Consider the following 57,296-nt stretch of genomic DNA (forward strand, 5'->3'; position numbering starts at 1 on the left):
ACCGACACCCGCCGCAGCACCAGCCGCTCCCGCTCGGCCAGCAGGTCGTGGCTCCAGTCGAGGGCGGCGCGCAGGCTCGTGTGCCTGCCGCCCGCGTTGCGGCCGCCGCCCACCAGCAGGCGCAGCCGGTCCTCGACGCGTGCGGCCAGCTGCGCCACCGTGAGCGTACGGGTCAGACCGGCGGCCAGCTCGATCCCCAGCGGCAGCCGGTCCACGGCGGCGCAGATCGCCGCGACGGCGGCGGGATCGGCACCCGCCTGGTCGGGAGCGCACCGCTGGGTGAACAGCGTCGCCGCCGCGCGCGCGGGCAGCGGCCCGACCCGGTTGAGCTCCTCCCCCGCCGCCAGCAGCGGGAGCTGCGAGGTGACCAGGACGGCCAGCCCGCCGGTACGGCTCAGCAGCCCGATGACCAGCTCGGCCACCTGGTCGATGAGGTGCTCGGCGTTGTCGAGCACCAGCAGCCCGCCCTCCAGCCGCGCGGCCAGCTCCGGCAGGGGATCGTCGGACTCCGACTCCAGCCCCGCGGCCGCCGCCACCGCCGCGCGCACCGCCCCTTCCCGGCTCAACGGCGCCAGCTCCACCAGCGTCACCGTCCTGGCCTCCGCGGCCGGAGCCTGGGCCACCGCCCTGGCGGCCTCGATCGCGAGCCGCGACTTGCCGCTGCCCGGCCCGCCGGTGAGCGTGACGAGCCCCGGCCGCGCGAGCCGCCTCACCAGCGCCGCCAGCTCACCGTCCCGGCCGACGAAGCTCGTCGCGGGGCCGGGCAGGCGTACCTGGGGGCGAGGCTGATCCGCGGCGGGCGACTCTACAGGGAACGGGGGCGGCCCGGGGGCGGGCGACCCGGCGGAGGGCGAGGACGGCCCGGGGGCGGGCGACCCGGCGGAAGGCGAGGACGGCACCGGCCTGGGTGCGATCTCGACTTCCGGCGTGACGGCGTGCGGGAGCTGCAGGGACGGGTCCTGGCGGAGGATCCGCAGCTCCAGCGCGGCCGTCTCCGGGACCGGGTCGACGCCGAGCGCGTCGGCCAGCCTGCGCCGGAGCCGGGCCAGCCGGTCGAGCGCGTCGGCCTGCCTGCCGGTGCGGTAGAGGGCCAGCGCCAGCAGGCAGGACAGGCGCTCGTGCAGCGGCTGCTCGTCCGCCAGCCGCTCCAGCTCCGCGCTCACCTCGGCCGCCGCGCCCAGGGCGAGGTCGGCGGTGAGCCGCTGCACCAGCAGGTCCAGCCGCCATGCCTCCAGCCGCTCCCCCTCCAACTCGGCGTAGGGGATCGCCCGCAGGTCCGTCAGCGCGGCCCCGCGCCAGAGCCCGAGCGCCTGTGCCGCCGAGCCCCGGGCGCCCGCGTGGTCGCCCGACCTGGCCGCCGCGTGCGCTCGCTCGGCGGCGGCACGGGCCTGGACCAGGTCGGCGGCGTGCGCGTCGAGCGCGTAGCCGCCGGGCGTCCTGACCAGGAACGACGCCTGCCGTGACCGACCCGCGCCCGCCCCGGCCCGCGCGGGCCCGGCGGGCCCGGAGGGGAGGGCAGAGCCGGCCGGGAGGGCACGGCCGGAGGGCAGGGCGGGGCCCGAGGGGACGACAGGGCTGGAGGGGAGGGCGGGACCCAAGGGGCCGATGGGGCCGGTGGGGCCGGGGAGGGCGGGGGCAGGGGGGACGGCGGGGAGGGCGGGGAGGGCGGCGCGGAGGCGGGAGGCGAGGACCCGCAGGCGCTCGGTGGGACGGGCCAGCTCGGCCTCCCCCCACAGATCGGCGGCCAGCCGCGCGTCGGGAACCGGAGACCCGCCCGCGAGCGCCAGCCGGGTCAGCAGCGCGCGCTCCAGGAGACGATCGACCACGATCGTCGCGTCCCCGGCACGGACAGTGACCGGTCCGAGCACGAGGACGTCCAGGCCGGGGAGGGAGGGCATGGGGGAATTATCTCAGTGGATTCCGTGAGACGTCCGTGAAATGGGGGTGCAAGGTCATCCGCTCAGGCTGGTCTCATGACACAAGACATCACGGACCTGCGATCCACCGTACGAGGAGAGGTCCTCACCCCGCAGGACGCCGGCTACGAGGATGCCCGCGCCCTGCACAACGGCATGATCAGCCGCAGGCCGGCCGCCATCGTGCGGGTCAGCGGCACCGCCGACGTCGTCGGCGCGCTGTCCTACGCACGCGAGCACGGCCTGGAGGTCAGCGTGCGCGGCGGCGGGCACGGGGTGGCCGGGCACGCGCTCGGCGGCGACCTCGTGATCGACCTGTCGGCGCTGCGCGGCGTCACCGTCGACGCGGCCGCGCGCACGGCCGTCGTTCAGGGCGGGGCGACCTGGGGCGAGGTCGACCAGGCCACGCAGGCGCACGGCCTGGCCGTGCCCGGCGGCCGGATCAGCCACACCGGCGTCGCGGGCCTCACCCTCGGGGGCGGAGAGGGCTGGCTGTCCGCGAAGTACGGGCTGAGCTGCGACAACCTGATCACCGTCGAGCTCGTCACCGCCGACGGGCGAGTGGTCGTCGCCGACGACGAGCGCGAACCCGAGCTGATGTGGGCGCTGCGCGGCGGGGGCGGCAACTTCGGCGTGGTCACGTCGTTCACCTTCCGGCTGCACCCGGTGGGCCCGCTGGTGCTCGGCGGCATGATCGGCTACCGGGTGTCCGACGCGCCCGCCGTACTGGATGCCCTGGCCCGGCTGGAGTCGGCCGGGCACGACGACTTCGCCCCCGCGGCGGTCTTCCTGACGGCGCCGCCGGCGCCGTTCGTGCCCGGGCACGTGGTGGGGCGGCCGATCCTCGCGATCGCGCCCGTCTGGGTCGGCGACCCGGAGGCCGGTGCCGAGGTGATCCGGCCGCTGCGCGAGGCGGCGGCGCCGCTGTTCGACGCCGCCCAGCCGATGCCGTATCTGGCGCTGCAGTCGATGCTGGACGAGGGCGCGCTGCCGGGGCGGCGCAACAGGTGGTCGGCCGAGTTGGTGCCCGGCCTGCCCGCGAGCCTGATCACCGCCCTGCAGGACGCCGCGATCGCCGCGCCGAGCCCGCTGTCCCAGCTGATCGTCTCACCGCTGCCGGAGGCGGTCAGGACGGCGCCGGACTCCGCGTTCCCCAGCCGCCACGGCGGGCGCTGGCTGGTGCATCCGGTCGGCGTCTGGACGGATCCCGGCGGCGACGCGGCCAACCTCGCCTGGGTGGAGGAGGTCACCACTGCGATCAGGAAGCACGGGGTCACCGGCAGCTATCTGAACCTGGAGCAGGCGGACGACGACCGGGTGCGCTGGGCGATGGGCGTCAGCAGGTACCGCAGGCTGCAGCAGGTGAAGGCGGTCTGGGACCCCGACGACGTGTTCCGCCACTGCGCCCACGTCCGTCCTTGAGGCTCAGACCCAGCCGCGGCGGATCGCCTCGACGCCGGCGTGGAAGCGGCTCTTGGCGTTCAACGCGACCAGCACCGCCTGCACGCGCCGGCGCACCGTGCGCGTGGTGATGTCGAGCTGACGGGCGATCGCCTCGTCCTTCAGCCCGGCGGCCAGCAGGGTCAGCACCTCGCGCTCCGGCTCGTCGAGTCCGCCGGGCCGGCCCGTCATGGGCACGGCCCGGCTCCAGCAGGTGTCGAAGAGCATGATCAGGCCGTCGAGGAGCGGCGACGGCCGGACGAGCAGCGCCCTGGCGTTCTGCGACTCGCGGTCCATCGTGATGACGCAGAGCCGGCGGTCGGCGATCGCGCCGCGGAAGGGCAGGTCGGGGTGGAGCCTGGCCTGCAGGCCGCGGAGCACGGCGAACTCCTCGCCCAGCTCGGCGGGCAGGTCGCGCGGATCGCACAGCACGTGGAAGCGCACTCCGCGGTCCAGCGCGGAGTGCTCCTTGGGCGCGTTCGCCCCGACGACGTACGGCGCGTGGTCCCACATCAGCACCTCCTGCCGCGCCTCCGCCAGCAGTTGGTGGTAGCGGTTGCCGATGTCCTCCCAGCCGTCCAGGCTCTCCAGGGCTCCCCCGGCCTCGTCGTCCTGTCGTGATCGGTGGAACCGTTCACGGAGGTCGGGGAGGACGCCGCGGATCCGGTGCAGCTCGTCCTCGCGCCGGCGGACGAGCTCGTGCAGCGCGTGCGCGGGGTCGGCGGCCGCCCAGACGTCGGCCCCGCCGGAGACGGCCAGGCCGTTGGCCCGCAGCACCAGCCCCCGCCCCCGCAGCCAGGCGAGCAGGCCCGACACCTCCTCCGCGGTCCTGCCGGTCTCGGCCGCCAGGTCGGCCGTCGCGGCGGTGTGCCGCTCCAGCAAGGACAGGTAGATCGCCTCGGCGCCCTCGGGCATGCCGAGTCCGGAGAGTGCGGGAGACATATCACGATCTTTCCTATTGCGGACACAGTCCACAAGGGGACGGATCTTACTTATTGTCCTAAACCGGTCCCGCCGCGAGCCTTCTATGCATCGAGCCTGAAGTGGTCCCCCACCCCCCGAGGACACGATGCGAAAACTGATCTCTCTCGCGACGGTGGCCACCGCCACCGCGGCACTGCTGGTGGTGAGCGCACCGAGCCACGCGGAGCCGTCGCCCGCCCCGCCCAGCCAGTCCGGTCAGCCGGTGTCGACCCACCGGCTGACGCTGCTCACCGGCGACGTCGTCACGGTGCGGACCTTCGCCGACGGGCAGCGCGGCGTCACCGCCGACCCGGCCGGGCCGTCGCGCGGCGGCGTGTCGGTCTACCGCTGGGAGGGCGACCTGTACGCCGTCCCGCTGGCCGCCCAGGAGGAGCTGAACAGCGGCGCGGTCGACGAGGCCGTCTTCGACGTGGACGAGCTGATCCGCAGCGGGTACGACGACGCCTCCGCCTCCTCGATCCCCGTCGTGCTCGGCAACAGCGGAAAGGGCGACGCCCCCGCCGCGCCCGCGAAGGCACGCGCCCGCCACACGCTGGAGAGCATCGACGCGCTGGCCGTGACGGTGCGGAAAGCCGACACGCGAAGCTTCTGGAAGAGCCACGACACCCCCGCCGAGCGCCGCTCCGCCGGCATCGGCAAGATCTGGCTCGACCGCAGGATCACCGTGGACCTGGCGGAGTCCGTGCCGCAGATCGGCGCCCCGGCCGCCTGGTCGGCGGGCTACGACGGCAAGGGAGTGAAGGTCGCCGTCCTGGACACCGGCGTCGACGACACCCACCCCGACCTGGCCGGCCGCGTCACCGCCGCACGCAACTTCACCACCGCCGCCGACGCCAAGGACCACTTCGGCCACGGCACCCACGTGGCGGCGACGATCGGCGGCAGCGGCACGGGCAACGGCGCCAAGGGCGTCGCCCCGGGCGCCGAGCTGATCAACGGCAAGGTGCTCGACGACACCGGCTCCGGCCAGATGTCCGACATCATCGACGGGATGGAGTGGGCGGCCGGGAGCGGCGCGGCCGTGGTCAACATGAGCCTCGGCAGCGACGCCCAGGACGACGGCAAGGGCCCGCTCAGCGTCGCCGTCAACACTCTCACCCAGCGCACCGGCGCGCTGTTCGTCGTGGCCGCGGGCAACGCGGGACGCCCGGCGATCGGCAGCCCCGCCTCGGCCGACGAGGCGCTCACCGTGGGCGCGGTCGACCGGGCCGAGGCGCTCGCGCCGTTCTCCACCAGGGGGCCGAGGATCGGTGACTTCGGCGTGAAGCCGGAGCTGTCGGCCCCCGGCGTCAACATCGTCGCCGCCCGCGCCGCGGGCACCAGCATGGGCACGCCGGTCGACGAGCGCTACACCAGGGCGAGCGGCACGTCGATGGCCACGCCGCACGTCGCCGGCGCGGTCGCCCTCCTCAAGCAGCAACACCCGGACTGGACGGCGCGGCAGCTCAAGGCGGCGCTGGTCACCAGCGCGACGGCGGGCGCCTACCAGGTCGCCCAGGGCGGCGTGGGCCGGGTGGACGTGGCCCGCGCGGTGAGCCAGCAGGCGTACGGCACGCCGCCGTCGCTGAGCCTGGGCGCGGTCAGGTTCGCCGAGACCTACCAGCCGGTCACCCGCGAGGTGACGATCCACAACGACGCCGACCAGGCCAGGACGTTCGCGCTCGAAGCCGCCTGGACGAACGCCGCAGGCACCGCCATGCCACAGAGCGCGGTCTCCTTCGATGACCCCTCGGTGACCGTGCCCGCGAAGGGCACCGCGACGTTCACCGTGAGCGTGGACCCCAACGGGTTGACCAGGGACACCTACTACAGCGGCCGGGTGACGGCCACGGCCCAGGACGCCGTGCTCCGCTTCCCGTTCTCCTTCCAGATGGAGCCGCTGCTGTACGACGTGGCCGTGACCGGGATCGGCCGGGACGGCGTCGCCGCCGGCGGCCCGAGCCAGGTGATCCTCTTCTCCGAGACGCAGAGCACCCTGCTGTCCTACCGGGTGAGCTTCGGCGACGGCGTGGCGCGGGCACGGGTCCGGCCGGGCACGTACACGATGCAGAGCGTGATCTACACCCCCGACGCGGCCAGGAGCTGGATCGACGACGTCACCGCGGCCTACCGGCCCTCGATCGTCGTCGACCGCGACGTGGCGATCACCCTCGACGCGCGGCAGGCCCGCGAGGTCACGGTGGACGCCGACAGGCCGGTCGAGCGGATGGGCGGCGCGCTGGCGTACTACCGCACCTGGCAGCAGAACGGCCGCGGCCTCACCTGGGACTGGACCACGCTCATCTCCCCCGACGTGAAGCACTGGTACGCCTTCCCCTCGCCGGCCGCCGCCAACGGCTCCCAGGAGATCGCGATCCAGTCCACGCTGACGGCGCCGCCGCTCACCGCGACCGTCGAGGGCCGCAGGCCGATCCGCCTCAACCCGACCCGGCTGGACGGCGCCAAGCCCTTCGAGGGGCGCCGCACGCTGGAGGTCCTCTACGCGGGCACCGGCGCCGACTACCCCGCCAAGCGGGCCCGCGGCAAGCTGGTGCTGGTCAAGCACTCCTCCGACGTACCGATCTCCGAGGTCATCGACAGGGCCGCGGCCAGGGGCGCGGCGGCCGTCGCCGTCATGAACGAGCAGCCGGGCAGGCTCGTCGCCACCGCGGGCTCCACGGCTCTGCCCGCCTTCGCGCTCACCGGCGAGGAGGGCGCCCGGCTGTCCGCGCTGGCCGGCCGCGGCGAGGCCGAGGTCGCGCTGTACGGCGTGCCGTACAGCCCCTACCAGTACGACCTGGTCAACTCCTTCACGGGCACGGTGCCGGAGGGCGAGCTGAGGTTCGCGGCCGACGCCACCAACACCGCGAAGATCACCGCCGGCCACTACGCGCACGCCCAGCCCACCGGCAGGCTGCTGCAGGCCAGCAAGCGCTCCTGGGCCTACATCTACGCCGCGACGGAGACCCCGATCCGGTTCGGCGGCTCCCACGAGGAGTGGGTCAGCGCCGACCCGAACACCAGGTACCAGACCGGCGTGGCCTTCGACGGCTCGGGATACGCGATGTTCGAAAGGACCTGGCACTCCTTCACCCCCGGCGCCCGGCTCACGACCGAGTGGTTCAAGCAGGTGACCACGCCCAGGGACTACGGCATCACGCAGTCGTACTCGTCGGTGCGCGGGGACTACCTGTCGCTCGGGGCGCAGCCCTGGCCCGACATCGACCCGACGCACCTATCGCTGGGCGACTACACCGACAGGTCCACGGTCGTGCTGTACCAGGGGGACACCGAGGTGGGCCGCTGGCCGTACTCGTCCGTGAGCCCCGGCATCGGTGCCGACCCCGCCTCCTACCGCGCGGTCCTCACGGCCGAGCGGACCGTGCCCGGGTGGACGTTCTCCGCGAAGTCGACGACGACGTGGACGTTCGCCACCACCGGCAGGAAGACGAGCTCGACGCCGATCTCGATGCCGCAGATCTCCTATGACGTCGCCGTCGGCCTGGACAACCGGGTCAGGGCCGGGCGCCGGCTGGCCATCACCGTCCACGCCACCGACAGCACCCAGGCGAGCACGTGGGTCTCGGTCGACGACGGCGCCTCGTGGCAGCCGGTACGGCTCACGCCGACCGCCACGGCCGGCGTCTTCACCACGACCGTGGACCTGCCCAGGGCCGAGCGCACGTCGGGTTACGTGAGCCTGCGGACCCAGGCCGCCGACGCCTCCGGCCATCAGGTCGACCAGACCGTCGAGCGGGCCTTCGGGCTGAAGTGAGGCACCCGGCACCCGCCCGGACCACGGGCGGGTGCCGGGCCCTGCCCGGGGTCAGGACGGCTGCTTGCCCGAGCGCCACTCGGGCGCGAGCACCGACCAGATCTCCACGTCGTACCGCTGGCCCCGGTGCGGATAGCTCTCCCGGAGCACGCCGTCCTTGGTCATCCCCAGCCGCCGGGCCACGGCGATGCTGGCCGCGTTCTCCGCCGCGACCACCCATTCCACGCGGTGGATGCCCCGCTCCTCGACGGCCCAGTCGATGAGCACCCGCGTGGCCCTGGTCACCAGCCCCTTGCCCGCCGCCGACGGCTCCAGCCAGCAGCCCACCTCCGCGACGCCCCTCGCGACGTCCATCGTGCGGAAGAGCACCCCGCCGACCAGCGTTCCGTCCGTCCAGATGCCGTAGAGCCGCCCGGTGTCGGCCGCGGCCTTGTCCGCGTACGACTGGAGGAAGGCCCGGCTCGACTCCAGATCCGCGACGGAGTCCGCCACCCCGATGAACCGGCCGACGAACTCCCGGCCGCGATCCATGTGGGCCAGGAGCTCCTCGGCCCGCCACGGCTCCAGCGGCCGCAGCTCCGCGCCGTCCTCGCCCAGGGATATTACGAACATCGTCCCCCCAACGATCAAAACCAGGCCATATCGCCAGGCGATCCTCTCACGTGGCCCATCCGGTCAGGCAGGTCGGCGATCTTCTCGAACAGCCCAAGACTGTGCATCGTCCCGCACGCCGCCCCGCCGGGCCCGGCGGGTGCCCGGCGACACTGCTGCCATGGACACGCGTGACACCGATGGAGAGCCGGAGCAGACCGGGTTCGCGGGGGCCGTGTACGGCTCGCTGCTGGCGGCCTCGGTCGTGGCCGGCACCGTCGTCGACGGCACGCCGATCTCGGTGGGCGACCTCGTGATCGTGTTGATCTGCACGGGTGTGGTGTTCTGGCTCGCCCACGTCTACGCCCTGGTGGTGTCCAGCAGGGTCCAGCCCCTGACCTGGCAGCGGCTCCGCGCGGCCGGCCGGCACGACTGGCCGGTGGCTCAGGCCTCGTTCCCACCCGCCATCTGCGCCGCCTTCGCCTCCGCGCTGGGCCTGTCCGACAAGGCGGCGACCTGGGTGGCGCTGGTGGTCGCCGTGGCGAGCCAGGCGGCCTGGGCCGTCGCGGCGGCCGTCTCGGTCCGGGCCCCGGCGCGGATCGTGGTCCTGTCCGGGGTCGTCAACCTCGCGCTGGGGCTGGTCATCATCGCGCTCAAGACGCTGGCGGGCTCGCATTGAGGTCTTGACAGGGCGCCGCGTATTTGAAAACTTCCTTAACAGATCGGGGTTGACAACGTTGTCATCACTCCTCCTGGGAGACCGCTGTGAGCACCCTCTGGCCTTCCCCGTCCCGTACCAGACGATCTCTTATGATGGCGGTCTTATGCGCCGTGATCCCGCTCGTCCTCGCCGCACCCGCCGCCGCGCTGACCGGCTCGGCCGGTCCTGATCCCGTGCCCAATCCCGGCCCTTCGGGCACTCCCACCCCGAATCCCTCCTACAGCCCTCCCCCCGGCCCGCAGACCGCCGAGCCCGCTCCTCCGGCGGCGGAGACGCAGCGGGCGGCGCGGGACGGGCAGGCCCTGGCCCGCGCCGAGGGGGCGGCCTTCGCCTCCTCCTTCGAGCCCGGCGACCCGCAGCCGACGTGGGCCGACACGACCGAGACCGACGCCCGCGGCGTCAAGAAGGCCGCGAACGTCACCGGCACCCTGCCCGGAGGCATCGAGGGCAGCATCTGGGACAAGATCGCCCAGGTCGGCGCCAGCGGCGAGAACGCCTCCGGCGGCGAGGGGAAGGAGAACCTGGCCGACAGCGACGCGAACACCAAGTGGCTGTTGTTCGCCGGCACCGGCTGGGCGCGGTACGACCTGTCCACCCCGGTCACGGTCGTGCACTACGCGCTGACCTCCGCCAACGACGCGCCCGAGCGCGACCCGCGCGACTGGCAGCTGCAGGGCTCGCAGGACGGGCAGAGCTGGACGACCCTGGACACCCGGACCGGCGAGACGTTCACCGCGCGCTTCCAGCGCAAGGAATACCGCTTCGCCAACCCGACCGCCTACGCCCACTACCGGCTCAACGTGACCCGCGTCGGCAGCGGCTCGATCCTGCAGCTGGCCGAGTGGGAGCTGTCGGACGGCCAGAGCGGCCCGAGGCCGCCCAGCGACATGCGCAGCCAGATCGGCGCGGGGCCGAACGGCGGGTTCGTCTCCAAGCCGCGCGCCGGCTTCTCCGGGCTGCGGGCCTTCCAGTACGCGGGCAGCACCACCTCGCCGACCGGCGGACACTCCACCAACAAGGTGTTCGAGGTGGACATCCCGGTCACGGCCACGACTGAGCTGTCCTACCTGGTCTTCCCCGAGTTCACCGCGGCCGACCTGCGCTACCCCAGCACGTACGTCTCGGTGGACCTGGCCTTCCGCGACGGCACGTACCTCAGCGACCTGAAGGCCGTCGACCAGCACGGCGTCCGGCTGGCGCCGCGCGAGCAGGGCGAGTCCAAGACTCTGTACGCCGACCAGTGGAACTACAAGCTCGCCCACCTCGGCCAGGTGGCCAGGGGCAAGCGGATCAGCCGCATCCTGGTGGCCTACGACAGCCCCGCGGGGCCCGCCGGGTTCCGCGGGTGGGTGGACGACATCAAGATCGTCTCGGAGCGGAGGCGGCAGCCGTACGAGGGCCGCCCGGCGCGTGACGACCGGGGCTTCACCCAGTACGTGACGACCACCCGGGGCACGCACTCCACCGGCGGCTTCTCGCGCGGGAACAACTTCCCGGCCACCGCGGTGCCGCACGGGTTCAACTTCTGGACGCCGATGACCGACGCCGGCTCGACGAGCTGGCTGTACGAGTACCACCGGGACAACAACGCCGCCAACCTGCCCGAGATCCAGGCGTTCGCGGCCAGTCACGAGCCCAGCCCGTGGATGGGTGACCGGCAGACGTTCCAGTTCATGCCCTCGGCGGCCGAAGGGGTGCCGAACCCGTCCCGCACCGCCCGCGCGCTCGCCTTCCGCCACGAGCGGGAGATCGCCCAGCCGCACCTGTACGCGGTCACCTTCGACAACGGGCTCAAGACCGAGATCGCCCCGGCGGACCACGCGGCGCTGGCCCGCTTCACCTTCCCCGGCTCCGAGGCCAAGCTGATCTTCGACAACGTCGGCAACGGCGGCGGCCTGACCCTGGACCCGGCCGGTGGCGTGGTGACCGGCTACTCCGACGTGCGCAGCGACCTGTCCACCGGGGCCACCCGGATGTTCTACTACGCCGTCTTCGACCGCCCGGTCACCGGCGGCGGCAAGCTGACCGGCCAGGGCCGCGACAACGTGCTCGGCTACCTGTCCTTCGACGCGGGGACGGCCCGGAACGTCACCATGCGCATCGCGTCCTCGCTGATCAGCGTCGACCAGGCCAGGCGCAACCTGGAGCTGGAGATCGCCGCCGCGGACACGCTGGAGACGGTCAGCGAGCGGGCGCGGCGGGCGTGGGACGCCAAGCTGGGCGTCATCGAGGTCGAGGGCGCGAGCCGCGACCAGCTGGTCACGCTGTACTCCAACCTGTACCGGCTGTTCCTGTATCCCAACTCCGGCTTCGAGAACACCGGCACCGCCGCCGCGCCGGTCTACAAGCACGCCGTGCAGTCGGCGACCGGCACCCCGCCCAGCACGCCCACCCAGACCGGGGCGCCGGTGGCCGACGGGAAGGTGTACGTCAACAACGGCTTCTGGGACACCTACCGGACCACCTGGCCCGCGTACGCGCTGCTCACGCCGAAGGCGGCCGGGGAGATGGCCGACGGGTTCGTGCGGCAGTACCTGGACGGCGGCTGGATCTCCCGGTGGTCCTCGCCCGGGTACGCCGATCTGATGGTCGGCACCAGCTCCGACGTCGCCTTCGCGGACGCGTACCTGAAGGGGGTGACGGGCTTCGACGCCGTGGCCGCCTACCAGGCCGCGGTCAAGAACGCCACCGTCGCCCCGCCCACCCGCAACGTGGGCCGCAAGGGCCTGTCCACCTCCGTCTTCCTCGGGTACACGAGTGTCCAGTCGACGGGCGAGGCCATGTCGTGGGCGATGGACGGGTACATCAACGACTTCGGGATCGCGAACATGGCCAAGGCGCTGGCCGAGCGGTCGACGGGGGCGCAGCGCGCCCGCTACCTGGAAGAATCCGAATATTTCCGGAATCGAGCCCTTAACTACGTGCACCTGTTCGACCCGGCGGTGCGCTTCTTCCAGGGCAGGAACGCCGACGGCTCCTTCCGGCTCAAGCCGAGCGCGTACGACCCGCGTACCTGGGGCTTCGACTACACCGAGACCGACGGCTGGAACATGGCCTTCCACGTCCCGCAGGACGGCCGCGGCCTGGCCAACCTGTACGGCGGCGCGGACAAACTGGCCGCCAAGCTGGACGCGTTCTTCGCCACCCAGGAGACGGCCACGTTCCCCGGCTCGTACGGGGGGATCATCCACGAGATGCGCGAGGCCCGGGACATCCGGATGGGCCAGTACGGGCACAGCAACCAGCCCTCGCACCACATCGCCTACATGTACGACTACGCCGGGCAGCCGTGGAAGACCCAGGCCAAGGTGCGCGAGGCGCTCTCGCGGCTCTACCTGGGCAGCGAGATCGGCCAGGGCTACCCCGGCGACGAGGACAACGGGGAGATGTCGGCCTGGCAGGTCTTCGGCGCGCTGGGCTTCTACCCGCTGCAGATGGGCAGCCCCTACTACGCGATCGGCTCGCCGCTGTTCGAGAAGGCGACGGTGCGGCTGGAGGGCGGCGGGAAGCTGGTCATCAAGGCGCCCGGCAACAGCCCGCGCAACGTCTACGTGCAGGGGCTGAAGGTCAACGGCAGGGCGTACGACAAGACGTACCTGCCGCACGACCTGATCGCCAAGGGCGGCGAGCTGGTGTTCGAGATGGGGCCGAAGCCGTCGCGCTGGGGCACCGGCAAGAACGCGGCCCCGCCCTCGATCACCGACGACGACCGGATCCCCGCCCCGCTGCACGACGTCACGGGGCCGGGGCGCGGCACGGCCTCGGCGGCCGGCGACGCCGACGTGAGCGCGCTGTTCGACGACGACTCGGCCACCCGGGCGACGCTGCCCGAATGGGTCCGGTACTCCTTCGACGGCGACCGGACGGCGCGCTACTACACGCTCACCTCCGGCGCCGGCCAGCCGTCCGAGGATCCGTCCGGATGGGTCCTGGAGGGCTCCGCCGACGGCGGCTCGTGGAAGGTGCTCGACGAACGGGCCGGCGAGAGCTTCCAGTGGCGGCTCCAGACCCGCCCGTTCAGGATCGCGCATCCTGGCGCGTACGCCCACTACCGGATCAGGTTCACCGGCGGCGCCTCGCTCGCGGAGATCGAGCTGCTCGCCCCCGCGCCGCCCGCCACGTCACCGCTGGTCATCGAGGCCGACGGGGTCTTCGCCGCACCCGGCGAGACCGTGCCGCTCCCGGTGACCGTGTCCGACCACGCCGACCGGCCCGCCACCGGACGGCTGACCGCGACCGCCCCTTCCGGCTGGACCGTCCAGCCTTCGGGGCCGGTGGCCTTCGGCCCCGTCGCGCCGGGCGCGTCCCAGACCGTGACGTTCCAGGTCACGGTGCCGGCGACGGCGGGTCCCGGCAGCCACCCGATCCGGCTCGCCGCGACCTCCGACCAGGGGCCGGCCGTCGAGCAGGCGGCGGTCACGGTGATCGGCGACACCGTGGAGTTCACGCCCGGTACGGCCGCCGAGGAGCCCTGGCTGCTGGAGGCCGACGGGTCGCAGCTCGACGGCGAGGTGTTCGACGGGCGCGCCCGGTTCACCGACGGCGACAGCCACGCCACGTACCGGTTCGAGCTGCCGGCCCAGGTGACCGGGGGCTCGGTGACGCTGGACATCGGCAACCAGTTCCTGGTGCAGGTCTCGGCCGACAACCGGACCTGGCGGACCGTGCTGCAGGAGAGCGCCGACGTGCGCGACCTGTCCAACCGCTCGCCGCGCACGCTCGACCTCGACGAGCTGCGGGGCGAGGCCCGCACGTTCTACCTGCGCATCGGTGACAGCCGCCCGGAGAACGGCTGGGGGTCCTGGCTGGCCCGGGTACGGCTGGACCTGCGGCGCTAGGAGTTGCGGAAGATCACGTCTCCCTGAGGAGGTTTCCAGGCGAAGCCCGCGGCCAGCGCCCAGCCGGTACGCGGCACGGCGACGAGGTCCGCCCATTCGAAACCGGTCGCCGGCGGAGTGACGCTCTGCCGGGTCAGCACGCCGCCGGCGTACCGGAGCGCGTCGACGGACAGGGTGGTGTAGGCGTAGGGGTCCTGGCCGTCCGGGGTCGCGGTGATCGACTCCCGGGTCGTCGCCGCGTAGACGCCGCCCGAGCCGTCGCCGGACAGGGTCGTGACGCGGTCGCCGGGCAGCCGGAGCTGCTCCCACGTCCCGCCGCGCCGGTGCAGCAGGACGGCCCCGGGCTGGGTCCAGTCGCCCTGCTGGAACCCGGCGGCGATCCAGACCTCCCCGTTCGCGGCGGCGAGCACCGCGTCGTAGCGGACCCGTACCGGTCCGAACGCGGGTTCGGCCGCCGCGGGCACCGCGACGGCGGGCAGCGCCACCGGCTGCCATGACCTGCCGTCCCAGCGCATGACGGCGGACGGGCCCCAGCCCCAGATGTCCTCAGGCGTGCGGACGCTGACCTCCCTCAGGGACGCGGGGGCGGGCAGGCTCGTCCAGCGGCCGCGGTGGTAGCGCTTGAAGAACGCTCCCCTCGTCCGGTCGTCGCGGCCCACGATCCAGGTGCGCTCGCCGTCCGAGACGTCCAGATCGGTGATCGTGGTCCGTCCCGACCCCATGAGCCGCCAGCGCCTGCCGTCCCAGCGGGACAGCACCGAGCGGTCGGCGCCGGCGCCCGCGATCCACACGTTGGCCGGAGAGGACGCCTCGATCAGGGAGATCTCCCGCAGGGGGCCGCCCGGGCTCGCGAACTCCGTCCATCCCCTGCCGTTCCAGTGCCTGATCAGGGGGGCCATGACGGGCGAGCCGGTCCGCGGATCGCGCTGCTTCGTCTCGCGCCGGCCCGCGGCCCAGGCGTCGGCCGGTCCGGTGGCGGCGAGATCCGCGAGGTGCGTGCGGGCCCCGCCGCGGAAGCTGACCTGCCAGCCGGAGGCGGCCTCGACCTGCGTGGCCGGGGTGGCGGCCACGGCGGTGGCCGGGGTCGCGGCCGGAGTGATGGCCACCGTGAGCGCCGCCAGCACGACGGCCACCGGGATGCGGTACACAGAGGCATGATGGCGCCTGCCGGGGATCCGGCCGACTGCGCGGAGCTGAACGGTTGACGAACTTCCGCCCGGCCGTCACTCCAGCCGGGAGGTCAGGGCGCGCAGCCCGGCCAGGACCTCCGCCCCGGTCGGAGCCTGGTCGGGGTCGTTGAGCCACTGCGCCATGACGCCAAGCAGCAGCGCGAGGTGCACCGAGCCCACGGTGCGCACCTCGCGTTCGGCGAGGTCCGCCTCCTCGCCGTCCATCAGGTGCGCGGCCATGCCGCGGCGGCCCTCGCGCTGCCCGGCCACGAGCTCGTCACGCAGCTCCGGCGAGTGCTCGGCCTGCACCATGGCCTCCAGGTTGGCCAGCCACAGCGTGCGGTGCTCGCCGATCGACGCGATGAGCCGCTCCCAGAGCGCCTCGAAGCGCTCGCCGGGCGCGGCCTCCTCGTCGACCGCCGCCATGGCGGCGCCGATCTGGTCGCCCCACTCCCTCATGGCCTCCACCAGTGCCGCGTTGAGCAGCGCCTCGCGCGAGCCGAAGTGGTAGCCGATCGCGGCCATGCTGACGCCGGCCGCCGCCGAGATGTCGCGGACGGTCGTGCGCGCCCAGCCCTTCTCCTCCAGGCAGCGCCGGGCCCCGGCCAGCAGGTCCTCACGGTTTCCCATGGCGGGCAGCCTAGCACGGGCGCATCAGACATTCGTCTTGCGCATTTGCGCAAACCCGGCGTACGGTTGCCCCACACCAACCGAGAAGGGAACCCCCATGCGGATCCTGATCTCCGGCGGCAGCGTCGCCGGCCCCGCCCTGGCCTACTGGCTGCACCGGCACGGCCACGCGCCCACGATCGTGGAGCGCGCCCCCGCCGTCCGCGGCGGCGGCGCGGCCATCGACTTCCGCGGCAGCGCGCTGACGGTGCTGGAGCGGATGGGCCTGCTGGCGGAGATGCGCCGGCACGAGACGGGGATGACCGCGATGACGCTGGTCGACGACGCCGGCGCGACCCTGGCCGAGCTGCCCGCCACCGCCATCTCCGGCGACCTGGAGGTGCTCAAGTCCGACGTGACGGCCATCCTGTACGAGGCCACCCGCGACACCACCGAGTACCTGTTCGACGACACGATCACGGGGATCGACCAGGACGGCTCCGGCGTCCACGTGACCTTCGAGCGGGCCGGGTCCCGCACGTTCGACCTGGTGATCGGCGCGGACGGGATGCACTCGACCGTGCGCCGGCTCGCATTCGGCCCCGAGTCCCGATACGTCCGCCACCTGGGCATCTACGGCGCGCTGTTCACCGCCCCCAACCTGCTCGGCCTCGACCGCGCGGGCCTGATGCACAACACCGCCGGCCGCAACGCGCTGGCCTTCGCCGCCCGCGGCAACAGCGAGCTGCGCGTCGGCCTGTCGTTCGCGGCCGAGCACCTGGACTACGACCGGCGCGACCGCCGGCAGCAGGAGAAGCTGGTGGCCGAGCACTTCGCCGGCGCGGGCTGGGAGGTGCCCCGGCTGCTGGAGGCCATGAGCGAGGCCGAGGAGTTCTTCTTCGACTCCTCCGGCCAGGTCCTGATGGACTCGTGGTCGGCCGGGCGGGTGGCGCTGGTGGGCGACGCCGCCTACTGCGCCGCGCCCACCTCCGGCCGCGGCACCTCGCAGGCGCTGATCGGCGCGTACGTGCTGGCCGGCGAGCTGGCGGAGGCCCCGGACCACGCCAGCGCCTTCGCCGCGTACGAGCGGGGGCTGCGTGACTACGTCGAGCGCAACCAGCTGCACGGCCGGGCCGCGGCCCGCTGGTTCCTGCAGCCGCCGACCGAGCCCCCGGTGGAGGTGGCCGAGGACGTGGTGCCGCTCAAGGACTACGCCTGAGGCCGCGGCGTCCCGGTCAGAGCCAGCCGGCCTCGGAGGCGATGCGGATGGCGTCGATCCGGTTGCGGGCGCCCAGTTTGGCGACCGCCGAGGTCAGGTAGTTGCGGACCGTGCCGTACGTGAGGAAGAGCCGTTCGGCGATCTCCAGCGGCTGGGCGCCGGTCGCCGACATCCGCAGCACCTCCGTCTCCCGCTGGGTGAGCGGGCTCTCCGGCGCCCGCAACGCGGTCATGGCCAGGGCCGGGTCCACCACCTCGCCTCCGGCGGCGACCGTGCGGATGGCGGCGACGAAGTCGGCGGGCCTGATGTCCTTGGGGACGAACCCGGCGACCCTCGCGTCGAGGGCACGGCGCAGCTCGCCCGGCTTGCTCAGCGCGGTCAGGATCAGCACCCGGCAGCCGGGCAGCCGCCGGTTCAGCTCGGCGGCGGCCGTGATGCCGTCCATCCCCGGCAGGTCGATGTCGATCACCGCGACGTCCGGCCGGTGCCGCTCCGCCGCCGCCACGATCTCCAGCCCGCTTGCCACCTGGGCCACCACGTCGATGCCCTCGTGGAGGCGCAGCAGCTCCACCAGCGCCTCGCGCAGGAGCAGCATGTCCTCCGCGATGAGAACCCGGAGCACGCCATCCCTACTCATGTGCCGACCGCACCGCCGCCGCTATCCGAGGTCCGAGAGGTCTTCGGGGGTCAGTCTCAGCTCGTCGGCGGCGATGTTCTCCTCCAGGTGGGCCGGTGAGGGGGCGGTCTCCCGGGCGGGCCGCTCGCCCCTCGGCCAGCCGGTCAGCTTCATCGCGCCGTAGCCGATCCTCGCGACGCTCAGATCACCGCCCAGCGCCCATCGTTCCGTCGTCACGATCACTCAGCTTAGAGGTCCCGTTTCAGGGCGTCTCCTCCTCGGCCTCGCCCGCGGCGGCGACCAGGCTGACGAGCCGCTCCACCTCGGCGGCGGTCGTGTGCGGGTTGAGCAGGGTGAGCTTGAGCCGCACCCGGCCCGGCCCCTCTCCCGGGAGCTCGGTACGGCCGACGACGGCGCGGCCCTCGCGGAGCAGGCGGCGGCGCAGCCCGGCGTTCACCCGGTCCGCCAGGGCGGGGTCCGCGGGGAGATACCGGAAGAGGAACGCCGTCAGCACCGGGTCGGCGTGCAGTTCCAGCCGGGGATGGGCGCGAACGGCCGCCGCTCCGGCCCGTGCCAGGTCGTGGCAGGCGTCCACGAGGCGGCCCAGGCCGTCCCTGCCGAAGGTCGCCAGCGTGACGGCGATCTTGAAGCCGTCGGGGCGGCGGGTGGTGCGCAGCGAGTGCCCGAGCAGGCTGGTGTAGCCGGCCTCCTCGTCGTCGGCCGGGTTGAGGTAGACCGCGCGCCGCTCCAGCGACTCGTACGTCTCGGCCCGCCGTACCAGGAAGACGCCCGCCGCGATGGGCTGCCAGCCCAGCTTGTGCCAGTCCAGGGACACCGAGTCGGCCCGCTCGACACCCGCCAGCAGCGGGGCCAGCCGGTCGGACAGCAGGGCGCCACCGCCGTAGGCGGCGTCCACGTGCAGCCAGGCCCCGTGCTCGGCGGCCAGGGCCGCGCAGTCCCCCAGCGGGTCGATCGCGCCCGTGTCGGTGGTGCCGGCCGTGGCGACCACGGCCATCGGCAGCTCGCCCCGCCGCACGCACTCCCGCAGCGCGGCGGCCAGCCCCTCCGGCTTCATCCGCAGCTCGCGGTCCACGGGCACGGTCACGACCGCGTCCTCGCCCAGGCCCAGCAGGGCCGCGGCACGCCGTACCGAGAAGTGGGCGGCGGCGGAGGCGAAGATCCGCGCCTGCGGCGCGTTCGCCGGCAGCCCGCTCCGCTCGATCCGCTGCCCGGTCGCCTGGCCGAGCACGCGGTCCCTGGCCAGCATCAGGCCCATGAAGTTGGACTCGGTGCCGCCGGAGGTGAGCACGCCCGCGGCCGAGTCGGGGTAGCCCACCATCCCGGCCAGCTCACCCAGCAGGAGGGTCTCCAGGGCGGTGGACGCGGGGGCCTGGTCCCAGGAGTCCTGCGACGGGTTCAGCGCGGAGATCGCCAGGTCGGCGGCCACGGCGACGGCGAGCGGCGGGCCGTGCAGGTGCGCGGCGCAGGCCGGGTCGGCCGGGTCGGCGCTGCCCGCGGCCACCAGCTCGGTCAACCGCCGCAGGGCGGCACCGCCCGGCTCGGCCAGGCCCTGGGCGACTCCCGCGAAGAGCTCGCCGGGCGTGCCGGCGGGGATCGGCCCGCCGCGCCGTGCCGCGCCTTCCGAGAGGGCGGCCAGCACCGTACGCAGCAGAGGTTCCAGGGCGGCGGCGCCGGAGACGCCGCCGGACAGGTCGGGTGCGGCGGTCATGCCCATCGCCCCCCGATCAGGCACGCGTCGGTGCGGAGGGCAAGGGCTGTCGGACGCAGAGGCACGCGGAGCTCCGGATGGCGTGGGTGAACGGTGGGCGACTTCGTATGGTTTCTCCGCCTCGAACGCTACTTGGACGGACGACTCGCCTCTCGGGCGGCCGTGCAAAATGCATACCCGGCCGAGTACAGCGACACTGTCAGCGCTCATGCCCCCGATGTCACGATCCCTCTGCGTCTGTGTCGGCGTCTGGATCGAGTCGAGGAGCATCACATGGGACAGGGCACGAGCGGAGCCGCCGAGATCCTGCCGATCGTCGCCGTGGTCTCGGTGGTCACGGTGGAGTTCGGGGGGCACGCGCTGCTCCGCCTCATCACGGCGGACCGGGGCAGGCTCGGGGAGTTCCGCGAACGGTTCTTCCGCGCCGGTCACGCGCACGCCGGCGTGCTCCTGGTGCTGTCCCTCGTCTACTTCCTCTACCTGCCCCGTGCCGGGTTCCCCGCGTGGCTCGCGTGGCTGTCCGGCGGTGGCCTGCTGGCGGGGGTGCTCGCGCAGTCGGGCGGCTTCTTCCTGCACCTCGCCGTCGGCGCGGAGGGCCGCCGCTCGTACGGCACCGCGCTCACGCGGGCCGGGGCGCTGCTCATCGCCGCCGCACTGATCACCCTGGCCGTCGGGCTCGTCCGAGCCCTGTGAGCACTTTCGGAGACATCATGCCGAACAGACTGTCCGCGGCCGTGGTCTCGACCGCGGCCGTACTGATCCTGACCGGCGCGCCGAGCGCGTCCGCCGCGGCGCCGATCACCGCACGGACCGCCCAGGTCCGCAGCGCGCCCGCCGACGCCCTCGCGCCCGGCCCCTTCCACCGCCGGCTCGACCCGCTGGTCGGCACGTGGAAGGCCGTCAAGTACAACTACCTCCTCGGCGGTGGCGGCAAGCCGCTCGTCTCCCGCGACATCACGGTCACGACCCGGTGGATCGCCAAGACCGGCGGGCGCTTCCTGGAGGAGAGGACCGAGGGGACCCTGGGCGGCAACCCCTACTACCGCCTGGGCGTCCTCGGCTTCTCCACCATCGACCGGCGCTACGAGTGGACGACCTTCGACAGCGTCACCCCCACCGCGATGACCTACCGCGGGCCCGCGCTCGCCAAGCGCACCAACAGGCTGTCGCTGCCCGGCACGTTCACCGACCCCGGCGTGCTCGGCCCCGAGTACGTCGGCAAGACCATCCCGATGCGTACCGTGATCACCATCAGGTCGAACGAAAAGCACACCTTCGACCTGTACTTCACGCCTCCCGGCCAGTCCGAACGGCTGGTGGACCGCGTCGTCTACACCCGCAGGGCCGGCTAGCCGCACCAGCGAGCCGGGGAGCTCAGGGGCTGGAGATGCCGTACGGCGGAGGTCGCCTCCTATCGCCGGGCACCGGCATGGCCGGGCACGCGCTCGTCCTGGAGGTAACGGTCGCGGAGTTCCGAGATCACCTTCTCGTCCACGCCGAGCCGGTCCGTGACATAGCGCCGTACGGATCCGTGCGCCGCCGTCAGGTCGGCCAGGAAGAGCCGCATGATCTCGGCGGGGGCTCGCCCGTACCCGGGCCACTTCGGTTCGCGGCCCGGGTTGGCGGCCCGCCAGTCGGCGATCAGCCGGTCGGTGGCCAGCTCGGTCAGCGCGAAGTCCCGCACGATGTCGTCCTCCGGCACCCCCAGCAGGGACAGCACGAGCGCGGCCACCAGCCCGGTGCGGTCCTTGCCGGAGGCGCAGTGGAACACCAGCGGCTCCTCCGCCGAGGCGATGACCTCCAGGGTCTGCCGCAGCTCCGCGACCCCGTCGAGGGCGACCTCAGCGTAGCGGTCGGCCAGGAAGCGCCACGGGTCGGCGTCCGGATCGATCTCCGCCTGGTCGTAGGGCCGGTGCTCGATGCTGAGGTTGTGATAGGCCACCTCGTCGTGGTGCGGCACCCGCCCCTTGGCCTCGATCTCCCAGGGATACCGCAGGTCGATCACCGTGCGAACGCCCAGCGCCAGGAACCGGTCCCAGTCCTCGCCGCGCAGCTTGGCCAGCGAATCGGACCTGAACAACCGTCCCCACCGCACCACGCTCCCGTCGGCGGCCCGGTAGCCGCCGAGGTCACGGAAGTTGTGCAGGCGCTCGAACGCGATATGTCTTCTCACGCGGATCACCCTACGGCCGCCCCCTCGGGAGTCGTCAGGCGACGGCGCCCGCGTAGTGCTCGGCGATCTCGTCGCTGGTCGTCAGCCACACGCCGTCGTGGCCGGCGATGTACTCCAGCGCCTGGTCCAGGTACTTCGCCCGGAACGCCTGCCCGATGACGAACGGATGCAACGCCAGCGCCATCACCCGCCCGCTCTCGGCGGACTCGGCGTAGAGCTGGTCGAACTGGTCCTTGACCAGCTGCACGAAGTCGCCGCCGCTCCTGCCGTGCATCGTGAAGATGCCCAGGTCGTTGAGTTCGAGCGAGTACGGCACGCTCAACATCCCCGGGACGTTCAGCCGGTACGGCTGGTCGTCGTTGGTCCAGTCGAGCACGTAGCTCAGGCCCAGCTCGGCCAGCAGGGACGGCGTCTGGAACGTCTCGGTGAGCGCGGGGCCCAGCCAGCCACGCGGCTGTCGCCCCGTGGCCTTCCTGATGGTCTCGGCCACCTCGGTCAGGTACGCGCGCTCGTCGGCGACGTCGGCCTGGAGCGTGGAGTTGTTCTTGCCGTGGGCGAGCCACGCCCAGTCGCGGGCGTTGCCCGCCTCGACTATCTGGGGGTACTGCTCGCACACGTCGGCGTTGAGCAGCACGCTCGCCCGGATCCCGTGCCGGTCGAGGACGTCCATCACGCGCCAGATCGCCACCCGCGGCCCGTAGTCGCGCCAGCCGTAGTTCAGCGGGTCCGGCACGAGCGCCGCGGTCGCCTCGTTGATGCTGGTGGAGGGGCGGTCAACGGTGAAGTGCTCGACGTTCAGACCGACGTAGAAGGCGACGCGGGCACCGCCCGGCCAGCGGATCGGTTCGCGCTCGACGATCGGGCTGTAGTCGTACAGCGTGTTCTCCATCGCGTACCTCTCGGAAAGGGCCCGTGAAGGGGGGCCGCCTGTCCATGAAGGTAGAAATTCCGAGGTATCCGGCAGGAGGGCCGAAGACGTCACGGGGTGGGCCGAAGACGACACTTATGATGCAAGCTCCTGGGAGGTAGGCCGTTCATGGTGGACGACGCGATGCGAGACGGAGCAGTGGGCACCGTCTCGCCCCATCTGACCCGCCTGCTGCTCCGGGCGGGCATCGAGGCGGGGCTGGACGGGTCGCGCCTCGCCGGCGTGCCCGGCCTCACCGTGCTGGACGAGGACGGGATCCGCATCCCCACCGCCACCATCCTGCGGGTCTGGGAGCTGGTCTCCGGTCCGGCGTGGGAGGCCGGGGGCAGCGACCGGGTCATGGGGCTGTGGCGGCCGGGCGGGCTGGGCGTGTGGGACTACCTGTTCGCCGTCTCCGGCACGCTCGACGACGCGTTCCAGGTGGCCTCCCGCCGCCTCACGGCCATCGCCGACCCCTCCGACCGGCTCGCCGTCACGCGCGAAGACGACGGGCTGACGGTCAGCTGGCAGGGCCCCTACCGCGAGCACCCGGAATATCCGCTGATCGCGGAGTTCGCGACGTACATGATGCTTGTCATGGCGAGCTCGGGAGCCGGCCGGCGGCTCATTCCGGTACGCGTACAACTGCCGCACCGCTCGCCCGCCGCGCCCAGGCGGGTGGCCGAGTTGTTCGGCGCCGGGCGCGTCGAGTACGAGGCCGACGAGCCGTCGATCACGTTCGCCCGGTCCGACGCCGACGCGCCGCTGCCGCGGGCCGACCCCGCGCTCGCCGCGATCCTGGACGACCACGCGCGGCTGGCCACCGTGGCCGCCCGGCCGGTGCTGGGCTGGCTCGACCGGTTCCACGCCGTTCTCGAGTCCGCCGTCGCCGGCGGCCCGCCGGGCCTCGACCAGGTGGCCCAGCGGCTGGCCATGAGCCCCCGGACCCTCCAGCGCCGCCTGCGCGACGAGGGCACCGGCTGGCGGGAGGAGCTGGAGAAGCTCCGCCAGCGGCGGGTGGACCGCCTGCTGCGGGAGACCACGCTCAGCGTGGATTCCATCGCCGCGCGGGTCGGCTTCACCGACTCGCGGGCGCTGCGGCGGGCCATCCGCCGCTGGTACGGCCACGGCCCCGCCGCCGTGCGCGCGAGCGGCCCGGCCTAGTCGGGCCGGCGGGATCTCCTCCCCCACGTTGACCGGCGTCGCCGATCAACGGCTCGGGCCACTGGACAACGTCACCGCCTGGCTGGTCAACGACGGGCGCCGTAGTCAGGGATCGCTGGAAGACGTCCAGCACTCGAGAGGAGAACGACGTGAGATCACCTTCGAGGCTGCGCCGTGCGGCGGTCGTGCTGGCCGTGAGCGGCGCGGTCGTCGCGAGCGGGTTGACCGCCGACGCGGCCAGCGCCGACATAGGGTTCGACCCCGGCACCGGATTCCTGCCCTCGGACGGTTTGGGCGGCGGCCTCAACCTTCCCGACTTCCCCGGCTTCCCCGGCGTCGGGAACACCGGGTCCGGGCCCAACCTCGGCTCCGGCAACGACACCGGCGCCTTCGCCCTGGAGGAGCCCGACAGCACCGATGGCGGTCAGAGCGGGTCCCAGCAGACACCTTCCACCGGCGGCACCAACCCGGGGCAATCCGGTCCGGCCACGCCGAAGACCGTCCCGCAACCCACGGGGGGTGCCAAGCTGCCCGCCTGGCTGGAGCGGGTCCTGGAGAGAGGCGCGAACGCCGCCATCGACAGGTTCATCGTCGGCCGGCCGGGGAGCCCTCAGCAACAGCGTCCGTCCCAGGGCTCTGCGACGCCGTCCCCGTCGCAGCGGGGCGCGCAGGGCCAGCCGGCGCAGCAGGCCCCCCAGGGTCGGCAAGGTTCGTACGGCCAAAACGGCCCATACGGCCAGAACGGCTCGTACGGGCAGCAGGACTCATACGGGCAGGGCTCGTACGGGCAGCAGGGTTCGTACGGGCAGGGCTCGTACGGGCGCCAGAGCCCGCGCAGCCGCCAGGACTCGCGGCGCCAGAAAGACGGCTACGGCCGCCAGGTGACGGGGTTGCGGCCGATCCTGCAGCCGCAGACCTGCCGCGTCCCCGCCTACGTCCGGCTGTACGGGACGACGGCCCGCTCGGGCAAGTTCACCCCGAGGTTCTACATCGGCGGCGACAACCTCGGCAAGACGCTCGTCATCCCCGGCAACGCCTACCTGGCGCCCTTCGGCGACAAGCTCGCGAAGAGCAGCACCGCCGAGTACGCCTTCCTGTCCGAGTCGGGCGACCAGCTCCTGACCCGGCAGCCCACGGTGGCCAAGAACACCGTCCTGGAGGACCGCACCCGATACGCCACCTCCTTCCTGACCAGGGGCGTCCGCTACATCGTGATCGTCCGCTACGTGAACACCTGCGGCGAGCAGATCGTCGACATCCTCGGAAAGGTCAGGGTGAGCTGATCGGCGGACGGGCCGGGCGCCCGGCGGGAGCGGACGCGCTCCCGCCGGGCGCCTGCTCTTGACACCGTTGGCCGGACGTGCAGTCCGCCGGCCGTGTGCCCACGAATAGGGGGCGACACTTCACGGCAGGGGGCACGATGACAGAGGACCACACCACGACACGTGGGCGGCGGGAGCGGCCGGTGCCGCCCGGCCCGCTCCGGGACTTCGCCCAAGGGTTGCGCGACCTCCGGGGGGCGGCGGGCAATCCGAGTTACCGGGCGATGGAGCGCAGGGCGGGCTACTCGGCCTCCGCGCTGTCCGCGGCCGCGGCGGGAGACCGGCTGCCGAGCCTGGCGGTCACGCAGGCGTACGTCGGCGCGTGCGGCGGCGATCAGGACGAATGGACCCGGACCTGGTACGCGACCAGAGCGGGGCTGGACACCACGACGGCGCAGCCGCCGCTCCGCCCGCGCCGCCGCATGGCGCTGCTCTGGCTGATCCTCGTGGCGCTCGCGCTGATCGGCCTGGTCTCGGCCGGCACGCTCCCCAAGATCCGCATGTCGGCCCTCGGGTCGCCGCAGGCCAGTGCCGCCCCGCCCGACCTGGCCTTCACGGCGGTCGCCGGACCCAGCTGCCCGCGCGACGCCACCCGCGGCGTCAGGATCGACGGCATACCGGGCAAGGACGGCTGGAAGGACGCCGGCTCCGGCGGCTGGACGGGCGCGGGCTGCGGGGCCGGTTTCCTGTTCTCGGAGCTGACGTACGACCCCCGGACCGCCAGGCAGAACACCTTCCAGTGGCGGTTCACCACCGGCCTGCGCGGCCAGCACCAATGCTTCGTGGCCGTCTACGTGCCCAAATCCCCCCTCGCCGGCCAGCGGGTCTGGTACACCGTCAAGGACGGGTTCGGCGACGACGCTCGCACCGTCGCCGAGTTCACCCTCGACCAGCACATGCGGCAGGGGACCTGGGCTCCCGCCCCGGTCCCCGTCGTCATCGCCGGCGGCCAGGTCATGGTGGAGATCACGGACACCGGCAAGGGCAACACGACGGGCGACCAGTCCATGGCGGCCGGCCCGGCCCGCCTTTCATGCGGGTGAGCCACGGAGCCGAACAATTCGGCCGGGCGAGGTAATCCAGGGGCGTTCGGAGGGACTACTGGGTGTGGATGATCCCGAGGAACGATTCACCGACCTCTACGACCGGCACTATCGCAGCGTCCTGGGCTACGCCCTGCTGCGGGCCGAGCGTGACCTGGCCGAGGACGTCTCCAGCGAGACGTTCCTGGTGGCGTGGCGGCGGCTCGACGACCTGCCCGAGCCGCCGCTGCCGTGGCTGCTCGGGGTGGCGCGCAACCTGCTGGCCAAGCAGCGCGACTCGCGCCACCGGCGGCAGGCCCTGGTCGACCGGATCGCGGCCCTGACGACCCCGCGCGACCAGGTGGCCTGGGACGTGGCCGAGCACGTCATCGACAGGGAGACCGCGCTGGCCGCGCTGTCGGCCCTGCCGGAGCACGACGTGGAGGCCATGATCTTCGCCACCTGGTACGGCCTGCCGCCCGAGCAGGCGGCCTCCGTCGTGGGCTGCTCGGTCCGCACGTACAACGTCCGGCTCCACCGTGCGCGCAAGCGCCTCGTCCAGGCCCTGCGCCTGGGCGGCGCCAGGCCGGCGCGCAGCCTCGACTCCTGATCACACCCTTGGAGGACCCTGATGACCGACCGACTCTTCGCCGAGCTCAAGCCCGACGGGCTGGACGAGCTGGCCGAGGACGGGTACCGGCGGCGCCGCTCGGCCGACCTGGCCCGCGCCTTCGCCACGCCGCGCGTCAGGCGGCGCTCGCGGCGGCCGTTCCTGCTGGTGGCGAGCACGGCGGCGGCCGGGCTCGCGGCCGCCACCGTGGTCGTGGCCTCCGGCGAGGCCCCGAAGACGCCGATACAGCCGGCGGTCTCGGCCAAGCCGCTGACCGCCCGATCCTTCCTGCTCGCGGCGGCCTCGACGGCGCAGCGCGAGCCCGCCGACTCCGGCCGCTACTGGTATCTCCGGGAGCGCACGTTCGCGAAGGTGCACAACGTGCCGGGCGACTACGAGGCCAAGCTCAAGGCCCTGCTCAAGGCGCAGAAGGACCAGGAGGCGGGGCTCAAGGGCGCCCCGGAGCGGCTGGCCGCCGCGAAGAAGGAGTTCGACCGGAAGGTCGTGGAGCTGAAGACCAACGGGGTCGCCGAGCTGCCGTACGCGGCCTTCTCCGCCGACACCCGTGAGACCTGGCGGCCGATGCAGGCGGGCGAGACCGGCCGCAGCGTGAGCAACCAGGACGTCGAGGTCACCTTCGGCTCCCCGCAGGACGAGGCCGACTGGCGGGCGGCCGGCTCCCCCGAGCTGGCCGAGAAGAAGCCCAAGACCTACGACGACGCCACCGAGCGGATCCTGTCGATCGACAATCCGAGCCTGAACCTGCGCAACCTCGCGGACCTGCCCACCGGCGAGGACGCGTTGCGCCGCCGCCTGGACGACCTCTGGAAGCGCAGCCCGAACAGCGCGGACCTCGGCAAGAGCGGCTACCTCTGGCAGACCGCCGTGGACCTGATGACGGCGCCGCTCAAGCCGGGCACCCGCTCGGCCCTGTTCCGCGTGCTGGCCGACCAGCCGTCCGTGACGCTGGAGGGCAAGACCTCGGACGCGCTGGGGCGTACAGGGGTCGCCCTCTCGACGCCGACGGCGCGCGAGCTCACGGTGCGGCTGGTCGTGGACGAGCAGTCGGCGGAGCTGCTGCAGTACGAGCTGGCCGAGAAGGGCAAGCTCCTGCTGCGGGTGGCGCTGGAGGACATGGGCTGGTCCGACGAGCTCGGCAGGCGTCCGGCCGGCTGAGGCCCCGGCCGGACGCCTGCCGCCGCCCCGGGGGCTCAGCGGCGCCAGATCACCGCGGAGGGGGTGGTGGCGTCGACGGTGACGTCGCCGCTCCAGGTGAGGAAGGACTGCTGCGGAAGGTAGTCCTGACCCAGGAAGAAGCCGCGCTTGATGCCCGTGACGTGCACGACGGCACCGTTGTCGGTGCCGACCACGACGCGGTTGGCGGTGATCTCCTGGATGTCGTCGGCCGTCGTGCCGGGCGGCAGCTCAATCGTGGTCGCGGCCGGGTCGTCCCGCTGGATGGACCAGGTCGGGTCCACGTGGTTCGACAGGTAGACGGTGGCGCCGCTCTTGAGGCGGGCGCCGAGCGAGACGCCGACCCAGGACGAGCCGGTGTTGGGCCGGTCGGTCGTCTTCTTGACCACCGCGTACAGGTAGTTGCGCTGGTCGCTCACCTCCGGCGTGGCGGGGGTCGTGTCCGAGGCGGCCTCGATCTTGCCCTCGCGGATCATCTCCTTGGACATGATCTGGTAGGTCCACGAGTTGGTGTCCATCATGTACTCGCGGGCCTCGGTGGCCGGGCGGGTCTGCAGCGCCGACAGGAAGAACCGCATGGGATCGGTGACCTTGTCGCACATGTTGTTGTTGTTCGTGCAGGTCTCCAGCTCCGCGTGGTCGCCCTCGTACGTCCCGGCGAACCGCAGCGTCTGGTGGTTGGCGGCCTGGTAGGTGTCGCTGCCCGCGACGCGGTTGCCGCGCTCGTCGACCTCCACCGCGTAGACCCACTCGATGTCCGTGGTGCGGCCCCAGCGCGCCATCAGCGCCGGCGTGTTGGTCCCGCCGTCCTCGTTGCTCCACACGATCGAGTACGTGAGCTTCGTCCGGCCGGGCGCCGACCCGGGACCGACCTCGTGCCAGGCGATGAGCGGCGTGTCGGTCGTCGCGTTCTGGTACGGGCTGCCGAGCTCTGAGAGGTTGCGGCCGTAGACGATCGGCGCGTAGCGCAGCGCCAGGTACTCGGCGCTGCCCGGCGCGTACGTGCTCACCTTCACCCGGTCGAGCAGGACGGACCTGCTCGCGGCGGCGGACCGGTCACCGGCGAAGCGCAGGCGCAGCTGGTGCGGCCCCGGCCGCACCGAGCCGAGCGCGAGCTGCCGGGGCAGCCGCTGGTCCCCGGAGACGACGAGGTCGGTGGCGTAGCGGTTGTCGACGTAGATCGACACGACGGCCGACTCGCCGCCCTTCACGCCCCAGTCCGTGCCGGGCGCGGCGGCGGTCAGGTCGACGACCGCCTCGCCGGCCCGCTTGACGAGGAACGGGACCCGTACGTCGGAGTGGTCGCGGCGAACCTGGATCTGGCGGCCCTGGTCAGCCTGCGCCACGGCCGGTGTGGCCAGCGCGGCCACCGTGGCGAAGACCGCGGCCGAGGCGGTGAGCAATTGGACGACTCGCATCAGAGTTCCTCCGTGAGGGGAAAGCACCGCGAACCCGCGGTCAGAGAGATTGTCAGACCTATCGGCCAACTCCGAGAGAGCAATCGCTGAAGATCCGGACAACGCCCAGGTCCCGGCCCGATGAACAACCTCGCTAATTTCGCTGAACAAAAGATTGTGCGGCGGTGAACAAGTGATTTCCACGCACTTGTTCGCGACACCGTTCCCGGCAACTCCCGAAAAGCCGCCGACTCGGGTTATCTCCTCAACCGAAACCCCTATAAGGTTGGGCCCGGCATGCGGGCAGGCACGGCAGCCTGCCGCTATTTCTGACCCAATGCAAGGTCGAGGAGATACTGGTGAGTGTCGATACTCTCCGTGAAGAACAGGCAATAAGCCGGGCTGCCGACCGCCTTGTCCAGCTCTATGCCGACACTCACTCCGCCGAGCACGTCAGGGGCGTTGTCGAGGCCACACATAAGCGTTTCGACGGCTTTCCCATCAGAGACTTCGTGCCCATTCTGGTGGAACGCATGGTGCACGCAGAGTTGACGGCGGAAGCGCGGGCCGATGAGGCGGCGAGCCCCGACGTGGTCGCGGACGTTCAGCCGGAGACCGCTGCGGACACGGCCGATGACGCCCCCGATTCACCCGAAATTCACTCCCCGGAAAACGATCGGCCATCGCGAAACCCGGCCGCCCTCATTCGCAATAAGGGATTTCTTTCGCTCGTCGCGGCCGCGGTCGTGGTGGCCGCCGTCGTCGTGGTCGTGAACACCGGTCAGGACGAGCCCCCGCCGGCGCCCGCCCCGCTCACGATCGTGCGCGGCGTGATCGGCTCCGAGAAGAAGGCGTTCTTCGAGGACCCGCGCGTGCAGCAGGCCCTGGCCGGCAAAGGTGTGAAGGTCGAGGTCGAATCGGCGGGCTCCCGCCAGATCTCCACCTCGATCGACCTGCAGAAGTACGACTTCGCGTTCCCGTCGAGCGCGCCCGCGGCCGAGTCGATCCAGCGGCGGCGTCACGTGAACACGAAGTACACGCCGTTCTCCTCGCCGATGGCGATCGCGACGTTCCAGCCGATCGTGGACCTGCTGACCAGGGCGGGCGTCGTGAAGAAGAAGGGGACGGTGCCGACCTTCAGCGTCGACCGCTACCTCGGGCTGGTCACGGCGGGCACGAAGTGGGAGCAGCTCTCGCGCAACGACGCCTACCCCGTCGACAAGAACATCCTGGTCTCCTCGACGGACCCGCGCACGTCGAACTCCGCGGCCATGTACCTGGCGATCGCGAGCTATGTCGCGAACGGCAATGCGGTCGTGCACGGCGCCAACGCCGAGAAGAGCGTGCTGCCCCTGATGACCCAGCTCTTCACCAGCCAGGGCTACACCGACAACACCTCCGAGGGCCCGTTCAACGAATACCTCACGGTGGGCATGGGCCCGACCCCGATGGTCTGGATCTACGAGGCGCAGTACGTGGACGCCGCCGCGCGGGGGCGGCTCAAGCCGGGGATGGTGATGATGTACCCGTCGCCGACCGTGCTGTCGCAGCACACGCTCGTGCCGCTCACCCCGTCGGGCGACCGGATCGGACAGCTGCTGAGCAGCGATCCGGAGCTGCAGGGGCTGGCCGCCGAGCACGGGCTCCGCTCCGGCGACGCCGCCCGCTTCGCCAAGGTCGCCGCGGATCACGACGTGCCCGTCGCGAAGGACCTCATCGACGTGGTCGACATCCCGTCGTACGACACGCTTGAGCGCCTGCTCGACGGCGTCGCCAAGTCGTACAGCTAGACCTCCCCCGCGACGGTGACGACCTCCACCCGGTAGCGGCCGTCGCCGTCGCGGTGGGCGCCGTGGATCTCGGTGGCCAGGTCGGGGAAGGCCCGGTCGAAGTCCTCCAGCGCCCGCAGGTAGGTCATCAGCGGGCCGTCGGCCGGGCCGGTCGCCTCGCCGGGCATCAGCATGGGGATCCCGGGCGGCGTGACCACCACCGTGGCCGCGGAGACCCGGCCCGGCAGGTCGGCCAGCGGGACGCGTTCGGTGCGGGCGCGGATCATGGCCTGGTAGCAGTCGGCGGGGGTCGACACCGGCTCGGGCAGCGTGGTGAAGACCTGGTCGAGAAGCTTCCCGAGCTCGGAGTCCCGCAGTTTCTCGTGGACCATGGTGCAGAACTTCCGCAGCGAGACCGCGGGCGGCCCGAAGCCGGGCAGCACCTCCGCCAGGGGCAGATCGTCGTCGTAGGCGTTCTTGAAGTCGGTGAGCGCGTCGATCAGCGTGCCCCACTTGCCCTTGGTGATCCCCATGGAGAACAGCACGAGCAGCGTGTGGTCGCCCGTCTTCTCCACCACGATGCCGCGCCGCTGCAGGTAGGCGGCCACGACGCGGGCCGGGACGCCCCAGTCGAGCGTGCCCGTGACGGCGTCGGCCCCTGGGCAGGTGATCGTCACCTTGACCGGGTCGAGCAGGCAGTAGCCCTCGGACATCCCGTCGAACCCGTGCCAGGCCGCCCCCGCCTCCAGAGTCCAGCACCGCGGCTCGGCGCACAGCAGCGCCGGGTCGGCCTCGGCGAACGGGACAGTCCGGCCGGTGCGCGGGTCGGTGACCGTGCGGGGCTGCCAGACGCCGAAGAACCAGTCGGCCCGCCGGCCGTCCTCGCGGATGCGCGCGGCCAGCCGCACCATCGCCTGCCGGAAGCGGACCGCCTCGACGATCGCCTCTCCCGTGAGGAACGGCCCCGACGGGCCGTCCATCATCGCCGCCGCGACGTCCAGCGAGGCGATCATCGGGTAGAGCGGCGAGGTGGAGGCGTGCATGAGGTACGTCTCGTTGAACGCGTCGTAATCGACCGGCGCCCGCTCCGCCGGGCGGACGTGCAGCATCGCCCCCTGCGACAGCGCGGCCAGCAGCTTGTGCGTCGACTGGGTGGCGAACACGGTGGGGCGGCCGGGGCCGGGCATCGCGCGCTCGTCGATCGCCATGCCGTAGCGGCGGGCGTAGAGCGGGTTGAACCGGGCGTAGGCGAACCACGCCTCGTCGAAGTGCAGCCGCGGCACGCTGGCGCCCAGCAGCTCGCCGACCCGCACCGCGTCGTAGCACACCCCGTCGTACGTGGAGTTGGTGATCACCGCGTACGTCGGCGCTCCGGCGGCCAGGGGGTGAGCGGCCAGCCGCGCGCGGACCGCGTCCGCCTCCAGCGCGGCGGGCGGGATCGGGCCCGCCAGCCCGAGCCCGTTGCGCTCGGGCACGAGGTAGACCGGGCGGGCGCCGCTGATGGCCAGCGCGTGCTGGACCGACTTGTGGCAGTTGCGGTCGACCAGGACGGTGTCGTCGCGGGCGATCGCGTGGTGGCCGACGATGCGGTTGGCGGTGGAGTTGCCGTTGACCACGAAGAACGTGCGGTCGGCGGCGAAGACGCGGGCGGCGTTGCGCTCGGCCTCGCCGATCGGGCCGGTGTGGTCGAGCGGCGAGCCCAGCTCGGCGACGGAGATGGACAGATCGGTGCGCAGCAGCCGCTCGCCGTAGAAGTCGAAGAAGGCCCGCCCCACCGGCGACTTGAGGAACGCCACCCCTCCGGCGTGCGCCGGCGTGTGCCAGGAGTAGCGGTGGTGGTCCTCAAGGCGCCGCAGCGCGCCGAAGAAGGGCGGGAGGATCTTCTCGGCATACTGCTCGGCGGCGTAGGCGATGCGCCCGGCGATGAACTGCGGGGTGTCCTCCAGCGGGAAGACGTAGCCCTGGATGACCTCGTACACCCACAGCGGCAGCTCCTGCTCCTGCGTCATCAGGAAGACGGGCAGGCCGCGGAAGCGCCTGGACACCGCGCCCAGCAGCTCCTCGGCCCCCGGCGCGTCCCACGAGACCAGCACCGCCGACAGCGACGCGTCCGACCCGACCACCGCCAGGGCGTCCTCGGCCCGGTGCGTCCAGCGCACGTCGAGCCCGAGCTCGCCCATCGCCGCGCACACGCGGCGCAGCTGCTCGGCGAGCGCCGAGTCGGCATCGGGACGTTCGGTGACGGCGGCCAGAACCGTTCGCTCCATGCGGCACTCCGTGGTCCGGGGCAGATCCTCAGGGTATCCCGCAATGGTAACCGTATGGAGTTGAATGGCAACATCTCGTAATGGTTGCGGCAAGTGACCGCCAAGCGCTGGAGAGTAAGATCCACCCCCATGACTGGACGATGGCAGATGATCGTCGCCCTGAGTTTGTGCGTGGCGCTGTTCTCGGCTAATTGGACTGTGCTGTACGTGATTCAGCAGGCGATCTCCAGAGACCTCCACCTGACCCCGGCCGCCGGCGTGTGGCTGATCTACATCTATCCGGCGGCCCTGTTAGGGGTGCTGATCCCCGTGAAGGGCCGGCTCAGCGTGGTCCTCCTGGGGCTCGCGGCGTTCGGCCTGACCTCGGCGGCAGGCGCGTTCGCCGCGAACGGCACCATGCTGGTCACCTGCCGGGCCGGGCAGGGCCTGGCGGCCGCGATCGTGGTGCGGGCGGGCTTCGAGCTCGCCAGGGCGCACTTCCGCGGCACCCAGTGGTGGCCGGCGCTGGTGATCCCGCTGGCGATGGCCATACCGGCCCAGATCGTCGGGCCGGTGCTCGGCGGCTTCATCACCGACCACCTCTCCTTCCGGTGGGTGTTCCTGATCAACGTGCCGCTGGTCGTCATCGCCGTGGTGGCGGTGGCGCTCTTCACACCACCCGCCCGAGCGATCAACCCCTAGCCGACGGCCACCGCGCGCTGGGGCTCGGACCGGGCCCCAGCGCCTTTCCTTGCCGATGACGGGTCCCACCGTGGGCTTGTCACCGGAAATTTCGCCAATATTGGCCCAAAGGCGCATTTCGGTCCTTACCATAATCGCCGCGGTGATCACCGGTGAGAGCCTCCGGTGCAGCTGCCGCAGGGAGTCTCACGTGCGAAAGATCGCGGCCACCACGCTCGCCATCATCACCCCCCTCGCCGGTGCCGGCGCGGCTCCGGCGAGCGCCCAGGCCACCCCGGACCGGTCCCAGGTCGTCGTCATCGGCCACCGCGGCTCGGCGGGCCACCGTCCCGAGCACACGCAGGGCGGCTACGAGCTCGCCGTGGCCATGGGCGCCGACTGGATCGAGCCCGACCTGGTGCCGACCAAGGACCACGTGCTGGTCGTCCGGCACGAGAACGAGATCGGGGGCACCACGGACGTGTCGCAGCACCCCGAGTTCGCCGCGCGCAGGACCACCAAGGTCGTCGACGGGCGCAACGTGACCGGGTGGTTCACCGAGGACTTCACGCTGGCCGAGCTGAAGACGCTGCGCGCCGTCGAGCGGCTGCCCGCGGTCCGCCAGCGCAACACCGTGTACGACGGCTACTACCAGGTGCTCACCTTCCAGGAGGTGCTCGACCTGGCCAAGCGGCTCTCGCGCCAGTACGGCAGGCAGGTCGGCGTCTTCCCCGAGACCAAGCACCCGACGTACTTCAGGTCGATCGGGCTGCCCCTGGAGGAGCCGCTGATCGACACCGTCAAGCGCAACGGCCTCAACCGGCCGGGCGGGCCGGTCGTGGTGCAGTCGTTCGAGCCGTCCAGCCTGAAGCGGGTGGCCAAGGACCTGCGCGTGCCGCTGTGGCAGGCGCTGGGCACCACCGGCCAGCCGTACGACCTGACCGCGGCCGGCGACCCGACGACCTACGCGGACATGATGAAGCCCGCGGGGCTGGCGAAGATCGCGCAGTACGCGCAGTGGATCGGGCCGGACAAGTCATCGGCGATCCCGCTCAACCCGGACGGCAGCTGGGGCACCCCGACGTCGCTCGTGTCCGACGCGCACAAGGCCGGGCTGAAGATCGGCGTCTACACCTTCCGCAGCGAGAACCAGTTCCTGCCGCTGCAGCTGCGCCGCGGCCAGGTCGCGACCGACCACGGTGACGCGCTGGCGGAGTACCGCGCGCACCTGGAACTGGGCGTGGACGCCTTCGTCACCGACTACCCCGACGCCGCCGTCCTGGCGAAGGGCGAGCGGGGCAAGCCGCACAAGCAGGTGCAGCCCCAGCAGCAGTTCGACAACGGGCTGCCGGAGGAGGGCCAGGAGTAGGTGAGCGCCGGGGCCGCCTCCGCACGGAGGCGGCCCCGCTGGTCAGCGGGGTGCCCGCCGCAAGCGCCTGATCAACGGCCAGGCCAGCAGGACGAGGATCACGGCGTAGATCGCGTACGAGACGGGCCCGCCGAGCAGGCCGGACAGCTCCCCGCCGGACAGTTGCAGGGAGCGGCGGCCCTGGAGCTCGGCGCGCGGGCCGAGGATGACGCCGACGATCAGCGGCAGCACCGGCAGCCCGAAGCGCCGCATGCCGAACCCGAGCAGCCCGAGCACGAGCAGCAGGATCAGGTCGAACGGCTGGGCGTTGACCGCGTAGGCGCCCATGGAGGCGAAGAACAGGATGCCCGCGTACAGGTAGGGGCGCGGGATGCGCAGCAGCCTGGCCCACGCGGGCGCGAGCGGCAGGTTGAGGACGAGCAGGAGCAGGTTGCCCACGAACAGGCTGGCGATCAGCGTCCAGACCAGCGTCGGCTGGCGTTCGAACAGCAGCGGGCCGGGCTGGATGCCGTAGGACTCGAAGGCGGCCAGCATCACGGCGGCGGTGGCCGTGGTGGGCAGGCCGATGGCCAGCATCGGCACCAGGGTGCCGGCGGCGGAGGCGTTGTTGGCGGCCTCCGGCCCGGCGACGCCCTCGATGGCGCCGTTGCCGAACTCCTCGGGCCGCTCGGCGAGCCGCTTCTCGGCGGCGTACGACAGGAAGGTGGGGATCTCGGCGCCGCCGGCGGGCAGGGCGCCGAAGGGGAAGCCGAGGGCGGTGCCGCGCAGCCAGGGCTTCCAGGAGCGGCGCCAGTCCTCGGCGCCCATCCACGGGCGGCCGACCGGGACGACGGGCACGACCGTGCGGCGCAGGTGCGCGGCCACCCACAGCGCCTCCCCGACGGCGAAGATGCCGACGGCGACGACGACCACGTCGATGCCGTCGGCGAGCTGCGGGATGCCGAGGGTCAGCCGCTGCTGGCCGCTCACCCCGTCGATGCCGATCGTGCCGATGACCAGCCCGGCCAGCAGGGAGGCGAAGCCGCGTACGCGCGAGCCGCCCAGGGTGGCCGAGACCGCGACGAAGGCCAGCAGCATGATCGCGAAGTAGTCCGGCGCGCCGAGGCTGATGGCGAACCGCACCACCAGCGGGGTGACGAGCACGAGCGCGAGGGTGGCGAGGGTGCCGGCGACGAACGAGCCGATCGCCGCGGTGGCCAGGGCCTGGGCGGCCCGTCCCGCCTTGGCCATCTTGTTGCCTTCGATGGAGGTGATGACCGAGGAGGACTCGCCGGGGGTGTTGAGCAGGATGGAGGTGGTCGAGCCGCCGTACATGCCGCCGTAGTAGATGCCCGCGAACAGGATGAACGCCTGGGTGGGGTCCATGCCGTAGGTGACGGGCAGCAGGAGCGCGACCGTCATGGCGGGGCCGATGCCGGGCAGCACGCCGACGGCTGTGCCGGCGATCACGCCGATGAGGGCCACCAGGAGGTTGCCCGGGGCGACGACGTGGGCGAAGCCGTCGAGCAGAAGGCGCAGGTTGTCCGTCACAGGATCCCCTGCAGCACGCCCGCGGGCAGGTTGACGCCCAGGCCGATGGCGAACGCGTAGAAGGTGACCAGCGCGAGCGTGCCGGCGATCAGCAGGCCGCGCACGTGGTGCCGGTTGCCCAGGGCGAAGGCCGATCCCCAGAACAGGATCGTGCCGCTGATGACCCAGCCCAGCCAGTCGATGAGGGCGGCGTTCAGCAGGAAGGCGCCGATCAGCAGCAGCACCGTGCGCCAGTCGACGCGGGTGGTCAGGTCGACGTCCTCGCCCGCCTCGGGCTCGCCGCGCCCGCCGCGAGCGACGTCGGCGGCGTACGCGACGGCGACCGCGAGCAGGGCGGCGCCCAGCAGGATGGGCACCGGGCGGGGGCCGATGGGGTCGTTGCTGCTGGTCAGATGGGTGATCCGGAGAGCGTCGGCGATCACCAGCACGCCGGTCACGGCCAGGACCGCGCACACGCCGTACTGGGCGCGGTCCCGGGTCTGCTCGGCGCGGCTCATGCCAGCCCGAGTTCGGACAGGATCGCCGCGACGCTCTTGTCCTGCTCGGCGAGGTAGGCGGTGAACCGGTCGCCGGTGAGGAAGGCGTCGGTCCAGCCGCGCTTGGTCAGCTCGCTCTTCCACTCCTGCGAGCCGTGCATCCGGGTGACGGCGTCGATCCAGGTCTTCTTGTCCGCTTCGCCGATGCCGGGGGGCGCCACGATGCCGCGCCAGTTGCTGAAGACCAGGTCGATGCCCGACGCCTTCAGCGTGGGGACGTCCTTGACCACCTCGATCGGCTCCGCGCTGGTCACCGCGAGGATGCGCACGGTGCCGGCCTCGACCTGGTCGAGGAACTCGCCGTAGCCGCTCGCCCCGAACCCGATCTTGTCGCCGAGGATCGCGGGCAGCAGCTCGCCGCCGCCGTCGTAGGAGACGAAGTTGACCTGCTTGGGGTCGATGCCGACGGCCTTGGCCAGCTGCATCGGCAGCAGGTGGTCGGGGCCGCCCGGCGAGGAGCCGCCGCCGACGGTGACCTTCTTCGGGTCCTTCTTCCAGGCCGCCACCAGGTCGCCGATCGTCCGGTACGGCGAGTCCTTCGACACCACGATCGCGCCCGCCTCCTCGATGAGCTTGGCGATCGGCGTGGTCTGGGTGAGCGTGGCCTGGGATTTGGAGGCGTAGGAGGCGCCGACGACGCCCAGGCCCATCAGCATGGCCAGCTTGCCGTTGCCCTTCTCGTTGATCGTGCGCTGCAGGCCGACCGTGCCGCCCGCGCCGGGCAGGTTGAACACCTGCACCCCTGAGGCGATCTTGGTGTCCTCCATGACCTTGGCGGCCGTACGGGCGGTGGTGTCGTAGCCGCCGCCGGGGGTGTTGGGCACCATGATGCGCAACCCGCCGACGGGCTCGCCGGCCGCGCCCGTGCTCGTGTCCGTCTGCCTGGTCGCGGTCGCCCCGCAGGCGCTGACCGCGAGCATGGACAGCGCCGCCAGAGCGCCGAGGAGGGCGCTGATCCGATTTCTCACAGTGGTCTCTTTCGCATCGACAGGTGCAGCGCCATGATTATGCGAACCCGGCCGACAGGCCGTCTGCCTTGTGTGACCAGCGGAGATTGTGTTCATTGTGTTCGTGAGACGCCGCCGACCTACCCTGGCCGGAGAGATGCTGATCCTGCAACTGGCCATCGTCGTGGTGGTCCTGTTCGCCGTCGGCGCCATCTCGCTGGCCCAGTCCGCGGCGACGTTCGACCGCGTCGAGGGGCGGCGCGTGACCGCGCTGGCCGAGCAGCTGGCGTGGAACCCGCTGTTGCGCGCCCAGATCGACCGGCCGGCGCCGCGCGAGGTGCTCGCCCCGCTGGTGCACTCGACGCTCACCCAGTCCGGCGTCACGTCCGTGACCGTGGCCGACGCGAAAGGCAGGATCATCAGCTCGACGAACACCACGCTCCTGGACGGCGACCTGCCGCTGGGCGATCCGGGCGTGGCCCAGGCCCGCGGATGGTCCGGCCACCTGGTGGTCGACGGGGTGCCCGAGGTCGCCGCCCAGGTGCCCGTGCTGGACGACACCCCGGGCAACCACGGCCGCCACCTCGGGACGGTCTCGATCGGCGTGGCCGCCCCCACCGTCTGGCAACGGCTGGTCGGCGCCTCCTCCTACCTGCTGACCTACCTCGGTGTGGCCAGCCTGCTCGGCGGACTCGGCTCGTGGCTGCTGGCCCGGCGGATCAAACGCCAGACCCTGGGCATGGAGCCCCGCGAGATCGCCGGCCTGACCGAGCACCGCGAGGCCATGCTGCACGGCATCGCCGAAGGCGTGATCGCGCTGGACCCACAGCACCGGCTCACCATGGTCAACGACATGGGCCGGACGCTGCTCGACCTCCCCGACCACTGCGTCGGCGCGGGCCTGACCGCGCTCGGCGTCGAGGGCCGCCTGTACGACGTGCTGAGCGGCGCCGACGAGGCCCACGACGAGATCGTCCTGCACCGGGAGCGCGTGCTGGTCATGAACCGCATGATGATCGACAAGGACGGCCGCCGGCTCGGCTCGGTCACCACCCTGCGCGACCGTACCGAGCTGGCCCAGCTCGAACGCGAGCTCGGCTCCTTCCGCAGCTCGACCGAGCTGCTGCGGGCCCAGGCGCACGAGTTCGCCAACCAGCTCCACGTCATCTCCGGCCTGATCCAGGTCAGGGAGCACGACGAGGTCGTCCGCTACATCCGGGCGATCCGCGAGCACCGCGAATCCCTCGACCTGAGCCTCAGCAGCCGCGTCCGCGACACCTCCGTCGCGGCGCTGCTCATGGCCAAGTCCTCGCTCGCCGCCGAACGCCGCGTCGAGCTGCGCCTGTCCGGCCGTACCGCCCTGGACCGGCTGGATCCGCTGGACGCCGCGGACGTGGCCACCGTGACCGGCAACCTCGTCGACAACGCCATCGACGCCGCCTGCGGCAGCGGCGAGCCGGCCTGGGTGGAGGTGGAGCTGCGCCAGGACACCTCCAGCGTCGAGATCGTCGTACGCGACTCCGGCCCGGGCGTCGCGCCCGAGCTCGCCCAGGAGGTCTTCACCCGGGGCTTCACCACCAAGGCCGCCCGAGGCGGCGAGCGCGGCATCGGCCTGGCGCTCACGCAGCTCGTCTGCCGTCGCCGGGGCGGCGAGGTCGCGGTCGCCAACACCGCCGACGGCGCCATGTTCACCGCCCGCATGTCCGTCGGCCGCCTGGCGATGGAGGTATCCCGATGATCGACGTACTGGTCGTGGACGACGACTTCATGGTCGCCAAGGTCAACAGCGGCTTCGTCAACCAGGTCGAGGGCTTCCGGGTGATCGGCACGGCCGGCTCCGGCGAGCAGGCCCTGGCCCGCATCGCCGAGCTCCACCCCGACCTGGTGCTGCTCGACCTGTACCTGCCCGACGTCTTCGGCCTGGACGTCATCACCCGGATGCGCGCGGCGGGGCACGACTGCGACATCATCGTGATCAGCGCCGCCCGCGAGCTCGACGCGGTGCGCGGCGCCGCCCGCCAGGGTGTCAGCAACTACCTGCTCAAGCCGTTCGACGTCGACGACCTGCGCGTCCGGCTGGAGCGGTACGCCGCCCAGCGCGCCGGCCTGGGCAGCACGGTCATCACCAGCCAGGCCGACGTCGACCGGTTCCTGGCCGGGACCGGCTCGGCGATGCCCGCCACGCTGCCCAAGGGCATGAGCGTGGAGACGGCCGAGCTGGTCAAGCGCGCGCTGCGGGAGAGCGGCGGCACGCTGTCGGCCAGCGAGTGCGCCGCCCAGGTGGGCGTCTCCCGGGTCAGCGCCCGCCGCTACCTCGAACACCTGGCCGCGATCGGCCAGGTCGAGGTCTCCCTCCGGTACGGCGGCGCCGGCCGCCCGGAGCGCCGCTACCGGTGGCAGCGCCCGGCATAGTTCCGGACCGCCCCGGTCCCGGCGGGCGCTAAGGTCGATTACCAGGTCACAGGCCCCGACGACTGGAGCGACACCCTTGCCGATGACACCGACAAGGCCGGATCTCAGCTCCAAGGTGCGCGCCGACTCGGGCGACCTCAGACTAATCAGGACATCTCAAATGGGTACAGCTCTCCAATGACCCGGTCGTCGCAATGCCCCGCATCCGCACACCGCGAAGGGAAAGCATGACCCCCAGCACCACTCACGCCGCCGGCGAGCCAGACCACCCCGGCGAGGCGGCCCCGGCCCGGTTCGCGCCGAACGACCTCACGTTGTTCCTGGGACAATGGCTGCGATCCCCGCTGCGGATCGGCGCCGTCGCGCCCAGCTCACGGCACCTCGCGCGGGCGGTCTCCTGCCCGCTCCCGGAACGCGGGGAGCCCGTCGTGGTCGAGCTGGGCCCGGGCACGGGGCCGTTCACCGCGGAGATCCAGCGCCGGCTCGGCGGGCGCGGCCGCCATCTGGCCATCGAGCTCAACCCGCGCCTGGCGGACCTGCTCCGCAGCCGCTATCCGGGGGCCGAGGTGATCCAGGAGGACGCCAAGCATCTGCGCCGGCTCCTGGACGAACGCGGGATCGAGCGCGCCGACGTCGTGGTGAGCGGCCTGCCCTGGACCCTCTTCCCGGCCGCCGACCAGCAGCAGCTCATGGACGCGACGACGGCGATCCTCGGGCCGTACAGCGTCTTCACCGCCTTCACCTACCTCCACGCCGTCCCCCTGAGCTCCGCGCGCCGCTTCCGGGAGCTGATGACCGACCGGTTCGAGGAGGTCGTCCCCAGCCGCACCGTCTGGCGGAACTGGCCCCCGGCCTTCGTCCTCCACGCCCGCCGGCCCCGGCCCTGACGCTGTCCGCCGAAAACCGAGACGCCGCCCATGGCCACGTACCCGGGCCATGGGCGGCGTTCAGCAGTGGCTCAGCGGCCCGTCCTGAAGGACGAGGTCAGGGGCGAGCCGCCCCAGGAGAGCCGGTCGGTCGGCCACAGCCGTCCCGGCTGCCGCTTGGCCGCGATCTCGGCCTTGCCGCCGACGGGGCAGCTGTAGCCCTTCGGAGGCACGGTCAGCGAGATCAGGAAGTTGTCGATGGGCACCGTGCTGCACTCGTCCTTGCCGTAGATGCGGTGACCCCAGCCCTCGTACGTGAGCAGCGTCGCCTTGGGGCCGAGCTGCCGGGCCACGTTGGCGGACCACATGTACGGAGTCGCCGGGTCGTGGAGCGAGTTCCCGAGCAGGATCGGGGCGTCGCCCGTGTACCGCAGCGCGTGCGGCGGGTTCGTCGGGGTCGAGTTGAGGCAGATCGGCAGGTCGTCGGTCGGGTACGGGTGGTACCGGACGTCCGGCGCGAGGTGGTTGGAGACCTTCATGTAGGCGGCGTACTCGGCGTAGTTCCGCACCCGCAGGTTGAAGTCCTGGCACAGGATGCGGGTCGGCAGCTCGGCCACGTCCCCCTCCACCGGCCCCCGGCCCGGCAGCGGCGGCACCCACGACGGCTCCGGCCCGCCGCTCAGCCAGTTGATGACCTCACTCAGCGTGCGCCAGTCAGGCCCCTCGGTGCCGAGCGCGGCGTTGTAGATGACCTGCAGCTCGGTCATCGGCTTCCCCGGCGCAGCCGGGTAGTACAGCTCGCCGCGGCGCGCCTTGGCCAGCAGGTCCTTCCACAGCTGACGGACGTCCCGCCCGTGCAGGACGCAGCTCTCGTCCGCCTCGCACCAGCCCACGAACTCGTCGAAGGCGTCCTGGACGGCGATCGCCTCGGTGCTGAGGAAGCCCGCGACGCCGAGGCTGTGATCCATGTTGCTGTCCAGCGCGAGCGCCCGGATCCGGTTCGGGAACATCTCGGCGTACATCTGGCCCATCAGCGTCCCGTAGGAGATGCCGTAGTAGGTCAGCTTCTCCTCGCCGAGGGCGGCGCGCAGGGCGTCCATGTCGCGGGCCACGTTGCGCGAGTCGACGTGGTCGTACAGAGGGCCGGTGCGCTCCCGGCAGTCCTTGTGCAGCTTCTTGGTGAAGGAGTCCCAGGCTTCGAAGTCGGCCTGGGAGGACATGACCATGGGCGGCATCTGGTTGTACACCGACGCCGAGCAGATCACCGGGTGGCTGCGGCCCACGCCCCTGGGGTCGAAGCCGACGATGTCGAAGCGCCTCTGGAGCTCGTCGGTGAACCAGGTGGCGCCGTACACGGCCTCCACGCCTGACCCGCCGGGGCCGCCCGGGTTGATCACCAGGGAGCCGACCCGGGCCGCGGGATCCGTGGCCTTGCGCCGGGCGACGGCCAGGTCGATGGCGGGGCCGTCCGGCTTGGACCAGTCGATCGGCACGGTCAGCTTGCCGCACTCGGCGGAGGGCTCCTCCTCGCAGGGCGCCCAGGCGATGCCACCCGTCGCCGCCCCCGTCCGAGCTCCGTCCCGGGTGGCCGCGCCCGCGGCCGGCGAGACGGGCAAGAGTGCCGCTAACGCCACGAAGGCAGCAGCCAGCACAGAGTACTTCCGTCGCACATTACTCCAATCGTCGTCGGCTGGCCCCCGCGCGGCACGCGGCCGACTCTGATCATCCCCGTCGACGGCCCCGTTGCCCGGCGGCGCTCCCCGAGCGCGCGACATGGGCGGGCCGAGCGCAACTTCCAGCCGATCCCAACGTTTGCTCGTACGTCCTACCACGAAACATATGGGCGCGTTCGTGACTTATTCCGACACGTCCATAATCAGTACGAAGCCACAACTTGGGACTCCTGCGGGAACAGGCTGTCGAACACCGCGGCCCGGTCGAAGGACATCGCGCGGGCGCGGGCGCGAAGCTCCAGGTCCTGTCGTTCGGCGGCGGGCATGTCGAGGATCACCCGGTCCACGGCCTCGACCAGGCCGGCGACGTCCCCGGGCGCGACGAGGACGGCGGTGTCGCCGACCGCCTCAAGGGTCCCGCCCGTGGTGGTGGTGACGATCGGGCCACCGCCGGTCAGCATCTTCTCGGCCAGGGCGATGCCGAACGTCTCCACGAACTCGGGCTCGGGCTTGGTGGGCAGGACGTAGGCCGCGCAGCCGCGCATGAGCAGCGGCTTCTCCTCGTCGTCGACGTCGTTGAAGAAGACCACCCGGTCGTCGCCCGCGGCCGTCGCCCGCACCTGCTCCAGCGCCGGGCCGGTGCCGACGACGGCCAGTTTCACGCGCGAGCGGCACCGCATCCGGCCGTACGCGGCCAGCAGGTCGTGGATCCCCTTGGCCCGGGTCACGCGGGAAAGGAACAGCAGGTAACCGTCGCGCTCCAGGCCGCGGCGCGCGAGCGCGGCGTCCACCTGGGCCGGATCCGGGTCGAGGAAGGCGGCCGAGTCGATCGGCGGGTAGCTGACGGTGACGCGGCGCCGGCACTCCTCGGCGAACGTGGTGCCGCAGGCGGCGTCGACCTGCTCGGCCGAGGCGACGATCTCCTGCCGGGTGTACTCGGAGACCGCCACGACCTCGTCGTTGGCCAGGAACGTGGTGAACAGCACGGTCGCCGCGCCGAACCGGCCCTCCCGCAGGCACGACCGGATCACGTTGGTCACGTCGGAGCCGACGGCTTTGGCGATGGTGTGCACGTCGGGCGCGAACCCTGCGGCCCGCGCGGCCGCGACCGCGTCCACGACCACCGCGGTGTGCGGGGCGAGGTACATGGACAGGCAGGTAGTGGGTAACGGCTCGGCGAGCAGCTCGACGAGGCGCCCGGTGAGACCGGCCTGGTGGCGCCCGTCGGGCACCCGGTAGTCCCCCACCGGCTCCGGCCGCTCGACGGTGATCCCGGCGCTGTACGGCAGCAGCCGGTCCAGCGGCTTGAGCGGCAGCCCGGCCGCCTGAAGCGTCGGGATGGGCCAGGTCAGCAGGCGTACATCGGCGAACCCGCGGGTGAGCGCCACCTCGGCGAGATTGCGGGCCTCGCCGGAGTGACCGCAGATGACCGGGTCGGCTCTGACCACGATGACGAGACGGCGACGGGGGTGGGTCATCACGCTTCCTCCGGTGTCGCGGGCGGATCGGAAAGGGACGGAGGGCGGATCCCCCGCCCCCACGCCGACGGCTCCGGGCCCAGCCGGAGGTGCAACACGCCGCCGCGGTGCACGGCGGCGGCGCTCAGGTGGGTCGCGTGCAGGGGTTCGCCGTTGAGGGTGGCCGACTGCACGTACTGCGCCGGCGGGTCGTGGTCCGCGCCGTCGACGCCGATCGGCGTCTCGCGGTGCCCGCTGGTCTCGATGACGAACTCGTTGCCGCCGGCCCGGAGCACGGCCCGTTCGAACGCGGGCGCGTTGACCAGGAACAGGTTCTGCCCGGCGACCGGGAACAGCCCCAGCGACGCCCAGACGTACCAGGAGCTCAGGCCGCCGGAGTCGTCGTTACCGGGCAGCCCGCCGGGACCGGTGCCGAACTGCCAGGTCAGCGCCGCGTGCACCACCTGGGCCGTGCGGGCGGGCCGACCGGCGTAGTGGTAGGCCCACGGCGCCTCCATGTCGGGCTCGTTGTTCAGCCCCTCGAACCGGTTGAGGGCGTAACCGGCCGCCATCTCCGCCGCCTGCGGGCGCCGGCCGGGCTGCGTCACCGGCTCGGCGCCGAAGCCGAAGAACCTGTCCAGCTTCTCGATGAAGGCCTGGTCGCCGCCCGCCAGGGCGATCCGCGCGGCCATGTCGTGCAGCAACCTGAACGAGTAGTTCCACTTGCCACCCTCGTAGAACTCCGAGTCGCGCAGCAACCCCGTGCTCGGGTCGAAGGCGTTGGACCAGTGACGGCTGCGCTCCTCCAGATCGGCGGCCAGGCTCCGGTCGTTCAGCGCCTTGGCGACCCGCGCCGTGCAGTGGTGGGCGTAGGCGAGGTCGAGGGTGTGGGTGATCGGGTGCACCACTCCGTTCTGGAAGAAGTCCTCGCCGTAGAGCCGGCGCAGGTCGTCGACCATGTGCACGAGCGCCCAGCTCCAGTCCAGGCCCGCCCAGCCGAGGGCGTGGGCGTCCGCCAGCGCGGTGTGCGCGAGCGCGCTGGCCTGGCGGAAGAACCGGTCGGCGCCGCGGGACATCCGGTATCCGATCGGGAAGTTGCCCTCTTCCTCGCAGACCCGGATCAGCGACTCCAGCAGGTCCGCGGCCCGATCGGGGGCGATGGCCGCCAGCAGCGGCAGCTGGGTCTTGTAGATGTCCCACATGGTGCACACGTCGAACGCGAACGGCCCGGGGGTCGGCCAGAACGGGCTCTCGTCGTCGGCGACGCACGGCTTGATCAGCGAATGGTAGAGGGCCGTCGCGAACACGCTGCGGCGGGCCGGCGTGCCGCCCTCGATCTGGACCCGGTCGAGGTGGTCGCCCCAGCGGGCACGCGTCCGGGCGCGTACGGCGTCGAACGCCGGCTGCCCGGCCCCGCACTCGCGCTCCAGGTTCTGGCGGGCCTGGTCGCACCCGCGCAGCGAGAACCCCAGGCGGACCTCGATGGTCTGCCCCGGCGCGGCCGGGCCCATGTAGAGCATGCCGAAGGGCCGCAGCGTGGTGTGCCGGATGCTGTCGAAGTCGAGGCGCGTGCCGCCGTCGATGAGCCGCCGGTCGTACCAGAGCATCTGCCGCCAGCCCGGGCTGTCGACCTCCACGAACACCGACAGCGGGACGCCCTCCATCGCCACCGTGCCCTGGGTCCGGCCGTGCCCCATGCTCTCCACCTGGGCCCGCAGCGGCACGGTGCGGCCGAGCTCGATGTCCAGGCCGCCGCAGGACAGGTCGATCACCAGGCGGGCGCTGCTGTGCTGCGGGAAGGTGTAGCGGTGCACGGCGACCTTGGCGCCCACGGTGAGCTCGCAGCGGACCCCGGTGTCCAGGGTGGCCGCGTAGTAGCCCGGCTCCGCCACCTCGTCGTGCAGTGGCCAGGCCTCTCCCAGCGCGTCCAGCGGCTGCACCATCGGCGTGACCCGGACGTAGTTGTAGTACTTGCGGATCGCGCCGGTGCCGGACTGCTGGAAATGGGTGAACCCGGACGCCTGCAGCCGCTCCAGCATCACCTCGGGCACGCCTTCGGTGCCCTTCGTGTATCTCCCGTACCCCGTCGGGTACGCGCCGGAGTAGGCGCAGGCCGACACCATGCCCAGCGGTGAGGTGGCCCCGGGGTGGGTGTTGCCAACCTGCGGTTTCGGCCACCACCAAGTGGCGGCCAGACCTCGTGCCCTGGGCAGGTCGGTCGCCGAGGTGCCGATGAACGGGTCAACGTCGTCGATGATGGCGGGACTCTATCCAGGGCGGTCCCGCCGTGGGTTTCGGCCAGATGAACTCTTGGCCGATGGCACACCGAGCCGTGAAAGGCCGCGCCGCCTCCTCACTCGCGCCCGCCTCCGCAGTCCAGCTCCCCTTCCGGCACGGGACGCACGTTCTCCAGGAAATCCCTGGTCGAGGTGGCGTAGGCGGAGCAGAGGACCGTGCCCAGGCGCGTCGCCTCACCGTCGCCGAGGCGCCGGGTGGGCACGCCCATGGCGTTCACGCTGCGCTCCACCGCCACGCTGGAGACCGCGACCACCGTGTCACCCCGCTGATCGACCCAGCGGAACGCCTCCCGGACCAGCGCGCGGGCCAGCGGCCCGAACCCCGCAGCGGCTCTGCGGGACCAGCCGCGGCCGGTGGCCAGCCGGCTGAGCTCCCAGACGGCCGGGTCGCAGGGAGCCGGGCCGCCGCGTAACGCCTCGGAGAAGACGTCGCGGAGCATGTACGGGCCGACGGTGGGCAGCAGCCGGCAGCACCCCGTGACCTCCTGGCGGCCCTCCGCGTAACTGATCACATAGACCGGATCGCAGTCGTCGTAGGAATCGCGCTCCCTGCCCTGCAGGCTCTCGACGTCCCAGCGGAGGCGTTCGTAGAACACCTTGTGGCGGAGCCGGAACATGCCGTCGAGCAGCCACGCCGACAGCTCACCCGCTCCACCGACCACGATCCGTTGCGCGCATCTCTCCCCGGGTGAACCGCCCACGAACGCCCTCCGCGAATGATCAGGATCCCCTTCTCTGTGTTGTTCGCGGGAGCGGGAGCTCCGGATTCAGCGCACGGAGCAGATGGCATCCTCGATCACCCGCGTGACGGCGTCCGGGTGCGAGATGAGCGTGAGGTGGGAGCCGCCGGGGAACTCGGTGACCTTCGAGCCCGCCCGCCTGGCCATCGCCCGCTGCGAGGCCGGCACGATGATCCGGTCGCCGGTGGCGATGAAGTACCAGGACGGAATCGTCTTCCACGCCGCGGCCTTCGACGGTGTCGTGAACGCGACCGTCGAGGCGGCCCGCTGGGAGGCCCACAGCCGCTCGGCCGTCTCGCGGGGCAGGTCCGGGGCGAAGGAGCGGAGGAACACCGCCCGCTTCAGATACAGGTCGGCCGCGCCGCCGCTCGCCCCGGGATAGGCCGAGCGGTCGTAGAGGGTGGCCGGGTCACCGCCGAGCGCCGAGCCGGCGCCGCTGAGCTGCCCCGTGGTCTCGCCGACGGCCGGCGCCGCGGCGCTGACGTACACCAGCGCCTTGACGTCAGGGTCGCCCGCGGCGGCATTCGTGATCACCGATCCTCCGTAGGAGTGCCCCACGAGCACGACCGAGCCCGACAGGGTCCGCAGGAAGTCGCGTACGGTCTGCGCGTCCCCGGTCAGGCCGCGCAGGGGGTTGGCCACGGCCCGCACGGTGTAACCCGCTCGCTGCAGCGCGGTCACCTCCCCGCTCCAACTGGAGGTGTCGGCCCACGCGCCGTGCACCAGCACGACCGTCGGCCTGGCCGCGCCCGGCGAGGGACACTGCGCCTGTCGCGCCGCCGCCGCGACGTCGGGCACCGGCACGACGGCCATGGCCGAGACGAGAAGGACACAGGAAACCCGGCATCTCGTCATGTCGTCGCGTCTCCTCCCCCGGATGAGCCCCCACTCATTCACGCTGTCATCCGGACCACCCGAACAACGCCATAAAAGCCACAAACCAGGCTCAAATCGTCGGCTGATCGTCGAAGGTCACCACCACCTTCTCCGCCGCCCCCGGCGTCAGGGTGAGCTCGAAGGCGCGCTCGACCTCGGAGAAGGGAACGGTGTGGCTGATCAGCCGGGCGAAGCGCTCCTGGTGCCGCACGATCTCCTGCGTCACCTCGAAGATCTCCGTCGGGTAGCCCTGGGAGCCGAGGATGGTCAGCTCGCTGCCGAGGATCGCGCCCAGGTCGATGGGCTCCGGCTTCTTGTGCACGGCCACCGTGACCAGCTTGGCGCCCCACTTCGCCGACGACAGCGCCGTGTTGACGACGGCGGCCACGCCCGCGGCGTCGATGTAGACGTCCGTGCCGGGGCGGGGGCGGCCCAGGGAGTCGGCGCTCTCGCCGTGCAGTTCCGTCAGGCGCGCGGTCACGTCCTCGCGCGAGGAGTCGATGACGGCGTCCGCTCCGACGGCCAGGGCCGTCTCCAGGCGCCCCGGGATGACGTCGGCGACGACCACGTGCTCGACCCCGCGCAGTTTCAGCCAGATCGCGGCGCCCAGGCCGATGGGCCCGGCGCCGAACACCAGGACCCTGTCCCCCGGCCCTGCCCCGGAGCGGTTGACGCAGTGGCGGGCGACCGCCATGGGTTCGTTGAGCGCGGCGACGGCGAACGGCACCGTGTCGGGGAGCACCGCGACGCTCCTGCCCGCGACGGCGTCCTCGATGAGCAGGTACTCGCTCATGCCGCCCTGCGCGCCGCCGCAGCCGATGATGCCGGAGGGGGCGGACTGCGGGTTGACGACGACGCGGTCGCCGGCCTTCAGCGTGGTGACCTCGGCCCCCACCTCGACGATCTCGCCCGCCGGCTCGTGCCCGAGCGGGATCGGGACCAGTTGCCCGCCAGGACCCAACGGCATGCCGCCCAGGTGCAGGAAGGTCACGTCGGTGCCGCAGATGCCGCAGGCGCGGATCCGCAGCAGGGCGTCCTTGGGGCCGGGGACGGGACGTTCGACGTCCACCACGTCGACCGTGCCCTGCGCGCCGGTCCGGACGGACTTCATCGTGGCCATGGGGAGACTCGCTCTCTGAAGATGGGAATGGCTAGGCGGGGGCGGGCAGGAGGTCGGATTCGTGCCAGCCGGCGCCGGCCGCGATCGCCTGCCGCCAGGGGCGGATCGCCTTGGGCGGCAGGCCCACCGTGAGCACCCCGGTCAGGCGGTCGCCGGTGCGGTAGGCGGCCAGGAAGCGGCGTTCGTCCAGGTCTCCCTCCACCACGGCCACGCCGTCGTGGCCGCGCAGGTAGCCGTACGCCTGGACCTTCATGTCGTACTGGTCGGACCAGAAGTAGGGCACCGGGGCGAACGGCTTGCGCGCCTCGGGGTGGAGCAGGTTGCGGGCGGCGGCCATGCCCTGTTCTGCGGCGTTCGTACGGTGCTCGATCCGCATCGACGTGCCGAACAGCGGGTTGTGCCAGCGGGCGACGTCCCCGGCGGCGTACACGTCCGGCGCGGCGGCGCAGTACGCGTCGCACACCAGTCCGTCGGCCACGGTCAGGCCGCTGCCGACCAGCCATTCGGTGTTCGGCAGGGAGCCGACGGCGACCAGGACCTCGTCGGCCTCGACCGACCCGCCGTCCGCGAGCCGCACTCCGCCCTTGCCCGCCTCGGTCACGGTGACCCCGGTGCGCAGGTCCACGCCGTGCTCCAGGTGGGCCCGGGACAGCACGCGCCCGACCTGTTCGCCGAGGGCGTGGGCGAGCGGCACCGGCGCCGGTTCGAGGAGGGTGACCTCGCAGCCGAGCCCGCGGGCCACCGCCGCGGCCTCCGACCCGAGGAATCCGGCGCCGACCACGGCCAGGCGCCGCCCGGGCTCCAGCCGCCCCCGCAGGGCCAGGGCGTCGTCCAGGGTGCGCAGCACGTGCGCGCCCCGGCCGGGCAGGCGGCGCGGCCGCACCCCGGTGGCCACGATCAGCCCGTCGTACGGCACCGCGGCGCCGTCCGCCAGCCGCACGGCACGTTCGGCGAGGTCAAGACCGGTCGCGGCGGCCCCGAGGCGCAGGTCGAGGTCGAGCGCGTCGAGGTCGGCGGGCGCGCGCAGCGGCAGCCGGGTCGGGCTCCACTCCCCCGAGAGGATCTGCTTGGACAGCGGCGGGCGGTCGTAGGGGGCGGCCGGCTCGTCGCCGACGAGGGTCAGCGTGCCGTCGAAGCCCTCCCTGCGCAGGGTCTCGGCCGCCGCCAGCCCGGCGGCCGAGGCGCCGACGACGAGGACCCGCTTCACCGCGCCACCAGCCGGATCGCCGCCGCGGGACAGATCGCCGCGGCCTCGCGGACCCCGTCCAGCAGCTCGGCGGCGGGAGTCTCGTCCAGCAGGATCGCGACGCCGTCGTCGTCCCGCTGGTCGAACACCTCGGGGGCGGCCAGCACGCACTGCCCCGACGCCACGCACTTCGGTTCGTCCAGTTCTACTCGCATGGGAGTTCTTCCTTCCTTGAGATTTCGCCGGTCACCAGGTGACGGGCAGGGAACGCAGGCCGTACGCGATGCCCTCGAACGCGAACTGGACCTCGCCCATCGGCACGGCCAGGCGCAGTGTCGGCACGCGGCGGTAGAGCGTGCCGTACACGACCTGGAGCTCCACACGGGCCAGCGACTGGCCCAGGCACTGGTGCGGCCCGTACCCGAACGCCTGGTGCTGTCGAGCGGCCCGGCCCAGGTCGAGCCGCTCGGGCTCGGGGAACGTGCCGGCGTCCCAGTTCGCGGCGGACACGTCGAAGACGATGCCGTCCCCGGCCCTGATGACCTGGCCGCCGATCTCGATGTCCGCCAGGGCGATCCGGCGGACTCCCGTGTGCACGATCGTCAGGTAGCGCAGGAGCTCCTCAACGGCGTTCGCGACCACCTTCGGGTCGTCGGCGTCGCGCAGCACGGCGAGCTGTTCGGGGTGGCTCAGCAGGAGCAGCGTGCCGAGGGAGATCATGCTCGCGCTGGTCTCGTGCCCGGCGATCAGCACGGCCACGCCCATGGTGACGGCCTCGGCGCGGGTCATCTCGCCGGCCTTGATCCGGGCGGCCAGCTCCGACAACATGTCGTCGGCGGGAGCGGCCAGCTTCTGCCCCAGCAGGCCGTCGAGGTAGCCGTAGAGCGCGGCGCCCGCCTCCTGCGCCTCCCGCCCCGACGCGCTGTGGCTCACCGCGACGGTGCTGTTGCGGTGGAAGAACTCGTGCGCCTCGTACGGCACGCCCAGCAGCTCGCTGATCACCAGCGTCGGCACCGGCAGGCCCAGCGCGGTGACGAGGTCGGCGGGTTTCGGCCCGGCCAGCATGGCGTCGATCAGGTCGTCGGTGATCTTCTGGATCGCCGAGCGCAGGGCCTCGACCCGCTTGACGGCGAACGGGGCGTTGACCATCCGGCGCAGGCGGGTGTGCTCGGGCGCGTCGGTGTTGGCGATCAGGGCCGGGGTGGCCTTCGCGGTCTCCGCCCGCCCACGGGTCATGTGCGGGAACCCGGGCAGTTTCTCGTCGATGCTGATGCGCGGATCGTTCAGCAGCTCCCGCTGGTCGGCGTGCCGGGTGATCAGCCACGGCGTGCTGCCGTCCCAGATCCGCACCTTGGAGACGGGCGTCTCGGCGGTCAGCCGCCGCACGTCCGCCGGTGGGTGGAACGGGCAGCCGCCGTCCCTCGGCATCGGGTAGCCGGGGGCGGACACCGTCGCCTCTCTCGTCATGTGTCTCTCCTTCGATCTTGGAACGGCCTAGCCGATCGACAAGCACATTCCTAGCCGATCGGCTAGCAGGAGAGCCAGCACTTGTGAGCTAAATCACTTGCCGATCGGCAGGTTGGAAGCTTGCCGATCGGCAAGCTAGGATCGGAGACCTCAGAGAGATCGGGCAGTGCGCGAAGGAGCAGACGTGACAGTGAGAACCGCTCGAAAGGGGTCCATCGCGCCCGACACCCGGCAGCGTCTCGTCGACGTCGCGGTTCGCCTGTTCGCCCAGCACAGCTTCGCGGGCACGTCGCTCCAGATGATCGCCGACGAGATGGGCATCACCAAGGCCGCCGTCTACCACCACTTCCGCACCCGCGAGGAGCTGCTCAGCGCGGTGGTCGAGCCCGCGCTGCGCCAGTTGCGGGCCGCCGTCGAGTCGGCCGAGACGAAACGCACCCCTCACGCACGCGCCGAGCAGCTGCTCACCGGCTACGCCACCCTCGCCGTGGAGCACCGGGCCATGGTCGCCGTCCTCGCCACCGACCCCGGAGCGATCGACCTGCTGCGCGGCCAGCCGGAGACGCGCGACCTGATCAACCGCCAGCTCGCCATCCTCGCCGACGTCACCCCCGGCCCGGCCGGGTACGTCAACGCCACCGTGGTGCTGGCCGGCATCGCCGCCGCGGCCAGCCCGGCACTGGTCGAGGTCGACGACGACGCCCTGCTCCAGCACCTCGTCGAGGCCGGCCGGCGCGCGCTCGGGCTGCGGGCCCCACGCCGCCCGGCCCCCACGACCTGACCGGCTTCCCCCCTGCCTCCGGCGCGCAGCAGCACGACCCCCGGGTGGCCGACGTCAGCGCCCGGCCGCCGCTCTCGACGTCGTGGGCATGTGAGCCGGCCACCCGCTCCGGGTGCTCGGGCTCAAGGGGGTTACGTGAACACGCGCGGGCCGGCTCCAAGAGCGAGCGCGCGGACCGCCTCCTCGTCCACGCCGATCCCCAGCCCGGGACCGGTGGGCACATGGGCGACCCCGTCGACGACCGTGATGACCGGATCAGTGGCGTAGGGGCTGGTGATGAACTGGCGGCCGTTGAGGTCGACCGGCGTGTCCACGCCGAACGCGGCGAACAGGTGGAGCGAGGCGGCCAGCCCGACGTCGGACTCGGTGAGCCCCGAGCCCATGATCGCCAGGCCGCAGTCCTCGGCGAGCTGGCACTGCCGCAGCGCCAGCGTCAGACCGCCGCAGCGCTGCACCTTGGCGACGGCGACGTCGATGGCGTCGAGCCGGACGAACGTCGCCAGATCGCTCGGGTGGCGCAGGCTCTCGTCCACGGCCACCGGGATGGGACTGGCGTCACGCAGGCGGCGCAGGCCGGCAACGTCGTTGGACGGCAGCGGCTGCTCGAAGACGGCGACGTCCAGGTCCGCCAGGCGCCTGGCCACCCGGAGCGCGGCGGCGGCCGTGAAGCCCTGGTTGGCGTCCACCCAGAGCACGGCGTCGGGGGCGGCGGCGCGCACGGCCTCCACGATCGCCACGTCCTCGTCCTCGGTGTGCAGGCCGAGCTTGACCTTGACGTGGCGGTAGCCGTGCGCGCGGCCCTCGGCCACCGAGTCCGCGGCCACCTCCGCCGACTCGGTGGCCACGATCCAGGCCAGCTCGATGGTGTCGCGCCTGCGCCGGCCCCACAGCTCGCCGAGCGACAGGCCGCGGCTGCGGGCGAAGGCGTCGTGGCAGGCCACGTCGACCGCCGCGCGCGCCAGCGGCATGCCGATCGAGAAGCCCTTGCTGATGGTGCGGTCGAAGGCGCGGCAGAGCCCGTCCAGATCCCACAGCGGACGGCCGACCGCCGCCGGGGCCAGATAGCCCTCGATGGTGGAGACGATGGACTCGGTGGTCTCGTACGTCCAGGACGGAATCGGGGTGGCCTCACCCCATCCGACGGCTCCGTCGTCGGCCGTGACCTTCACCAGCACTCTGATGGCCGGACGGCCTCCTTGGACGACGGACCCCCCCGCGACGGCGAAGTCGCGCAGCGAGGGCAGGGCCACGGTGAAGGTCTCGACGCGTGCTATCCGGTTCACGTGATCAGTACCATTCGGACTTGTCGACCAGATTGATCAGTTCGCGCCCGGCCACGAACCGGCGGGCGTTCTCCAGCAGTACGGCGAAGCGCCGCTCCTCGGCATGCGGCCCCACGCCCGCCACGTGCGGGGTGATGAGCACGTCGGGACGCCCCCAGAGCGGGTGATCGGCGGGCAGCGGCTCGGTCTCGAAGACGTCCAGGGCCGCGCCGGCCAGGCGCCCTGCTGACAGGGCGGCGGCCAGGTCGTCGAGCCGCACGGTGGGCCCGCGGCCGATGTTGACGAGGTACGCGCCGGGTTTGACCAGCGCCAGCCTCCGCGCGTCCATCAGGCCCTCGGTGGCGGGCGTGTGCGGAACGGTCAGGATGACCAGGTCCGCCTCGGGAAGCAGCCGGTCGAGGGCGTCGGCCGGCAGGACCTCGGCGAAGCCCGGCACGGGGCCGCCGCGCCGGGCGTCCACGCCCACGACCCTGGTGCCGAACGCCGCCAGCAGCCTGCCGACCTCGGCCCCGATCGCCCCGACCCCCACCACCAGGGCGGTGGCCTCGCTCATGGAGAGCACGGCGCCGGGCTCCCAGTCGGGCGCCCAGCGCGCGCGGGCCTGCTCGCGGACGTACCTGGGCAGGCCCCTGGCCAGCGCGAGCACGAGCGCCAGCGCGTGCGCGGCCACGTGGTCGGTGTAGGTGTCACGCATGTTGGTGACCTGCACGGGGTGCGCGACCAGGGCCGGATGGTAGAACCCCGGAGGCGGCCCGGCCTGCGGGGCCTGCAGCCAGCGCAGCCGACCGGCGTGCGCCAGCAGGTCCGCGGGCAGCGTGCCGTAGGCGGCGTCGGCCTCCGCCAGCGCGTGCGCCGCCTCCTCCTGGGTGTCCGGCCGGAGCACGACGAGCCCCGGCACCGCCTGCTCCAGCCGGGCCCGCCAGCCCGCGGTGGCCGGATCGTGCGGCGGCAGCAGCACCAGGGTGACTTCGCTGCTCATGCCCTCCTCGCCAGGCCGGACTCGGTGATCTCGTACAGCAGCGGCTCCCCGGCGACGTAGCGGGCCAGCTCGTCGGCCATCGCCTCCCCGTGGCGGCGGCGCTCGTGGCCCAGGCTGCCCGCCACGTGCGGGGTGACGACGATGTTGGGCATCGTGAACAGCGGCGACCCGGCGACGGGCGGTTCGGGGTCGGTGACGTCGAGGACGGCGAACAGGTCGGTCCGCCGGCCCAGCACGTCCACGAGCGCGGCCTCGTCGACGAGGCCGCCGCGCGCCGTGTTGATCAGGGTGGCGTCGTGCTTCATCGACTCCAGCAGCTCGGTGCCGACGATGCGGTGCGTCTCAGGGGTGAGCGGCGAGTGCAGGCTGACCACGTCGGAGGTGGCGAACAGCTCCGCCAGGCCGACGAGGCGCACGCCGAGCCGCTCGGCCTGCTCCGGGTCGGCGTACGGGTCGTATGCCTGCACGTCGAGGCGGTGATGGGCGAGCAGCCGCGCCGTGGCCCGGCCCGTCGCGCCGAGCGAGAGCAGCCCGACCGTCGCGCCGTACGCCCCGAGCTCGGGCCCGCGCGGTGCGGTGGCGGCGGCGGCGCGGGCGGCCAGCACGTAGCGCCAGCCGTGCTTGAGCGCGTACAGGATCTGCGAGAGCGCGAACTCGGCGACGGGCTCGGCGTTGGCCGTGGCCGCCGAGGTGACCCGCACTCCCCTGGCCCACATCTCCGGGGTGACCATCGAGCGGATGGAGCCCGCCCCGTACAGCACCAGCGAGAGCTTGGGCGCGGCGGCGAGCAGGTCGGGGTCCAGCTTGGGTGCTCCCCACCCGGTGACCAGCACGTCGAGGTCGCTCAGCACGTCGGGGGTGAGCCGGTCGGCGGTGAGCGGGGGCGAGGCGATGGCCAGGTGCCGCTCGATCGCCTCTCGGGCCTGCGGGCCGTAGACGTCGTCGAAGCGGTTCGGGTCCATCACGTACACGCCGTTCAGCATTGTCTCTCCTTCACGCGAGCCGCCGCCCGCACGCTGGCCAGGCGGGCGGGTGAGCCCAGCCCGGCGTGGTAGTAACGTAGCTGCCGCGCTCCCGCGGCGACGAGGTCGGCGGCCAGGGCCGGGACCCTGGCATGGCCGTCCTCCAGCACGGTCAGGTTGGCGACGAGGGGCACCCCGGTGCGACTCGCCGCAGCCTTCACCTGGGCCAGGGCCGCCTCCTCCGGGCCCCAGCACTTGAGCACGTACGCGTCGACCGGCGCGTCGAAGGAGGCCAGGTCGATCCCCACGTCGGGGCCGGTGACCTGCGGGTCGTCGGTGGCCATGAGCAGCAGCTCGCGTCCGCCGGCCGTCGCCGCCACGGCGCGGACCAGGTCGCCGATGACGCGGCCGCGGTGATCGTACAGAGCCTGGGCGCGCTCGTGGCCGAGCGCGTCGCCCAGGCTCGCCCCGGCCGGGACGCCCCGCTGGAGCTCTCCGTCCACGGCGGCGCGCACGTCGCGCGCCAGCTCCTCGACGTCCAGGCCGCGCCCGGCCAGCCCCGCCCGGCAGGCCGGGCAGAGGCAGAGCGACAGCAGCGCCCGGCCGCAGGCGGACAGGTAGGCGCCGGAGGTCTTCTCGTGGTGGCCGGCGTGCTCCGCGCCCAGCCAGCCGCACGCCTCCAGCATCAGCGCGGGCACGTCGTACTGCTCGCAGACCTCGCTCACGAGGGTGAGCGCGTAGTCG

47 protein-coding genes (2 of these 47 only partly in view) are annotated in these 57,296 nt (G+C 72.5%); 19 read left to right on the plus strand and 28 right to left on the minus strand.

Features of this window, described 5'->3' with window-relative positions; translation table 11 throughout:
* Nucleotides 1–1,898: the 5' portion of a BTAD domain-containing putative transcriptional regulator gene (locus tag ABZS69_RS19240; protein ID WP_355373809.1), read on the minus strand. The gene continues 1,390 nt to the left of window position 1, outside the view; 1,898 of the gene's 3,288 nt are visible here — the first part of the coding sequence; the start codon lies at nucleotides 1,896–1,898; the stop codon falls past the left edge of the window.
* Between the two features lie 75 nt (nucleotides 1,899–1,973).
* On the opposite strand from ABZS69_RS19240, the gene ABZS69_RS19245 reads away from it, so the two are divergent.
* Nucleotides 1,974–3,338 (plus strand): FAD-binding oxidoreductase, encoded by a 1,365-nt coding sequence (locus ABZS69_RS19245; RefSeq protein ID WP_355373812.1) that lies wholly within the window; start codon nucleotides 1,974–1,976, stop codon nucleotides 3,336–3,338.
* Nucleotides 3,339–3,341: 3 nt separating this feature from the next.
* Here the strand turns inward: ABZS69_RS19245 and ABZS69_RS19250 are convergent, their stop codons facing one another.
* The gene (locus ABZS69_RS19250; protein ID WP_355373815.1) at nucleotides 3,342–4,298 is read right to left on the minus strand and encodes a LuxR C-terminal-related transcriptional regulator; all 957 of its coding nucleotides are present in this window, start codon (nucleotides 4,296–4,298) and stop codon (nucleotides 3,342–3,344) included.
* A 127-nt stretch (nucleotides 4,299–4,425) separates the two neighbouring features.
* On the opposite strand from ABZS69_RS19250, the gene ABZS69_RS19255 reads away from it, so the two are divergent.
* The gene (locus tag ABZS69_RS19255; protein ID WP_355373818.1) at nucleotides 4,426–8,094 is read left to right on the plus strand and encodes a S8 family serine peptidase; all 3,669 of its coding nucleotides are present in this window, start codon (nucleotides 4,426–4,428) and stop codon (nucleotides 8,092–8,094) included.
* A 51-nt stretch (nucleotides 8,095–8,145) separates the two neighbouring features.
* Here the strand turns inward: ABZS69_RS19255 and ABZS69_RS19260 are convergent, their stop codons facing one another.
* Nucleotides 8,146–8,706: a GNAT family protein gene (locus ABZS69_RS19260; RefSeq protein WP_355373820.1), complete on the minus strand. Its 561-nt coding sequence runs from the start codon at nucleotides 8,704–8,706 to the stop codon at nucleotides 8,146–8,148.
* A gap of 160 nt (nucleotides 8,707–8,866) precedes the next feature.
* On the opposite strand from ABZS69_RS19260, the gene ABZS69_RS19265 reads away from it, so the two are divergent.
* Together ABZS69_RS19265 and ABZS69_RS19270 are read left to right on the plus strand one after the other, a co-directional pair.
* Nucleotides 8,867–9,364 (plus strand): hypothetical protein, encoded by a 498-nt coding sequence (locus ABZS69_RS19265; RefSeq protein ID WP_355373823.1) that lies wholly within the window; start codon nucleotides 8,867–8,869, stop codon nucleotides 9,362–9,364.
* A 152-nt stretch (nucleotides 9,365–9,516) separates the two neighbouring features.
* Nucleotides 9,517–14,244, plus strand: a complete 4,728-nt coding sequence (locus ABZS69_RS19270) for a GH92 family glycosyl hydrolase (RefSeq protein ID WP_355373826.1) — start codon at nucleotides 9,517–9,519, stop codon at nucleotides 14,242–14,244.
* Here the strand turns inward: ABZS69_RS19270 and ABZS69_RS19275 are convergent.
* Together ABZS69_RS19275 and ABZS69_RS19280 are read right to left on the minus strand one after the other, a co-directional pair.
* Nucleotides 14,241–15,392: a hypothetical protein gene (locus tag ABZS69_RS19275; RefSeq protein ID WP_355373829.1), complete on the minus strand. Its 1,152-nt coding sequence runs from the start codon at nucleotides 15,390–15,392 to the stop codon at nucleotides 14,241–14,243. The genes ABZS69_RS19270 and ABZS69_RS19275 overlap by 4 nt on opposite strands.
* Nucleotides 15,393–15,467: 75 nt before the next feature.
* Complete coding sequence (locus ABZS69_RS19280; RefSeq protein ID WP_355373831.1) at nucleotides 15,468–16,043, minus strand: TetR/AcrR family transcriptional regulator; 576 nt, start codon at nucleotides 16,041–16,043, stop codon at nucleotides 15,468–15,470.
* A 97-nt stretch (nucleotides 16,044–16,140) separates the two neighbouring features.
* Between ABZS69_RS19280 and ABZS69_RS19285 the strand changes: the two genes are divergently transcribed.
* Nucleotides 16,141–17,241: an FAD-dependent monooxygenase gene (locus tag ABZS69_RS19285; protein WP_355373834.1), complete on the plus strand. Its 1,101-nt coding sequence runs from the start codon at nucleotides 16,141–16,143 to the stop codon at nucleotides 17,239–17,241.
* A 16-nt stretch (nucleotides 17,242–17,257) separates the two neighbouring features.
* Here ABZS69_RS19285 and ABZS69_RS19290 read toward each other — a convergent pair whose 3' ends face one another.
* Genes ABZS69_RS19290 through ABZS69_RS19300 form a run of 3 tightly spaced genes read right to left on the minus strand, consistent with a single transcriptional unit; the run spans nucleotide 17,258 to nucleotide 19,586 of the window.
* Nucleotides 17,258–17,863, minus strand: a complete 606-nt coding sequence (locus tag ABZS69_RS19290) for a response regulator transcription factor (RefSeq protein ID WP_355374190.1) — start codon at nucleotides 17,861–17,863, stop codon at nucleotides 17,258–17,260.
* Between the two features lie 36 nt (nucleotides 17,864–17,899).
* Nucleotides 17,900–18,094: a hypothetical protein gene (locus ABZS69_RS19295; protein ID WP_355373837.1), complete on the minus strand. Its 195-nt coding sequence runs from the start codon at nucleotides 18,092–18,094 to the stop codon at nucleotides 17,900–17,902.
* 25 nt (nucleotides 18,095–18,119) lie between these two features.
* The gene (locus ABZS69_RS19300) at nucleotides 18,120–19,586 is read right to left on the minus strand and encodes a pyridoxal-dependent decarboxylase (RefSeq protein ID WP_355373840.1); all 1,467 of its coding nucleotides are present in this window, start codon (nucleotides 19,584–19,586) and stop codon (nucleotides 18,120–18,122) included.
* Nucleotides 19,587–19,859: 273 nt separating this feature from the next.
* Here ABZS69_RS19300 and ABZS69_RS19305 point away from each other — a divergent pair, with 273 nt between their 5' ends.
* Together ABZS69_RS19305 and ABZS69_RS19310 are read left to right on the plus strand one after the other, a co-directional pair.
* A complete protein-coding gene (locus ABZS69_RS19305; protein WP_355373843.1) occupies nucleotides 19,860–20,279 on the plus strand; it encodes a hypothetical protein in 420 nt (139 codons plus the stop codon).
* Nucleotides 20,280–20,296: 17 nt separating this feature from the next.
* Nucleotides 20,297–20,938, plus strand: coding sequence for a DUF1579 family protein (locus ABZS69_RS19310; protein ID WP_355373846.1), 642 nt, complete (start codon nucleotides 20,297–20,299; stop codon nucleotides 20,936–20,938).
* A gap of 59 nt (nucleotides 20,939–20,997) precedes the next feature.
* On the opposite strand, the gene ABZS69_RS19315 is transcribed toward ABZS69_RS19310, so the two are convergent.
* Nucleotides 20,998–21,759 (minus strand): tyrosine-protein phosphatase, encoded by a 762-nt coding sequence (locus ABZS69_RS19315; protein WP_355373849.1) that lies wholly within the window; start codon nucleotides 21,757–21,759, stop codon nucleotides 20,998–21,000.
* 34 nt (nucleotides 21,760–21,793) lie between these two features.
* On the minus strand, nucleotides 21,794–22,648 hold the full coding sequence (locus ABZS69_RS19320) for a polysaccharide deacetylase family protein (protein ID WP_355373852.1): 855 nt from the start codon (nucleotides 22,646–22,648) through the stop codon (nucleotides 21,794–21,796).
* 162 nt (nucleotides 22,649–22,810) lie between these two features.
* Here ABZS69_RS19320 and ABZS69_RS19325 point away from each other — a divergent pair, with 162 nt between their 5' ends.
* From ABZS69_RS19325 to ABZS69_RS19345, 5 genes are all read left to right on the plus strand, one after another.
* Nucleotides 22,811–23,830 (plus strand): helix-turn-helix domain-containing protein, encoded by a 1,020-nt coding sequence (locus ABZS69_RS19325; RefSeq protein WP_355373854.1) that lies wholly within the window; start codon nucleotides 22,811–22,813, stop codon nucleotides 23,828–23,830.
* 149 nt (nucleotides 23,831–23,979) lie between these two features.
* Entirely contained in the window at nucleotides 23,980–25,113 is a 1,134-nt protein-coding gene (locus tag ABZS69_RS19330) for a hypothetical protein (protein ID WP_355373857.1), read from the plus strand.
* Nucleotides 25,114–25,250: 137 nt separating this feature from the next.
* Complete coding sequence (locus ABZS69_RS19335; protein WP_355373860.1) at nucleotides 25,251–26,195, plus strand: helix-turn-helix domain-containing protein; 945 nt, start codon at nucleotides 25,251–25,253, stop codon at nucleotides 26,193–26,195.
* Between the two features lie 64 nt (nucleotides 26,196–26,259).
* On the plus strand, nucleotides 26,260–26,784 hold the full coding sequence (locus ABZS69_RS19340; protein ID WP_355373863.1) for an RNA polymerase sigma factor: 525 nt from the start codon (nucleotides 26,260–26,262) through the stop codon (nucleotides 26,782–26,784).
* Nucleotides 26,785–26,805: 21 nt separating this feature from the next.
* Nucleotides 26,806–27,960 (plus strand): CU044_5270 family protein, encoded by a 1,155-nt coding sequence (locus tag ABZS69_RS19345; RefSeq protein ID WP_355373866.1) that lies wholly within the window; start codon nucleotides 26,806–26,808, stop codon nucleotides 27,958–27,960.
* Between the two features lie 35 nt (nucleotides 27,961–27,995).
* On the opposite strand, the gene ABZS69_RS19350 is transcribed toward ABZS69_RS19345, so the two are convergent.
* Entirely contained in the window at nucleotides 27,996–29,396 is a 1,401-nt protein-coding gene (locus ABZS69_RS19350) for a hypothetical protein (protein WP_355373868.1), read from the minus strand.
* Nucleotides 29,397–29,734: 338 nt separating this feature from the next.
* Between ABZS69_RS19350 and ABZS69_RS19355 the strand changes: the two genes are divergently transcribed.
* Complete coding sequence (locus ABZS69_RS19355) at nucleotides 29,735–31,165, plus strand: three-helix bundle dimerization domain-containing protein (RefSeq protein WP_355373871.1); 1,431 nt, start codon at nucleotides 29,735–29,737, stop codon at nucleotides 31,163–31,165.
* Here the strand turns inward: ABZS69_RS19355 and ABZS69_RS19360 are convergent.
* Entirely contained in the window at nucleotides 31,162–33,411 is a 2,250-nt protein-coding gene (locus tag ABZS69_RS19360) for an Orn/Lys/Arg decarboxylase N-terminal domain-containing protein (protein ID WP_355373874.1), read from the minus strand. The two genes, ABZS69_RS19355 and ABZS69_RS19360, sit on opposite strands and share 4 nt — an antisense overlap.
* Nucleotides 33,412–33,558: 147 nt before the next feature.
* Here ABZS69_RS19360 and ABZS69_RS19365 point away from each other — a divergent pair, with 147 nt between their 5' ends.
* Complete coding sequence (locus ABZS69_RS19365; protein WP_355373877.1) at nucleotides 33,559–34,092, plus strand: MFS transporter; 534 nt, start codon at nucleotides 33,559–33,561, stop codon at nucleotides 34,090–34,092.
* Between the two features lie 190 nt (nucleotides 34,093–34,282).
* Nucleotides 34,283–35,440, plus strand: coding sequence for a glycerophosphodiester phosphodiesterase (locus ABZS69_RS19370; RefSeq protein WP_355373880.1), 1,158 nt, complete (start codon nucleotides 34,283–34,285; stop codon nucleotides 35,438–35,440).
* 42 nt (nucleotides 35,441–35,482) lie between these two features.
* Here ABZS69_RS19370 and ABZS69_RS19375 read toward each other — a convergent pair whose 3' ends face one another.
* From ABZS69_RS19375 to ABZS69_RS19385, 3 genes are read right to left on the minus strand one after another with little or no spacing between them, the layout of a single operon-like run.
* Complete coding sequence (locus tag ABZS69_RS19375) at nucleotides 35,483–36,970, minus strand: tripartite tricarboxylate transporter permease (RefSeq protein WP_355373883.1); 1,488 nt, start codon at nucleotides 36,968–36,970, stop codon at nucleotides 35,483–35,485.
* Complete coding sequence (locus ABZS69_RS19380; protein ID WP_355373886.1) at nucleotides 36,967–37,467, minus strand: tripartite tricarboxylate transporter TctB family protein; 501 nt, start codon at nucleotides 37,465–37,467, stop codon at nucleotides 36,967–36,969. Before ABZS69_RS19380 ends, ABZS69_RS19375 begins: the two co-directional genes overlap by 4 nt.
* On the minus strand, nucleotides 37,464–38,474 hold the full coding sequence (locus ABZS69_RS19385) for a tripartite tricarboxylate transporter substrate binding protein (protein ID WP_355373889.1): 1,011 nt from the start codon (nucleotides 38,472–38,474) through the stop codon (nucleotides 37,464–37,466). Before ABZS69_RS19385 ends, ABZS69_RS19380 begins: the two co-directional genes overlap by 4 nt.
* Before the next feature lie 136 nt (nucleotides 38,475–38,610).
* Here ABZS69_RS19385 and ABZS69_RS19390 point away from each other — a divergent pair, with 136 nt between their 5' ends.
* The 3 genes from ABZS69_RS19390 to ABZS69_RS19400 all read left to right on the plus strand — a co-directional run bounded on the left by ABZS69_RS19390 (nucleotide 38,611) and on the right by ABZS69_RS19400 (nucleotide 41,752).
* A complete protein-coding gene (locus ABZS69_RS19390) occupies nucleotides 38,611–40,191 on the plus strand; it encodes an ATP-binding protein (RefSeq protein ID WP_355373892.1) in 1,581 nt (526 codons plus the stop codon).
* Nucleotides 40,188–40,865 (plus strand): response regulator, encoded by a 678-nt coding sequence (locus ABZS69_RS19395; RefSeq protein ID WP_355373894.1) that lies wholly within the window; start codon nucleotides 40,188–40,190, stop codon nucleotides 40,863–40,865. Before ABZS69_RS19390 ends, ABZS69_RS19395 begins: the two co-directional genes overlap by 4 nt.
* Before the next feature lie 227 nt (nucleotides 40,866–41,092).
* Nucleotides 41,093–41,752, plus strand: coding sequence for a methyltransferase domain-containing protein (locus ABZS69_RS19400; RefSeq protein ID WP_355373897.1), 660 nt, complete (start codon nucleotides 41,093–41,095; stop codon nucleotides 41,750–41,752).
* A 71-nt stretch (nucleotides 41,753–41,823) separates the two neighbouring features.
* Here ABZS69_RS19400 and ABZS69_RS19405 read toward each other — a convergent pair whose 3' ends face one another.
* The 9 genes from ABZS69_RS19405 to ABZS69_RS19445 form a co-directional block, all read right to left on the minus strand.
* Nucleotides 41,824–43,383 carry an alpha/beta fold hydrolase gene (locus ABZS69_RS19405; protein ID WP_355373899.1) on the minus strand — a complete coding sequence of 520 codons (1,560 nt, stop codon included), beginning with the start codon at nucleotides 43,381–43,383 and terminating at the stop codon, nucleotides 41,824–41,826.
* Nucleotides 43,384–43,607: 224 nt separating this feature from the next.
* Nucleotides 43,608–44,882, minus strand: a complete 1,275-nt coding sequence (locus tag ABZS69_RS19410) for a glycosyltransferase (protein ID WP_355373902.1) — start codon at nucleotides 44,880–44,882, stop codon at nucleotides 43,608–43,610.
* The gene (locus tag ABZS69_RS19415; RefSeq protein WP_355374193.1) at nucleotides 44,882–47,119 is read right to left on the minus strand and encodes a GH92 family glycosyl hydrolase; all 2,238 of its coding nucleotides are present in this window, start codon (nucleotides 47,117–47,119) and stop codon (nucleotides 44,882–44,884) included. Before ABZS69_RS19415 ends, ABZS69_RS19410 begins: the two co-directional genes overlap by 1 nt.
* Nucleotides 47,120–47,214: 95 nt before the next feature.
* Nucleotides 47,215–47,820: an acyl-homoserine-lactone synthase gene (locus ABZS69_RS19420; protein WP_355373905.1), complete on the minus strand. Its 606-nt coding sequence runs from the start codon at nucleotides 47,818–47,820 to the stop codon at nucleotides 47,215–47,217.
* 105 nt (nucleotides 47,821–47,925) lie between these two features.
* On the minus strand, nucleotides 47,926–48,711 hold the full coding sequence (locus tag ABZS69_RS19425) for an alpha/beta hydrolase (protein ID WP_355373908.1): 786 nt from the start codon (nucleotides 48,709–48,711) through the stop codon (nucleotides 47,926–47,928).
* 133 nt (nucleotides 48,712–48,844) lie between these two features.
* The gene (locus ABZS69_RS19430; RefSeq protein WP_355373911.1) at nucleotides 48,845–49,894 is read right to left on the minus strand and encodes a zinc-binding dehydrogenase; all 1,050 of its coding nucleotides are present in this window, start codon (nucleotides 49,892–49,894) and stop codon (nucleotides 48,845–48,847) included.
* A 31-nt stretch (nucleotides 49,895–49,925) separates the two neighbouring features.
* A complete protein-coding gene (locus tag ABZS69_RS19435) occupies nucleotides 49,926–51,101 on the minus strand; it encodes an FAD-dependent oxidoreductase (RefSeq protein ID WP_355373914.1) in 1,176 nt (391 codons plus the stop codon).
* The gene (locus tag ABZS69_RS19440; protein ID WP_355373916.1) at nucleotides 51,098–51,295 is read right to left on the minus strand and encodes a ferredoxin; all 198 of its coding nucleotides are present in this window, start codon (nucleotides 51,293–51,295) and stop codon (nucleotides 51,098–51,100) included. Before ABZS69_RS19440 ends, ABZS69_RS19435 begins: the two co-directional genes overlap by 4 nt.
* A gap of 31 nt (nucleotides 51,296–51,326) precedes the next feature.
* The gene (locus tag ABZS69_RS19445; protein WP_355373919.1) at nucleotides 51,327–52,547 is read right to left on the minus strand and encodes a cytochrome P450; all 1,221 of its coding nucleotides are present in this window, start codon (nucleotides 52,545–52,547) and stop codon (nucleotides 51,327–51,329) included.
* Between the two features lie 184 nt (nucleotides 52,548–52,731).
* On the opposite strand from ABZS69_RS19445, the gene ABZS69_RS19450 reads away from it, so the two are divergent.
* Entirely contained in the window at nucleotides 52,732–53,328 is a 597-nt protein-coding gene (locus ABZS69_RS19450) for a helix-turn-helix domain-containing protein (protein ID WP_355373922.1), read from the plus strand.
* Between the two features lie 131 nt (nucleotides 53,329–53,459).
* On the opposite strand, the gene ABZS69_RS19455 is transcribed toward ABZS69_RS19450, so the two are convergent.
* The 4 genes in view from ABZS69_RS19455 to ABZS69_RS19470 are tightly spaced (at most 4 nt apart) and all read right to left on the minus strand, a layout consistent with a single transcriptional unit that may run on beyond the window.
* The gene (locus tag ABZS69_RS19455; protein WP_355373925.1) at nucleotides 53,460–54,611 is read right to left on the minus strand and encodes an enolase C-terminal domain-like protein; all 1,152 of its coding nucleotides are present in this window, start codon (nucleotides 54,609–54,611) and stop codon (nucleotides 53,460–53,462) included.
* A gap of 4 nt (nucleotides 54,612–54,615) precedes the next feature.
* Nucleotides 54,616–55,590, minus strand: a complete 975-nt coding sequence (locus ABZS69_RS19460; protein ID WP_355373928.1) for a D-2-hydroxyacid dehydrogenase — start codon at nucleotides 55,588–55,590, stop codon at nucleotides 54,616–54,618.
* Nucleotides 55,587–56,573 carry a hydroxyacid dehydrogenase gene (locus tag ABZS69_RS19465; protein WP_355373931.1) on the minus strand — a complete coding sequence of 329 codons (987 nt, stop codon included), beginning with the start codon at nucleotides 56,571–56,573 and terminating at the stop codon, nucleotides 55,587–55,589. The genes ABZS69_RS19460 and ABZS69_RS19465 overlap by 4 nt, the downstream gene beginning before the upstream one ends.
* Nucleotides 56,567–57,296, minus strand: partial view of a hypothetical protein gene (locus ABZS69_RS19470; RefSeq protein WP_355374196.1) — the 3' portion only. It continues 425 nt past the right edge of the window; 730 of the gene's 1,155 nt are visible here — the last part of the coding sequence; its start codon lies off the right edge, out of view — the gene reads right to left on this strand; the stop codon is at nucleotides 56,567–56,569. The genes ABZS69_RS19465 and ABZS69_RS19470 overlap by 7 nt, the downstream gene beginning before the upstream one ends.

The organism is Nonomuraea sp. NPDC005650, from assembly GCF_040605375.1.
GTDB lineage: Bacteria > Actinomycetota > Actinomycetes > Streptosporangiales > Streptosporangiaceae > Nonomuraea.

What these genes read in the sequence shown, in the direction of transcription:
- ABZS69_RS19245 (WP_355373812.1), top strand. Translation starts at nt 1,974, where the DNA reads ATGACACAAGACATCACGGACCTGCGATCCACCGTACGAGGAGAGGTC.
- ABZS69_RS19250 (WP_355373815.1), bottom strand. Translation starts at nt 4,298, where the DNA reads ATGTCTCCCGCACTCTCCGGACTCGGCATGCCCGAGGGCGCCGAGGCG.
- ABZS69_RS19255 (WP_355373818.1), top strand. Translation starts at nt 4,426, where the DNA reads ATGCGAAAACTGATCTCTCTCGCGACGGTGGCCACCGCCACCGCGGCA.
- ABZS69_RS19260 (WP_355373820.1), bottom strand. Translation starts at nt 8,706, where the DNA reads ATGTTCGTAATATCCCTGGGCGAGGACGGCGCGGAGCTGCGGCCGCTG.
- ABZS69_RS19265 (WP_355373823.1), top strand. Translation starts at nt 8,867, where the DNA reads ATGGACACGCGTGACACCGATGGAGAGCCGGAGCAGACCGGGTTCGCG.
- ABZS69_RS19280 (WP_355373831.1), bottom strand. Translation starts at nt 16,043, where the DNA reads ATGGGAAACCGTGAGGACCTGCTGGCCGGGGCCCGGCGCTGCCTGGAG.
- ABZS69_RS19285 (WP_355373834.1), top strand. Translation starts at nt 16,141, where the DNA reads ATGCGGATCCTGATCTCCGGCGGCAGCGTCGCCGGCCCCGCCCTGGCC.
- ABZS69_RS19300 (WP_355373840.1), bottom strand. Translation starts at nt 19,586, where the DNA reads ATGACCGCCGCACCCGACCTGTCCGGCGGCGTCTCCGGCGCCGCCGCC.
- ABZS69_RS19305 (WP_355373843.1), top strand. Translation starts at nt 19,860, where the DNA reads ATGGGACAGGGCACGAGCGGAGCCGCCGAGATCCTGCCGATCGTCGCC.
- ABZS69_RS19310 (WP_355373846.1), top strand. Translation starts at nt 20,297, where the DNA reads ATGCCGAACAGACTGTCCGCGGCCGTGGTCTCGACCGCGGCCGTACTG.
- ABZS69_RS19320 (WP_355373852.1), bottom strand. Translation starts at nt 22,648, where the DNA reads ATGGAGAACACGCTGTACGACTACAGCCCGATCGTCGAGCGCGAACCG.
- ABZS69_RS19325 (WP_355373854.1), top strand. Translation starts at nt 22,811, where the DNA reads ATGCGAGACGGAGCAGTGGGCACCGTCTCGCCCCATCTGACCCGCCTG.
- ABZS69_RS19335 (WP_355373860.1), top strand. Translation starts at nt 25,251, where the DNA reads ATGACAGAGGACCACACCACGACACGTGGGCGGCGGGAGCGGCCGGTG.
- ABZS69_RS19345 (WP_355373866.1), top strand. Translation starts at nt 26,806, where the DNA reads ATGACCGACCGACTCTTCGCCGAGCTCAAGCCCGACGGGCTGGACGAG.
- ABZS69_RS19350 (WP_355373868.1), bottom strand. Translation starts at nt 29,396, where the DNA reads ATGCGAGTCGTCCAATTGCTCACCGCCTCGGCCGCGGTCTTCGCCACG.
- ABZS69_RS19360 (WP_355373874.1), bottom strand. Translation starts at nt 33,411, where the DNA reads ATGGAGCGAACGGTTCTGGCCGCCGTCACCGAACGTCCCGATGCCGAC.
- ABZS69_RS19365 (WP_355373877.1), top strand. Translation starts at nt 33,559, where the DNA reads ATGATCGTCGCCCTGAGTTTGTGCGTGGCGCTGTTCTCGGCTAATTGG.
- ABZS69_RS19380 (WP_355373886.1), bottom strand. Translation starts at nt 37,467, where the DNA reads ATGAGCCGCGCCGAGCAGACCCGGGACCGCGCCCAGTACGGCGTGTGC.
- ABZS69_RS19390 (WP_355373892.1), top strand. Translation starts at nt 38,611, where the DNA reads ATGCTGATCCTGCAACTGGCCATCGTCGTGGTGGTCCTGTTCGCCGTC.
- ABZS69_RS19395 (WP_355373894.1), top strand. Translation starts at nt 40,188, where the DNA reads ATGATCGACGTACTGGTCGTGGACGACGACTTCATGGTCGCCAAGGTC.
- ABZS69_RS19400 (WP_355373897.1), top strand. Translation starts at nt 41,093, where the DNA reads ATGACCCCCAGCACCACTCACGCCGCCGGCGAGCCAGACCACCCCGGC.
- ABZS69_RS19410 (WP_355373902.1), bottom strand. Translation starts at nt 44,882, where the DNA reads ATGACCCACCCCCGTCGCCGTCTCGTCATCGTGGTCAGAGCCGACCCG.
- ABZS69_RS19425 (WP_355373908.1), bottom strand. Translation starts at nt 48,711, where the DNA reads ATGGCCGTCGTGCCGGTGCCCGACGTCGCGGCGGCGGCGCGACAGGCG.
- ABZS69_RS19430 (WP_355373911.1), bottom strand. Translation starts at nt 49,894, where the DNA reads ATGGCCACGATGAAGTCCGTCCGGACCGGCGCGCAGGGCACGGTCGAC.
- ABZS69_RS19440 (WP_355373916.1), bottom strand. Translation starts at nt 51,295, where the DNA reads ATGCGAGTAGAACTGGACGAACCGAAGTGCGTGGCGTCGGGGCAGTGC.
- ABZS69_RS19445 (WP_355373919.1), bottom strand. Translation starts at nt 52,547, where the DNA reads ATGACGAGAGAGGCGACGGTGTCCGCCCCCGGCTACCCGATGCCGAGG.
- ABZS69_RS19460 (WP_355373928.1), bottom strand. Translation starts at nt 55,590, where the DNA reads ATGAGCAGCGAAGTCACCCTGGTGCTGCTGCCGCCGCACGATCCGGCC.
- ABZS69_RS19465 (WP_355373931.1), bottom strand. Translation starts at nt 56,573, where the DNA reads ATGCTGAACGGCGTGTACGTGATGGACCCGAACCGCTTCGACGACGTC.